Source organism: Streptosporangium sp. NPDC049078 (genome assembly GCF_040648855.1).
GTDB lineage: Bacteria > Actinomycetota > Actinomycetes > Streptosporangiales > Streptosporangiaceae > Streptosporangium.
In genome coordinates this window covers 244,388-299,796 of the sequence record NZ_JBEZEL010000014.1, presented here as the reverse complement: position 1 = coordinate 299,796, position 55,409 = coordinate 244,388, and the positions used below count along the sequence as shown (strand labels likewise).

Annotated in this window: 43 protein-coding genes, 1 tRNA gene and 1 pseudogene; 28 read left to right on the top strand and 17 right to left on the bottom strand. The window is 69.1% G+C overall.

Going from position 1 to position 55,409, the window contains the following annotated elements:
• Positions 1-858: 858 nt before the first annotated feature.
• The gene (locus AB0B90_RS25240) at positions 859-1,932 is read right to left on the bottom strand and encodes a helix-turn-helix domain-containing protein (protein ID WP_362925077.1); all 1,074 of its coding nucleotides are present in this window, start codon (positions 1,930-1,932) and stop codon (positions 859-861) included.
• A gap of 175 nt (positions 1,933-2,107) precedes the next feature.
• Between AB0B90_RS25240 and AB0B90_RS25235 the strand changes: the two genes are divergently transcribed.
• On the top strand, positions 2,108-2,587 hold the full coding sequence (locus tag AB0B90_RS25235; RefSeq protein ID WP_362925075.1) for a rhodanese-like domain-containing protein: 480 nt from the start codon (positions 2,108-2,110) through the stop codon (positions 2,585-2,587).
• Between the two features lie 2 nt (positions 2,588-2,589).
• Here AB0B90_RS25235 and AB0B90_RS25230 read toward each other — a convergent pair whose 3' ends face one another.
• Together AB0B90_RS25230 and AB0B90_RS25225 are read right to left on the bottom strand one after the other, a co-directional pair.
• Positions 2,590-3,375 (bottom strand): AraC family transcriptional regulator, encoded by a 786-nt coding sequence (locus tag AB0B90_RS25230; RefSeq protein WP_350945866.1) that lies wholly within the window; start codon positions 3,373-3,375, stop codon positions 2,590-2,592.
• Positions 3,372-5,144 carry an asparagine synthase-related protein gene (locus tag AB0B90_RS25225; RefSeq protein WP_350945867.1) on the bottom strand — a complete coding sequence of 591 codons (1,773 nt, stop codon included), beginning with the start codon at positions 5,142-5,144 and terminating at the stop codon, positions 3,372-3,374. The genes AB0B90_RS25230 and AB0B90_RS25225 overlap by 4 nt, the downstream gene beginning before the upstream one ends.
• A gap of 65 nt (positions 5,145-5,209) precedes the next feature.
• On the opposite strand from AB0B90_RS25225, the gene AB0B90_RS25220 reads away from it, so the two are divergent.
• From AB0B90_RS25220 to AB0B90_RS25200, 5 genes are all read left to right on the top strand, one after another.
• Positions 5,210-5,743 carry a TIGR03086 family metal-binding protein gene (locus tag AB0B90_RS25220; RefSeq protein ID WP_362925072.1) on the top strand — a complete coding sequence of 178 codons (534 nt, stop codon included), beginning with the start codon at positions 5,210-5,212 and terminating at the stop codon, positions 5,741-5,743.
• A gap of 99 nt (positions 5,744-5,842) precedes the next feature.
• Positions 5,843-7,369 (top strand): von Willebrand factor type A domain-containing protein, encoded by a 1,527-nt coding sequence (locus tag AB0B90_RS25215; protein ID WP_350945869.1) that lies wholly within the window; start codon positions 5,843-5,845, stop codon positions 7,367-7,369.
• 148 nt (positions 7,370-7,517) lie between these two features.
• Positions 7,518-7,590 (top strand) — tRNA-Ala (locus tag AB0B90_RS25210).
• Positions 7,591-8,163: 573 nt separating this feature from the next.
• Entirely contained in the window at positions 8,164-9,507 is a 1,344-nt protein-coding gene (locus AB0B90_RS25205; RefSeq protein WP_362925070.1) for a cellulose binding domain-containing protein, read from the top strand.
• A gap of 449 nt (positions 9,508-9,956) precedes the next feature.
• A complete protein-coding gene (locus tag AB0B90_RS25200) occupies positions 9,957-11,477 on the top strand; it encodes a condensation domain-containing protein (RefSeq protein WP_350945871.1) in 1,521 nt (506 codons plus the stop codon).
• Between the two features lie 88 nt (positions 11,478-11,565).
• On the opposite strand, the gene AB0B90_RS25195 is transcribed toward AB0B90_RS25200, so the two are convergent.
• From AB0B90_RS25195 to AB0B90_RS25185, 3 genes are all read right to left on the bottom strand, one after another.
• Entirely contained in the window at positions 11,566-15,207 is a 3,642-nt protein-coding gene (locus AB0B90_RS25195) for a CARDB domain-containing protein (RefSeq protein WP_362925067.1), read from the bottom strand.
• A gap of 322 nt (positions 15,208-15,529) precedes the next feature.
• Positions 15,530-15,910, bottom strand: coding sequence for a DUF3224 domain-containing protein (locus AB0B90_RS25190; protein WP_350945873.1), 381 nt, complete (start codon positions 15,908-15,910; stop codon positions 15,530-15,532).
• 90 nt (positions 15,911-16,000) lie between these two features.
• On the bottom strand, positions 16,001-17,731 hold the full coding sequence (locus tag AB0B90_RS25185) for an ABC transporter family substrate-binding protein (protein WP_350945874.1): 1,731 nt from the start codon (positions 17,729-17,731) through the stop codon (positions 16,001-16,003).
• A gap of 314 nt (positions 17,732-18,045) precedes the next feature.
• Between AB0B90_RS25185 and AB0B90_RS25180 the strand changes: the two genes are divergently transcribed.
• From AB0B90_RS25180 to AB0B90_RS25155, 6 genes are all read left to right on the top strand, one after another.
• A complete protein-coding gene (locus tag AB0B90_RS25180) occupies positions 18,046-19,356 on the top strand; it encodes an MFS transporter (RefSeq protein ID WP_350945875.1) in 1,311 nt (436 codons plus the stop codon).
• A 67-nt stretch (positions 19,357-19,423) separates the two neighbouring features.
• Complete coding sequence (locus AB0B90_RS25175; protein ID WP_362925064.1) at positions 19,424-20,152, top strand: peptidyl-tRNA hydrolase; 729 nt, start codon at positions 19,424-19,426, stop codon at positions 20,150-20,152.
• Positions 20,153-20,546: 394 nt separating this feature from the next.
• Positions 20,547-21,452: a hypothetical protein gene (locus AB0B90_RS25170; RefSeq protein ID WP_350945877.1), complete on the top strand. Its 906-nt coding sequence runs from the start codon at positions 20,547-20,549 to the stop codon at positions 21,450-21,452.
• A 55-nt stretch (positions 21,453-21,507) separates the two neighbouring features.
• A complete protein-coding gene (locus AB0B90_RS25165; protein WP_350945878.1) occupies positions 21,508-22,101 on the top strand; it encodes a nucleoside triphosphate pyrophosphatase in 594 nt (197 codons plus the stop codon).
• Between the two features lie 88 nt (positions 22,102-22,189).
• Positions 22,190-22,990, top strand: a complete 801-nt coding sequence (locus AB0B90_RS25160; RefSeq protein WP_350945879.1) for an EI24 domain-containing protein — start codon at positions 22,190-22,192, stop codon at positions 22,988-22,990.
• A gap of 320 nt (positions 22,991-23,310) precedes the next feature.
• Entirely contained in the window at positions 23,311-24,597 is a 1,287-nt protein-coding gene (locus AB0B90_RS25155) for a DUF4192 domain-containing protein (RefSeq protein WP_362925061.1), read from the top strand.
• Here AB0B90_RS25155 and AB0B90_RS25150 read toward each other — a convergent pair.
• Positions 24,591-25,610 (bottom strand): glycosyltransferase, encoded by a 1,020-nt coding sequence (locus AB0B90_RS25150; protein WP_350945881.1) that lies wholly within the window; start codon positions 25,608-25,610, stop codon positions 24,591-24,593. The genes AB0B90_RS25155 and AB0B90_RS25150 overlap by 7 nt on opposite strands.
• Positions 25,611-25,663: 53 nt before the next feature.
• On the opposite strand from AB0B90_RS25150, the gene AB0B90_RS25145 reads away from it, so the two are divergent.
• The 7 genes from AB0B90_RS25145 to AB0B90_RS25115 all read left to right on the top strand — a co-directional run bounded on the left by AB0B90_RS25145 (position 25,664) and on the right by AB0B90_RS25115 (position 32,941).
• Complete coding sequence (locus AB0B90_RS25145) at positions 25,664-25,978, top strand: hypothetical protein (RefSeq protein WP_362925059.1); 315 nt, start codon at positions 25,664-25,666, stop codon at positions 25,976-25,978.
• Between the two features lie 24 nt (positions 25,979-26,002).
• On the top strand, positions 26,003-27,229 hold the full coding sequence (locus AB0B90_RS25140; RefSeq protein ID WP_350945882.1) for an endonuclease/exonuclease/phosphatase family protein: 1,227 nt from the start codon (positions 26,003-26,005) through the stop codon (positions 27,227-27,229).
• 18 nt (positions 27,230-27,247) lie between these two features.
• Positions 27,248-28,333, top strand: a complete 1,086-nt coding sequence (locus AB0B90_RS25135) for a glycosyltransferase family A protein (RefSeq protein ID WP_350945883.1) — start codon at positions 27,248-27,250, stop codon at positions 28,331-28,333.
• Positions 28,334-28,380: 47 nt separating this feature from the next.
• Entirely contained in the window at positions 28,381-29,388 is a 1,008-nt protein-coding gene (locus tag AB0B90_RS25130) for a lysylphosphatidylglycerol synthase domain-containing protein (protein WP_362925056.1), read from the top strand.
• Positions 29,389-29,487: 99 nt separating this feature from the next.
• Complete coding sequence (locus AB0B90_RS25125; RefSeq protein WP_350945885.1) at positions 29,488-30,519, top strand: glycosyltransferase; 1,032 nt, start codon at positions 29,488-29,490, stop codon at positions 30,517-30,519.
• Between the two features lie 3 nt (positions 30,520-30,522).
• Complete coding sequence (locus AB0B90_RS25120) at positions 30,523-31,557, top strand: glycosyltransferase family 2 protein (RefSeq protein WP_362925053.1); 1,035 nt, start codon at positions 30,523-30,525, stop codon at positions 31,555-31,557.
• 235 nt (positions 31,558-31,792) lie between these two features.
• A complete protein-coding gene (locus tag AB0B90_RS25115) occupies positions 31,793-32,941 on the top strand; it encodes an endonuclease/exonuclease/phosphatase family protein (protein ID WP_350945887.1) in 1,149 nt (382 codons plus the stop codon).
• A gap of 54 nt (positions 32,942-32,995) precedes the next feature.
• Here the strand turns inward: AB0B90_RS25115 and AB0B90_RS25110 are convergent, their stop codons facing one another.
• The 6 genes from AB0B90_RS25110 to AB0B90_RS25085 all read right to left on the bottom strand — a co-directional run bounded on the left by AB0B90_RS25110 (position 32,996) and on the right by AB0B90_RS25085 (position 40,949).
• Positions 32,996-33,877, bottom strand: coding sequence for a BTAD domain-containing putative transcriptional regulator (locus tag AB0B90_RS25110; protein ID WP_350945888.1), 882 nt, complete (start codon positions 33,875-33,877; stop codon positions 32,996-32,998).
• Positions 33,878-33,939: 62 nt separating this feature from the next.
• Positions 33,940-34,854 carry a UbiA prenyltransferase family protein gene (locus AB0B90_RS25105; protein ID WP_350945889.1) on the bottom strand — a complete coding sequence of 305 codons (915 nt, stop codon included), beginning with the start codon at positions 34,852-34,854 and terminating at the stop codon, positions 33,940-33,942.
• 66 nt (positions 34,855-34,920) lie between these two features.
• On the bottom strand, positions 34,921-35,961 hold the full coding sequence (locus AB0B90_RS25100) for an NAD-dependent epimerase/dehydratase family protein (protein ID WP_362925050.1): 1,041 nt from the start codon (positions 35,959-35,961) through the stop codon (positions 34,921-34,923).
• Entirely contained in the window at positions 35,943-37,334 is a 1,392-nt protein-coding gene (locus AB0B90_RS25095) for an aspartate aminotransferase family protein (RefSeq protein ID WP_350945891.1), read from the bottom strand. The genes AB0B90_RS25100 and AB0B90_RS25095 overlap by 19 nt, the downstream gene beginning before the upstream one ends.
• Before the next feature lie 557 nt (positions 37,335-37,891).
• Entirely contained in the window at positions 37,892-39,994 is a 2,103-nt protein-coding gene (locus tag AB0B90_RS25090; RefSeq protein ID WP_350945892.1) for a BTAD domain-containing putative transcriptional regulator, read from the bottom strand.
• Positions 39,995-40,610: 616 nt separating this feature from the next.
• A complete protein-coding gene (locus AB0B90_RS25085) occupies positions 40,611-40,949 on the bottom strand; it encodes a hypothetical protein (protein WP_350945893.1) in 339 nt (112 codons plus the stop codon).
• Between the two features lie 145 nt (positions 40,950-41,094).
• On the opposite strand from AB0B90_RS25085, the gene AB0B90_RS25080 reads away from it, so the two are divergent.
• Positions 41,095-41,733, top strand: a complete 639-nt coding sequence (locus tag AB0B90_RS25080) for a DUF1707 and DUF4870 domain-containing protein (protein WP_350945894.1) — start codon at positions 41,095-41,097, stop codon at positions 41,731-41,733.
• 110 nt (positions 41,734-41,843) lie between these two features.
• Here the strand turns inward: AB0B90_RS25080 and AB0B90_RS25075 are convergent, their stop codons facing one another.
• Both AB0B90_RS25075 and AB0B90_RS25070 read right to left on the bottom strand, forming a co-directional pair.
• Positions 41,844-43,370 carry an ATP-dependent DNA ligase gene (locus AB0B90_RS25075; protein WP_350945895.1) on the bottom strand — a complete coding sequence of 509 codons (1,527 nt, stop codon included), beginning with the start codon at positions 43,368-43,370 and terminating at the stop codon, positions 41,844-41,846.
• Between the two features lie 288 nt (positions 43,371-43,658).
• Positions 43,659-44,033 carry an FKBP-type peptidyl-prolyl cis-trans isomerase gene (locus tag AB0B90_RS25070; RefSeq protein WP_350925951.1) on the bottom strand — a complete coding sequence of 125 codons (375 nt, stop codon included), beginning with the start codon at positions 44,031-44,033 and terminating at the stop codon, positions 43,659-43,661.
• A gap of 585 nt (positions 44,034-44,618) precedes the next feature.
• On the opposite strand from AB0B90_RS25070, the gene AB0B90_RS25065 reads away from it, so the two are divergent.
• The 5 genes and pseudogenes from AB0B90_RS25065 (at position 44,619) to AB0B90_RS25045 (ending at position 49,185) form a co-directional block, all read left to right on the top strand.
• Positions 44,619-45,911, top strand: coding sequence for an ABC transporter substrate-binding protein (locus AB0B90_RS25065; RefSeq protein WP_350945896.1), 1,293 nt, complete (start codon positions 44,619-44,621; stop codon positions 45,909-45,911).
• 184 nt (positions 45,912-46,095) lie between these two features.
• Positions 46,096-47,061 (top strand): sugar ABC transporter permease, encoded by a 966-nt coding sequence (locus AB0B90_RS25060; protein WP_350945897.1) that lies wholly within the window; start codon positions 46,096-46,098, stop codon positions 47,059-47,061.
• Positions 47,058-47,915, top strand: coding sequence for a carbohydrate ABC transporter permease (locus AB0B90_RS25055; RefSeq protein ID WP_350945898.1), 858 nt, complete (start codon positions 47,058-47,060; stop codon positions 47,913-47,915). Before AB0B90_RS25060 ends, AB0B90_RS25055 begins: the two co-directional genes overlap by 4 nt.
• Positions 47,916-47,981: 66 nt before the next feature.
• Positions 47,982-48,149 (top strand): annotated as a pseudogene (locus AB0B90_RS25050) (family 1 glycosylhydrolase); the annotation flags it as partial.
• 40 nt (positions 48,150-48,189) lie between these two features.
• Positions 48,190-49,185, top strand: coding sequence for a LacI family DNA-binding transcriptional regulator (locus AB0B90_RS25045; protein WP_350945899.1), 996 nt, complete (start codon positions 48,190-48,192; stop codon positions 49,183-49,185).
• 118 nt (positions 49,186-49,303) lie between these two features.
• Here the strand turns inward: AB0B90_RS25045 and AB0B90_RS25040 are convergent, their stop codons facing one another.
• A complete protein-coding gene (locus AB0B90_RS25040) occupies positions 49,304-50,299 on the bottom strand; it encodes a LacI family DNA-binding transcriptional regulator (protein ID WP_350945900.1) in 996 nt (331 codons plus the stop codon).
• Positions 50,296-51,675, bottom strand: coding sequence for a GH1 family beta-glucosidase (locus tag AB0B90_RS25035; protein ID WP_350945901.1), 1,380 nt, complete (start codon positions 51,673-51,675; stop codon positions 50,296-50,298). The genes AB0B90_RS25040 and AB0B90_RS25035 overlap by 4 nt, the downstream gene beginning before the upstream one ends.
• Before the next feature lie 195 nt (positions 51,676-51,870).
• On the opposite strand from AB0B90_RS25035, the gene AB0B90_RS25030 reads away from it, so the two are divergent.
• The 3 genes from AB0B90_RS25030 to AB0B90_RS25020 all read left to right on the top strand — a co-directional run bounded on the left by AB0B90_RS25030 (position 51,871) and on the right by AB0B90_RS25020 (position 55,279).
• Entirely contained in the window at positions 51,871-53,229 is a 1,359-nt protein-coding gene (locus AB0B90_RS25030) for an ABC transporter substrate-binding protein (RefSeq protein ID WP_350945902.1), read from the top strand.
• 69 nt (positions 53,230-53,298) lie between these two features.
• Positions 53,299-54,273, top strand: coding sequence for a sugar ABC transporter permease (locus AB0B90_RS25025; RefSeq protein ID WP_350945903.1), 975 nt, complete (start codon positions 53,299-53,301; stop codon positions 54,271-54,273).
• 55 nt (positions 54,274-54,328) lie between these two features.
• Entirely contained in the window at positions 54,329-55,279 is a 951-nt protein-coding gene (locus AB0B90_RS25020) for a carbohydrate ABC transporter permease (protein ID WP_350945904.1), read from the top strand.
• Positions 55,280-55,409 lie beyond the last annotated feature (130 nt).

Below are 55,409 nucleotides of genomic sequence, written 5' to 3'. Positions count from 1 at the left end.
CCTTCGGGTCCGGGTGCGCCATCGGCGCCTGCGGGTCCTGCGGGTCCGGGTGGTCCTTCGGGTCCGGGTGCGCCATCGGCGCCTGCGGGTCCTGCGGGTCCGGGTGGTCCTTCGGGTCCGGGTGCGCCATCGGCGCCTGCGGGTCCTGCCGGTCCCTCGGGTCCCGGTGCGCCATCGGCGCCCGCTGGGCCAGCTGGACCTGTGTAGCCTCGAGGGCCCACCGGGCCCACCGGGCCCCTGGGACCTGCTGGACCTGCTGGACCTGCTGGGCCCTGAGTCCCTTCAGGAATTCGGCAGAGGAAGATGGGCAGCCCCAGCCACCTGCACAGCGGGATGTAAATCGCATCGCTTGCGGTGGGCTGCAGCAGGCCCTTGTGGATGATCGCTCCGGTGGGTGTGGCATCCGTGCTGCGGATCACGGTGGGCAGGGATACGAAGTTCGTGCAAATGCTGGCAAGCACCACAGGGCAGGGGTCCCCCTGCGTGCTTCCGGCGGATTGGATTTCGTCGTGGCGAGCCTGCGCCGATATCTGAAGTTGCGAATCGGCCGAAACTGGGACAGGGGAGTGCAGAAGCAGGACGGCCCCGGCGAGCGCGCCGCCCGCAAGGGTCCGTTTCATGAAAGTAGACACGTGCGTTGTTTCTCCCTTCCTGTTGAGAGAAAACGCCGCGCGGACATTCTTGGGGCGCCCAGGAGATAGGCGGGAGAAGTGTGCTTCAAAGCTGGAATGGAAGCTTGATGGAGGGTGCGCGTTTCTTTGCGCTCCAGGCTTTTGATTATATTTATAGAGCGTTAATGTCGCCGTTATTGCGATTGTTCGGATAAGTGGGCGATGATGTCATAAAGCGTAAATTAGGCTATGGGTTTGTTTCGCGCCAAGGTTCCGTGGCCGAACCCTGCTCCCGGGTCCGCCGCTCGGATCCATGCGGTTTCGTGTGGTCGGACCACGCTGGGGCACGGAAGGCCCGCCGGTAGGCCGAGGGGGAGGTGCGCATCGTCCGGGTGAAGTGATGGCGGAAGGTCGCCGTGCTGTCGAAGCCCACCGCGGACGCGATGTCCTCCACCGGCACGGAGGTGGACTCCAGCATCGTCAGGCTGGCCGCGACCCGTTGAGAGATGACCCAGCGCAACGGACTCGTCCCGGTCTGCCGTCCGAAGTGCCTGATGAACGTACGTGGGGACATGTGCGCGGCCTCCGCCAGGGTGGCGATCGTGATGGGTTCCGCGAGGTGTTCCAACGCCCAGGCCATCGCGGCGGTCACGGCGGCGCCGTCCTCCACGTGAGGGACCGCGGTCTGGATGAACTGTGCCTGTCCGCCCTCCCGGTGCGGGGGGATGACGAGTCTTCGCGCGACCTCGTTGGCCACGCCGGGCCCGTAGTCCTTGCGCACCAGATGGATGAGCAGGTCCAGTCCTGCCGCGCTGCCCGCGCTGGTCAGCACGTCCTCACCGTCCACGTAGAGCACATCCGGATCGACCTCGACCCGCGGGAACCTGTGCTGGAGCAGCTCGGCGTACTTCCAGTGGGTCGTCGCCCTCCTGCCGTTCAGTAGTCCGGCCGCGGCGAGGGCGAACGCGCCCGAGCAGATCGACACGACCCGCGCGCCCCTGTCATGGGCTCTCCGCAGTGCCGTGACCACCTCGGGGGAGACCTCGCCGTGGACATTCGCGACCCCGGGCACGATCACCGTGCTCGCGGCCTCAAGCGCGTCGAGCCCGTGCTCGGTCCGCATCGTGAACCCGCCCGTGACCCGCAGATCGGCGGGCGTCTCGGCGCAGACCGACAGCCTGTACCAGGGCACCTCCAACTCAGGGCGGGCGATGCCGAAGATCTCGACCACGCAGCCAAGCTCGAAAGGTGACATGCCGTCGAAGGCCAGCACGGACACGGCGGGAGGTGTGGCGTGGGACGCCGGCGGAGGGATGAGCATGGCGAGATATTAACGATAAGCGGCGTTCGTGCCACTGTTGGAACCGATCTGCCGACCGACACCATTGTTCGTGCCAGGCATCACCCCCGGTGCCATCTCCCGAGCCGGGCACCGCGACCGGTACCTTCCGCCACCGCGGACCTCGCCGCCGTCACCGTTGTCTGAAAGGCCGCCCATGTCTGTCCCCGTTCCCTCCCCCTCCGCCGTCACCGCGGTACCGGCCGCGAGGAATGCCGAGGCGCTGGCGCACTTCGCCGCCAGGCTGGCGTTCGAGACCGACGTCTCCGACGTCGCCGCCGACCTGGCCGCCGGTGTCACGGACATCGTCGTGGTCGACTCCCGGAGCCGGGAGGGCTGGGAGCAGGGCCATGTCCTGGGAGCCGTTCACCTGCCCACCGCGTTGATCGCCGAACGCGCTCGCTCGGTCGTTCCCTCAGGGGTGACCGTGGTGACCTACTGCTGGGGGCCGGGGTGCAACGGCGCCACCCGGGCCGCGCTGGAGTTCGCCGGACTCGGCTACCCGGTCAAGGAGATGCTCGGCGGCTTCGAGTACTGGGCCAGGGAGGGCTTCCCCGTCGAGACCGTCGCGGGCGTGTCCCGCCGCTCCGTCGACGCCCTGACCGCGCCGGTCTCCGGCGTCGCCTGTGTCTGCTGACGTCACCTCGGCGGACGGCGGACGTACGCGGTGGGCGGCATGCCGATGACGCCGGTGAAGTCGCGGGTGAAGTGGGACTGGTCGCTGTAGCCGAGATCGGCGGCGAGCCGCGACCAGTCGGTTGCGGGTCCGGCTCTCTCGGCGGCCTCGTGGATGCGGTAACGGCGGATCACCCATTTGGGGGAGACCCCGACGTGGTCGCTGAACAGCCGCTGCAGGTGCCGGACACTCAGCCCGTGCAGGGCGGCCAGATCGCCGACGCGGACGATGGCCGGGTCGGTGAGCACGCTCGCGACGAGGTCCGCCGCCCGCTCGGCGACGGGGTCGCGGACGGGGAGCCGCGTGAGCAGGAACCCTTCCAGCGCCCGTACCGCCTCCTCGTCGGAGGCAGCTAGTACGGCCGGGGTCACCGCGTCGGCGTCCGGCCCGAGGATCCGGGAGGCGGGGACGCGGAGATCGGTGATCGTGGACAGCGGGGCGCCGAGGAAGGGGCGGAAACCGGCGGGCCGGAAGCGGGTGCCGACCACGACCCCGGTGCCGGTCAGGACCTCCAGGTAGTCACCGGTGATGACCCCTGCCACGTGGGAACCGTGCTCGTGGAAGACCAGGTTCACCGATGGATGGGACACGATCCGCTGTTCGTACGGTTCGTCCAACTCCCAGCGGACGATCCAGTGATGCTCGACGAAGGGGGCCAGGGCCGGGTGGCACGCGTGACGCCCGTAACGGAACCGGGCCGCCCCGAAGTGCAGGATGCCCCGGGTGTCGTCGGCGGGCGTACCCGTCACGACGGGATGGGGATGTGGATTTTCGGCAGACCCTGCGGTTCCTTGCCCGGATACTCGCCCCCCAGCATGGTGGCCACCGTGTAGAGGTGCCAGGCGTGGGTGGGTTTCCTCAGGACGGGTTCGGCGAACAGCTTGCGTACCTCGTCGGGCTTGACGATGGGAGACAGCAGGTCCAGGCGGCCGAGGACGTGGTCGCGCATCAGGCCGGTCAACTCGGCGCCGGGACTGGTCCGCCAGTTCCAGCCGCCCCCTCCGGTCTTCGGCGCCGTCAGCACCGGCGGCCTGCGCTGCCAGGGGTAGTAACGCTTCCCCGCGGTGAACCGCCACGGCTTGCCCTCGACCGGGATGTTCCGCAGAGACGGGGCCAGGATGCCGAGCAGCTCGTAGATGACCTCCTCCGACAGCCGCCAGGTCTGGTCGAGACCCAGCGCGGCGCGGACCACCCGGTTGTCGAAGAACGGCCAGATCTGGTCGCCTCTGCGCAGCGAGCCCGCCCGCGCCCCCGCCTGCCAGCGGCCGACCTTGTAGGAGACGTACATGTGGTCGAGCGCCTCCAGCGGAGCCCGCTTTCGCCAGGGCTCGGCCAGCTCACGGGCGTGCTCGTTGGCCTCCTCGGTGAACAGCGCGGGATCTCGCAGGAAGGTCACGTCCACCCGGCGGCGCAGCGCCTTCTCGCTCAGGTCGGTCTGGAGCAGCAGCAGGCTTCCGGCCCGAAGGCTCTCCCCGCTCTGCCCCGACATGGTGGGTTTGGCGCTGTAGGGGAGGTAGCCGACGATCGACTCGTACGCCGACGTCATCCCCTCACAGGCGCGCAACGTCTCGTAGGTCCGCGCGAGGGGATGCTCGACGACGATCGCGTCCTTCTTCTCGACACGGGCCGGGGGGATGACGGTGTGCTCGATGCGCAGCGCGCGGGCGACCTTCCCGGCGATGACCACGTCGGGATGGGTGTCCAGGCCGTTGGTGGTCGCGCGCAGCGGGATGCCGGCCGCGTGCAGCACCGCGGCGATCAGGCGGCTGTCCCTGCCGCCGGTGAGGGCGAGGTTCACCGGCTCCCTGGTCGTGCGCAGCGGCTCCACCGTGGCCAGGAGCGCCTCGGCCAACTCCCGGACAAGGTGTTTCTTCTGCCTGCGTGACTCGGGCGCGGGCACGGCCGTGGGGAGCGGGGTCGTGACGATCGTGCGCCGGCCGTTCCTGACGGTCACCGACGAGGACGGTGGCAGCGTGCTCACCCCTCGGTAGGGGGTCTCGTCCGACAGGAAGTATCCCTGCCTGACCATCGACTGCAGCGCGAGCACGTCCCACTCCACGCGCTCGCCGCCGCCCGCGAGGTGGACGAGCAGCGCCCGGCTGCCGATCACGTGCACGTCGGGGGTCTCGGTGTAGTAGACCGGGCAGATCCGGTGGACCGCGGTGGCGGCGGACAGTTCGTCCTCGGTCGCCCGGAACGCCGAGAAGCACCCGCCGATCCCCTCGGTGTCCAGCACCGGCATGGCCGCCAGCCGGTTCACGTCACCCGGTGCGGTCAGGTAGCCGTTCACCCCGGTCACCCGGTCGTGGCCGGTCTCCAGCAGGGGAGGACGCCGTGAGTCGTCGGGCTCGTTGGTCCATGAGAACACCGCGATCCCGGGACGGTGCCACTCCCGGGATCCGATGACCTCGGGCGGTACGGCGAACGCGCTCTCGATCGCGCCTCTCACGGTGTGCAGCATCGTCTCGGGTATTCCGGCTCCTGGGTGTTTGGCCGCGAGGCCGAGATATACGCGCATGCTGCAGGATCCTATGACGCGTTTTTTCAAGACAGCTGTGAGTTCGGCTCGACAGCATGGCAGGCATGAACGAGATGCTGTCACGTGCCGTCACCGGCGCCGCGGCCGTCGCCCGCGGCGTCCGCGACGACCAGCTGGGCCTGCCCACCCCCTGCGACGGCTTCGACGTGCGGGAGCTGCTCGGCCACCTGGCCTGGACGGCCGCGATGTTCGAGGCACTGGCCCGCCGCGAGCAGCCGCCGTCGCAGGACGCCGACCACGCCCCTTTCGCGGACAGGGCCGCCGCGCTGCTCGCCGCCTGGTCGGAACCCGGGGTGACCGAGGGCACCAGTTCCACGATGGGGATGCCCATGGCCATGGTGCTCCAGATGGTGCTGGGCGACACGGTGATCCATGGCTGGGACCTGGCCAGGGCCACCGGTCAGGAGTACACGGTGGACGCCGCGACCGGCGAGGCCGTGGCCGCCTTCGTCGAGGGGATGGCGCCGCAGGGACGGCGCCTGGGAGTCTTCGGGGAGGAGGTGCCCGTGGCGAGCGACGCCTCGCCGTTCGAGCGGGCGCTCGGGCTCAGCGGACGGGACCCGGCCTGGAAACCCTGATCACGCGCCGAACACGGTTGGCGCTCGCTTGGGTCAAGCTCCCGGCGGACCGCGCAGAGGAGTCGTCGTAGGGGATGACACGCATCCCCAGGAGGCGACATGAAGTCACGTCCGCTCACCATCGTCCTCGCCGTGCTCGCGCTGCTCGCCCTGATGTTCGCCGCCGCCTGCGGTGGATCCGGCAGCGAGCCGGTGCCGGAATCCGGAAGGGCGGTCCCGTCCATGCCCTCGGACGCCGCCCCCGAGGCCGGAGATCAGAGCTCTGAGGGAACCGAGTCCGAGGCCCGGGCCACTCCCGAAAGCGAGGCCACCCGAAGGCGCGACACCTCCGCCGAACAGATCTCGACCTTCGCCCTCGATGTGGACACCGCGTCGTACGGCTACAGCAAACGGATCCTCGCCGAGGGCAGGTTGCCGGAGGCGGGCCAGGTGAGGCCGGAGGAGTTCGTCAACTCCTTCGCCCAGGACTACGCGGAACCCGAGGACGACGGTTTCACCGTGCACATGGACGGCGCCCGCACCCCGGGAAACGGCACCGCGCTGCTCCGCGTCGGCCTGCAGACCCGGAAGGCGAGCGCGCAGGCCCGGCGGCCGGCGAACCTCACCTTCGTGGTGGACGTGTCCGGCTCGATGGGCGAGCCGGGCAGGCTCGACCTGGTGAGGGACGCCCTGCACAAGCTCGTCGACCAGCTCGGACCCGGCGACCAGATCTCCCTCGTGGCCTTCAGCGACGAGGCGGACGTCGTCCTCTCCATGACCCCCGCGACCGACAAGGAGAGGCTCCACGCCGCCGTCGAACGCCTCGCCATCCAGCAGTCCACGAACCTGGAGGCGGGGCTGACCAGCGGATACGCCGAGGCTGCGGCGAGCTTCAGGGCGGTGGCCGTCAACCGCGTCATCCTGCTCTCCGACGGCCTGACCAACGTCGGCGACACCACCTGGCGCGGCATCCTCGACCGGGTCGAGGATGCCGCGGCCAAGAAGATCACCCTGCTGTGCGTCGGCGTCGGCCGCGACTACGGTGACGAGCTGATGGAGCGGCTCGCCGACAACGGCGACGGCGCCGCGGTCTACGTCGGTTCCGTCGACGACGCGCGCAAGGTCTTCGTCGAGCAGCTCGCCACCAACATCGACCTGCGCGCCCGCGACGCCAAGGCGCAGGTCGTGTTCAACCCCTCGGCCGTGGAGTCCTACCGCCTCATCGGCTATGAGAACCGGCGGCTCGCGACCGAGGACTTCCGTGACGACACCAAGGACGGCGGAGAGATCGGCCCCGGCCACTCGGTGACGGCCCTGTACGAGCTCCGGCTGCGCGGCGGGTCGTCGGGACAGCTGGCCACCGCCACCGTGCGCTGGCAGGATCCCGACACCCGCGACCCGGCGGAAGCCTCTCGCTCCCTCGCGGCGGGCGATCTGGCGAACTCGCCGTGGGAGGGGCCCACGCCGAGGTTCCAGGTCGACGTGGTGGCAGCGGGCTTCGCCGAGTATCTCCGCACCGGGGAGGGGATCGCCGGAGCCACGCCCGGTGATCTCGCCGCCCACGCCACCCGCCTGGCCGCCTCCACCGAGGACCGCGCGGTGACCGAGCTCGCCGAACTGATAGAGAAGGCCGCGTCGCTCCGATAGGCGTGCGTGGGCACTCCATGATCGAGTGGGCCGGCTCCTCGTGAGTCGGCCTCGTGGGCGGCCCGCGCCGGTTACGCCGGTTACAGGGTGAGGGGTGATCTCCTATACACTGGCGTGGTCGCCGGGTCAGGCCCGGAGGCGTCGACGAGGGGCTATGGCGCAGCTGGTAGCGCGCCTCCATGGCATGGAGGAGGTCTGGGGTTCGAATCCCCATAGCTCCACCTCTGATCGTTTCTGAGTCGGCTCAGTGACGGCCGACGAGATCCCGTCCGATCAAATGATCGGACGGGATCTCGTCGTTTCCGGGTCCCGCGATCGCCGGCCGGGCTTCGGATGAGCCGTGGAGCGGGAAATCATCGCGACGGCACGTGAGTGATTAAGGGACGGCGACGCTTCTTGGGTATTCCGTACGGCGTCGCCACCGGCTCGTTCCTGAAAATTTGTCCACGCTCTGAACTAATTCACGTGGCCCCGTGGCGGTTATGAAAGTTTCTTCGGGATTTCGTGCGCGGGCGAGGTCTGAGAGCGAACCGCAGGGGCCTCGACGACCGTCTCGAACGGTCGGCAATGGGATGACCTTCCCCTTCCGAGCAGCCAGAAGACGTCGAAGGCGGGCGTCGTGCGCCTTTGGTTGAGATGTGGTGTTTCCGGGCCGGGGGGATTGGTCGGATCCGGCCCGGAACGGATTCCTTGACTTAACGGGTTAAGTGAACTTGGCTCACCGAAACCATATGAATGACCTGGGGGTTCAGGGCGTTCGGCTCCGGTCCTGCGCCCAGTAGGGAGGCAAGAACATGATCTTGCGACAACGAGGACCGGCGATCCTCAGGAGCGCGGCGGGAATCCTCTGCCTGGCGGCGGGCCTGCTCGCGGCGCCGGCCTCCGCCGCGTCGGTCTCCGCGGCGCCCGGCTGCCAGGTCGCCTACTCGGTGGCCTCCCAGTGGGGCGACGGGTTCGGCGCGAGCGTCACGATCACCAATCTGGGAGATCCGCTCAACGGCTGGCAGTTGAAATGGTCGTTTACGGCCGGACAGAGTGTGACGCAGGGCTGGAACGCGACCTTCTCCCAGAGCGGCAGCACGGTGACAGCCGCGAACGTCGCCTACAACGGCGCTCTGGCGACCGGTGCCGCCACCACGATCGGCTTCAACGGCAGTTGGAGCGGATCCAACCCGGTGCCCACCTCCTTCACTCTCAACGGGGTCGCGTGCACCGGTTCGGTCACCAATCCGCCGTCGCCGAACCCCACCCCCACCCCCACTCCGACGCCTCCGCCGCCCAACACCACCGGTCTGGTCGGCTGGGCGACCCAGGGGGGAGGCACGACCGGTGGCGGCAGCGCGGCCGCCACCACGGTGACGAGCGCGTCGGCCCTGACGAGCGCCGCCTCGGGGACGGGCGCGGCCGTGATCCGGGTGTCGGGTACGATCTCCTGCTCGGGCATGCTGAGGATCGGCTCCAACAAGACGATCATCGGTAACTCCGGAGCGACGATCGTCGGCTGTGGCCTGAACGTCTCCAACGCGTCCAACGTGATCATCCGGAACCTGACCTTCAGGAACTGGGACGACGACGCGATCAACGTCCAGTACTCGACCCGGGTCTGGATCGACCACAACACGCTGTCCAACGGTTACGACGGCGCCATCGACATCAAGCGCGCCAGCGACTACGTCACCGTGTCGTGGAACCGCCTGTACAGCCATGACAAGGCCATGCTGCTCGGGCACAGCGACGACAACGGCTCCGAGGACAGGGGTCACCTGCGCGTGACCTACCACCACAACTGGCTCGACGGCACCAACCAGCGCAACCCCCGGGTGCGCTTCGGCAACCCCGTGCACGTCTACAACAACTACTACTCCAACGTCAGGGGATACGGGGTCGCCTCCACTCAGGGCGCCGGTGTGCTGGTCGAGGGCAACTACTTCGAGAACGTCCCCGACCCCTACCACCTGGGCGAGGCCGCGTCGGGCCCCGGCACCCTGGTGGCCCGCAACAACCATCTGACCGGTTCCGGCAGCGGGCAGCAGGGTGGTTCGGTGGCCTCCATCCCGTATTCCTACGGCCTTGATGGAGCGTCCGCCGTCAAGTCCATCGTCACCTCCGGTGCGGGAGCAGGAAAGATCAACCTCTGAACGGCCGTGAAGCCGATTTCCCGGGGTGTCATGCCCGCCCCGGACCGTGTCCTCGATCCGCAGGGCGGAGCCGGAGGGGGCACGGCCCGGGGCGGAAAAGAGAAAAAATCGAATACCGCTCACCGTCTTGACGCTCCCAATGGCGCTCCTTAGCATTCTTTCACCGATATCGGGAGCGAACCGATCGGCGACGACCCTCAATATGGCACTCGACCAGAAATTTGGTCGAGTGCCATATTGGTGTGTCTCGACGCCAACGTGGCGGGTGCGAAGGAGAGGGCTTGAACAAGCCGTTCGGCCGTGGCGGAAACCGTCGACGCGGCGGGTCGACTCGCCGGGACGACCACCTTCGGCAGGAACACACGCCGGGGAATACGCGCGGGATTTCATGCGGTTTTTTTGTGCGGTCCCCCGGTGAGGAGGACCGCGATGACCGGTAGTGGCCGGAGATGAATGACCTGAAAGTCCGCTTCTCCGGCTCCCGATCGGGCCGATGGCCCATAACGACCGGTCAGAGGAATGTGCTGGGCTGGATCAGCCCGGACCTGCCGGGGCCGGCCGACATCCTGTCGACGATGGTGCGGGTGCCCCGGGGAAGCACCATGGACGCGGTCGGTGCGGCGCTGGGCGCGCTGATCGGTCGCCAGGAGGCACTGCGGACCCTGCTGCGGGACGGTGAGCAGTTCGTGCGCGCGTCGGGGACGCTCATCGCCAAGGTGGTCGAGGCCACGGGCACTCACCAGGACTGGTTCCTGCCGGGCGGGGCTTTCGATCCCGCCGTCGACCTCCCGGTGAGGGCGACTGTGGTGACCCGATCGGGATCTCCGTTCCTGGTCGTCCTGCACGTGTCGCACGTGGCGGCGGACCTGTCGGCGATGACGATTCTGCGCGCCGAACTCGCCGCGCTGCTGGCGGATCGACCGCTTCCTCCCGCCACGCACCATCCCGCCGACCGTGCCACCTACGAGCTCACCCCGGCCGGGCGGCGCCAGCTGGAGGGGTCGACCGGATACTGGGCCCGTCAGCTGGCGGAAAGACCGTTGTGCTCGCTCGGTCTGCCCTTCCGCTTTCCCGACGCGCGCGGCCATCATCACGTGCTGCTGGGCTCCCAGGTCGCCGCGGAGGCGGTGGTCCAGGTCGCGGCGAAGACGGGCGCGCAGCCGTCGGCGGTGGTGATGGCCGCGTTCGCGGCGCTTCTGACAGGCTGGACCCAAGACCCGGAATGTCAGCTGCACTGTCTGTGCAGCAACCGTTTCTCCCCGGAGTCGCGTGACTACGTCGGAACGCTCGCCCAGGACACGATCATTCCTTTCAGTGCCTCGGCCTCGTTCCTCGGGTCGGTCCGGCGGACGAACGCCGCCGCCCTGACGGCTTACAGGTATGGCCGATACGACCCGGTCCGACTGGACGAGACGATGGGCGCGGCGGAACGGGCCCGCGGTATGCGCTGTCACCGCGACGTGGTCGTCAACAACACGAGCGGCCACGTTCATACGATCCTGCCGAGGGCCGGGGTGGAACCCGGCATGGGCGATCGCGTGTTCGGCGCCCCCGCGGAGTTCGACATCTACCGGCTGGACGGCAAGCTCGGCTGCGGGCTCGCTCTCGATGCCCGCCTGGCCACCGCCGACGAGACCGCAGGCATCCTCGGCGGAGTCGAACGGCTCATCGTCGCCGCCGCCGACGGCGACGTCGATCCGGCGGACTTCGGGATCCCCCCTGCGCAACGGGGGCCGGGCTGGGTGCGTGCCCGTTCGTGCTGGGTCGATCTCTCCGGTGTCCAGGCCGCGGTGGATCTCGCCCTCGGCCCCGGTGTCGCGCGGATCGAGGCCGTCGGCGACGGGCTGATCGCGCGGGTCGGGCGGGACACCGACCCCTCCGCCGCCGCCAGGGCGGTGGTCGAGGTGGTCCTGCGCGAGGGGCGCCACGGTGTCGTCGCCCCCGGCGACTACGTGCGGGCCGTCGGCTGAGGAAGACCGGCCATGAGCGTGTTCCCCGATGTTCTTCCCGGGGAGCACACCGCATGACCGGTCCTCCTCACCTGCCGGACCTGAGGGGTCAGTTGCCGGTGATCACGAAGGTCGTCCCCGGCTGTCGCACGATGTCGCCGGTGGCCGAGTTGGTTATGGTCACGTTCGTCAGCGTCGCGTTACCGCGAGCGCCGCTCATGGCGAGGATGCCGGCCCCGTTGTTGGACCTGTCGATCCTCACATTGGTGATCGCGACGTTCGGCATGTTGCCACCGCCCGTCTTGAACTGGATGCCGTCGTAGGTCGAGTCGCGGATCTCGGTGTCGCGGATGGTGACACCGGTGATGTCACCGCCCTGCGGGAACAACGTGATCGCCCCGAACTCCTGGTCCTCGTTCCAGAAGGCGCCACCCGTGCGGTAGAGCCCGTTGTTGGCGATCAACGTGGTCCCCGAGAAGGGCAGGGGGCTGTGGTCGGTCGCCAGCATGATGCCCGGGTAGTTCATGGTGTCGTAGATCAGGTTGTTCTCGATCGAGTTGTTGTAACCGCCGTAGACCGCGATGCCGTTCGCCCGCCAGGGCAGCTGGATGGTGTTGTTGACGAAGTGGTTGTCGTGCGTGTTGTCGACGACCCGGTCCTTCACCGCCTGGTTGGCCCAGATCGCGAGGGCGTCGTCGCCGGTGTTGCGGAACGAGGAGTTGAACACTCGCGAGTTCCGTGTGCCGTTGGTGAAGTTGATGCCGTCGGCGTAGGTGTTGCGGATGCGCATGCCGCTGAACAGCAGGTTGTCGCCCGGCCCCCACAGGGCGGGGATGTTGTCGTAGTCGCGGCCGACCCAGGCGCCCACGTTGGCGTGCTCGATCCACACGTTTGTGATCTTGGTGTTCTCGCCGAACCGGCCGTTCAGGCCCACCCCGCCCTCGTCGTTGCCGTCTCCGCCGCGAATGCGGCCGGATCCGAAGATGGCGATGTCGGAGATCTGGGTGTTGCTGTCGATGTCGAAGCCGAAGTTGCCCTCGTGCGGGTGGTTGATGCCGCCCACCACGTCCTGCGGTTCGGTCAGGGTGTACAGCTGGGAGTGCCACATGCCCGCGCCGCGGATCGTGACGTTCTTGATGCCCACCTGGTTCCACTGCCCACGGTTCAGCGGGTCGTCGGTGAGGATCTTCTGCTCCTGCCGCCACTGTCCCGCCGGGATCCACACGCAGCCGATGACGCCGTTCTGGTCGTCGGTCACCGCCCGCTGGATGGCGGCCGTGTCGTCGAGCCCGTCGTTGGGCACCGCGCCGTAGTCGGTGATCGAGGTGCATTCGGCCGGTCGGCTCGCCGGAGGCGCCACCTGCTCCAGGTCGATCAGGTCGATGACGTAGAACGCGGCCGTGTCGGTCGCGTCACGCTGCAACCGGAATTTGGTGCCGGCCGGGTAGGTCTGCGAGAGCAGCGCGTGCGACTCGTCGAACAACCGCCGGGCGTCGGCCTGGGGGGTGTTCGACAGTGACTCGGGGCCGTCGGTGTTCCCGTACAGCCAGCTGTGGCGTGAGGAGAGGGTGAGCTTCCTGGAGAAGGTGCCGTTGACGTAGAGGCTGATGGTCGCCTCGATGCCGCCGCCGCCCGGTGCGTCGGGGATGGAGTTGCGGACCACGATCGAGTTGGAGGGGTTGGTCGAGGTGAACTCGACGAACTGACCCGTGCTGTTCAGCCGTACCGACTTGCGGCCCGAGGACTCGGTGGCGAAGTTGGTGTGCCCGAAGGTGCGCAGCGGGTCGGTCTCCAGCAGGGTGCCCTGGTAGTCGGCGGATTCGGCCTCGTACTCGACCCATGGGACGGCCGCACCGCGCCCGACCACGATCGACAGCGAGAACGTGTTGTTGTTCTCGTTGGTCTCGGCGACGGCGTTGGTCGCGTCGGCGGTCGCGGTGACGGTGGCGCCGCCGGCGGTGGCGGTCCAGCTGCCGTTCACGGCCACGTTGACCGTCGCGCCCGCGGCGATCGACGCGGTGTTGGCGTTGAGCGTGGTGCCTCCCACCGTCACCCGGGTGACCGTGGTCGCGCCCGTCGCGGTGGTTCCCCGGTTCTTCACCGCCACGGTGAACGTGACCGGCGCTCCGACGGCCGGGTTCGGCGGGTTGGAGGTGACGCCGAGCACCTGCAGGTCGGGCCCGGGAGCCTGCGAGACCACCAGCGGCGACGACGCGGTGAGGGTGTTGTTGTCCTCGTTCTGCTCGAAGACCGAGTTGTCCGGATCCACCCTGGCGTTGACCGTGTAACTTCCCTCGCCGCGGGTGCCGATGTCGTGGGTCACCGTGGCGGTGCCGTTGACGGGGAGGGCGGGGACGGCGACGGTCGCGACCGGGGTGCCGTCGAGGTTGAGGTTCACGCTGTCGGCAGGGGAGGGCGCGGTGCCCACGTTCCTGACCGTGGCCGACAGGGTGATCGCGCTGGTCTCGTTCGGGGACGCCGGGGTCCACGAGAGGTTCGTGACCGTGAGGTCGGGGTTCGGCGCGGGGACGCCGAAGATCTGGAACTCGGCGACCTGCCCGCCGGGCGCGCCGCTGTTGGCGGTGAACCTCAGCTGGACGTCGGCGACGGTGGCGTTGAGGGGGATCGTCACCGAGTTGCCGGAGGCCGGGTTGAAGGTGTGGTTCTGCGCGGAGACCAGGCTGGTGTAGCCCGTGGCGTTCTGCTCGCGGCCCAGGATCTGGATGTTCTGCGTGCGGGTCCCCCACGCGGAGTCGGGGTTGAGCTTCAGCACCACCGAGCTGACGTTCGCGTTGGCGCCGAGCTTGGCGGTGAGCGTGTTCGGGAACGCGCCGGAGTCGGCCTCCCAGTAGGTGGCGAGGTTGTTGTCGTTCGCGTTCGCGGCGACGAACGAGTGCACGTGGCCGGACTCGGCCATCTCCTTGCCGATCGCCAGGTTGGATCCCGGGGTGCCGGTGCCCTCGCGGGTCACGGAGTTGCTGTTGGCCGACTGGTTGCCCGCCGCGTCCTTGGCCCGCACGAAGTACGTCACGGTCGCCGACGCCGGCTGGTTGTCGGTGTAGGTCAGTACGTTGCCGACGCTGCCCCGCAGTTGGTTGTCGGCGTAGACGTCGTATCCGGTGACGCCCACGTTGTCGGTGGAGGCGTTCCAGGTCAGCCTGATCTGGCCGGTGGCCGGCTGGGTGAAGGCGAGGTTGCCGGGGGCCGTCGGGCGCTGGGTGTCGCCGCCGCCGGCGGTGCCGTAGATCTCGAATTCGGAGATCTGCGCTGCGGGCCAGCCGGTGTTCGCGGTGATGGCGACGCGCCAGTACCGGTGGGTCGCGGCACCGAAGTCGATCGTGACCGTGTTGCCGGTCGCCGGGTTGAACGTGTGGTTCGCCGAGGCCACGACCGTGCTGAAGGTGTTGCCGTCGGCGCCGCCCTGGATCGAGAGCGTCTGGGTACGGGTCTGCCAGGCGGCCGCGGGGGGCACCTTCAGCACGATCCGGTCGACGCTCGTGGCGGTGCCGAGGTCGATTCGCGCCCACTGCGGGAAGCTGTTGTTGGGACTCTCCCAGTAGGTGTCCGGGTTTCCGTCGTTGACGGCGGACACCGGGTAGCCGCCCGTGGAGCCGCTCGCCAGGGTCGCCTTGCCCGGCGACAGATTGGGGCCGGCCGCGGCGGAGGCCGGGACGACCGACCCCACGACGAGGAGTAAGCCGGTGACGACCATGGTCGCCACCCGTCGTAACGGTCTGTGCAGCATTCTCATTCGCCTTCTTCTTCTCTCGTCGGGCACGGCGGGGCCGAGGCGTGAAGGTGGGACCTTCACCGCACACGTAATGGGGGGCAGGTGCACGACGCGGTGCATCCCTGGAGAGTTGCGATGAGTAGCAAGAAAACGAACAGTGCTTTGCAATATTCTTGCGCGGTGTTGGCCAAAGGTTACATACGTGCTACGGGCGCGTCAACGGCGGGGAAGCGGCTTTCTCGATTGGCTCGACGCGAGCTGTGACATGCCACCAAAACCGGCAAACCGGTGGTGAACGCCGGTCGCGCGCCGGGTGCGAAGCCGGCGCGCGAGGGGGGCGTTCTCAGCCCAGCTCGTAGTCGAGGTGGAAGGAGTGGGCGCCGCCGTCGTTGACGATCTGGCCGCCGCCCCGGATGCCCAGCAGCTCGCCGGTGCCGGAGTCGGGAAGGATCGTCCAGCTCAGCCCCGCCTCCCCGGCCGTGTGGTGGAGCACGAAGGTGCCCTCACGGCCGTGCGCGGTGCCGGTGAAGCGTTCGAAGCCCGCGTAGGCCGCCGATGTCTCGACCCGCGGGATCGCGGTGATGATGTCGGCGGTGCTGGTGCCGACCAGGTCACCGTCGAAGGTCTTGGTGAGGTGCACGTGGGTGAGCGTCGCCCCCTCGGCCTCGTCGTAGGTCTGCGGCTCCCAGCTGTCGATGGTGAAGGTTCCTGTGGCGCGAGGCATGTGTGCTCCCATGTGGGGTTCCGGATCTCGCGCCAATCCTGGCGACCGTACCTGACGCCTGATGTCAGGTACGGCTCCGCGTGGCATCCGCTATGAGAGCTGCCATTTGTCCATGTTCCAGGTGATGGTCGACTGCGCGGGGTTGGGGACGACGTTCTGGAGCGTCTCGTCCCAGGCGCTGAGTCCCGGATGCTGGAAGAGCGGGATGGTGGCCAGGTCGCTCCAGAGCCTCTTCTCGATCTCACCGATGATCGGGTTCTGGGCCTCCAGGTCCACCGTCGAGTTCAGCTTCGCGATGAGGCGGTCCACCTGCTCGCTGGAGTAACAGCCGTTGTTGCTCCCCTTGTTCTGGGCGTCGCACTTTCCCGGCGAGGTGAAGTTGGAGGCCCAGCCGCTGACCAGGGTGGAGCCCGACCAGGCGAACAGGGCCACGTCGTAGCCGTTGTTCGGCAGCACGTTGTCGAGGAAGTCCTCGGAACCCTTGTCGACGACCTTGAAACCGGCCTTGTCGCAGGCCTCGATGATGAGCTGGACCGCCGCGGTACGGCGCGGGTTCGGGGTCTGGTAACCGATGCTCACCTCAAGGCCCGTCTTGCCGGCCTTGCGTAGCAGCGCCCTGGCGCCCGCGATGTCCTGTCGCTCGTACAGGCCCGCGCTGCCGCTGGCCGCGACCACCGCCGCGCTGTTGGCCTGGAAGGGGGCCACGGTGCGGACCTCGAGGGGCTTGGCGGCGGGCGCGACGGGGCCGATCAGGGTGTTGACGATGAGCTGCCTGGGTACGCACCTGGCGAACGCCTCACGCAGCCTCCTGTCCCTGAACGGGCTGGAGTCGAAGTTGAAGTCCAGATGCTCGTAGGTGTACTTCTCGAAGACGCCGACCTTCACGCCCCGCAGCGACTGCAGTTGCCTGAGCACGTCGGGCCCCGGCTGGGGCTCGACGATCTGGACCTCGCGGTTCTGCAGCGCCTGGGCCTGCTCGTCGAGGGTGATGAAGCGCTCGACGATCGTCGGGGTCGCGGCGGGGGTGCCCCACCACCTGTCGTTGGCGACGAGGGTGAGCCGCTGTCCGGCGTCCAGTCTGGAGAGCTTGTACGGCCCCGAGGACGGGATCAGCTCGGCGTCGGGCAGCCTGCCCTCGGAGACCCAGCCGTCGTTGAAGAACCTGATGCCCTTCTCCAGCTTCTGCGAGTCGGCCCCTCTGACCGCCGCGATGAACTCCTCCTCCGACAGGCCGTCCTGCTTGGCGACCACGTGGGCGGGCATCATCTCGGTCGCGCCGGGTCCTCCGGCCACCCAGTCCGCGAACGGCTTGTCGTAGACCAGGGTGAACTCCCTGCCGCCCTTCTCGCAGTCGGGGATCCGAGTGTCCCGAAGGCCGGTGGTGTCGGCGGAGGCGAAGCCCTTGACCTTGCCGGACCGGAAGGCCCACCACAGCATGACGTCGTCGCAGTCGATCGGGGTGCCGTCCGACCAGACCGCCTTGTCGTTGATGGTGTACTTGACGCTCAGCGGGTCGTCGGAGATCTTCTCGTACGTCCCGAAGTCCTTGTCGGGGGTGATCGCGCCCTTCTCGCCGTAGAACCAGAAGCCCGTCAGCACCCGCTGCAGCGGGGCGGCGTTGCGCGTGGCGTTCTCCCCGGTGGTGTTGTTGTTGTAGGAGTGGAACTCCTGCTCGTAGGCGTAGGTGATGGTCTCTCTCGGTGGACCCGACTCCGAGGCCGTGGGATCGTCCGCCGTGCCGTCGTCGGCGCAGGCGCCCAGCAGAAGTGAGCCGGCCGCGAGCAGCGCGAGAAACCCTCCCGGCCTTCGTGCGTGGAACACGGCACCACCCCTTCGATCGCCCGGTCCCCGGCAAGGCCCCCGTGCCGGTCGAGCATCGTCACCTCTCGCGACCGGGCGAGACCCGGACGGGCATCGTGCCCGCTCCGCGACCATGCCGAGTGCGAAACCCTCAGGTCAGGAGAATAGGAAAAACGTAACCTTTGAGCGAATTCACCCAAAATGTGAGATGGAGATCTTGTGGGTTCGCGTCACGGGTGTATCCGTGAACGGGAAGGCTCTCTGGCCTGATTCTTGCGATTATTGGCACTCGGGCCACTCGCTGGGCGAGATGCCGCCCCACGATTATGGGGCCCATGACAACGACACTTCGGGCGCCCAACCGCGGACTCCACCGCGCCTGGATCGTGGCGGGAGTCGCGTTCGTGGCCATCCTCGGCGCGGCGGGGTTCCGGGCTACGCCCGGGGTGCTGATCACACCGCTGCAGGAGGAGTTCGGCTGGTCCCGGGGCACGATCTCGCTGGCCGTCTCGGTCAACCTCATGCTCTACGGGCTGACCGCGCCCTTCGCCGCCGCACTCATGGACCGCTTCGGCATGCGCAGGGTGGTGACGTACGCCCTGCTGCTGGTCGCCGCGGGCAGCGGGTTCACCATCCTGATGAACGCCCCCTGGCAGCTCATCCTCTGCTGGGGCATCCTGGTCGGGCTCGGCACCGGCTCGATGGCCCTGGTCTTCGCCGCCACCCTCACCGAACGCTGGTTCGTTCGCCACCGCGGCCTCGTCACCGGCGTGCTGACAGCGGGCGGGGCCACCGGGCAACTCGTCTTCCTGCCCGTCCTCGCCCATCTGGCGGCGGACAGGGGGTGGCGGTCGGCGGCCGTCACGGTCGCCGTCGCCGCCCTCGCCGTGGTCCCCCTGGTCTGGTTCCTGCTGCGCGACCGGCCGGAGGAGGTGGGCACCACCGCTCTGGGCGCCGATCCCGCCGCACCCCCCGCCGTTCGGCCGGCACGGGTGGGAGGCGCCGCCTCACGCGCACTCGGCGTGCTGTGGAGCGCGGCGCGTACGCGGCCCTTCTGGCTGCTCGCCGGAGGCTTCGCGATCTGCGGAATGAGCACCAACGGCCTGGTGGGCACCCACTTCATCCCCGCCGCCCACGACCACGGCATGGCCGAACCGGTGGCAGCGGGACTGCTCGCCCTGGTCGGGATCTTCGACGTGGTCGGGACCGTCGCGTCCGGCTGGCTGAGCGACAGGGTCGACTCGCGCATCCTCCTCGGCGCCTACTACGGGCTGCGCGGCCTGTCGCTGATGGCCCTGCCCAGCCTGTTCGGAGCCACCGCCGAGCCGAGCATGCTCGTCTTCATCATCTTCTACGGCCTCGACTGGGTGGCCACGGTCCCGCCCACGGTCGCCCTGTGCCGCCAGATCTACGGTCCGGAGGGGTCCGTGGTGTTCGGCTGGGTCTTCGCCTCCCACCAGGTCGGTGCCGCGATCGCGGCGGTCGCCGCGGGGGTCACCCGTGACCACTTCGGCGCCTACGACCTCGCCTGGTACGCCGCGGGCCTCCTCTGCCTCGCCGCCGCCGTCATGTCGATCGCCATCACCAGGAAGTCGTCCCTCGGCGGGGAGTCCACCGCGGGGAAGCAGGCATCCTTGAAGGCGTGAGAGAACGAGGCGGGCGAACCGCGGGAGACGGAACCGGATCGGACGCGCGGTGGCCGGGGAGGATCGCATGACCGGCGCCGGGGACGACGCGACAGGGGCGACGGGCGGGACGAGCGGCGGGGACGGCGGAGACGCTGATCGGGACAGGAGGGTCCTCCCGCTGGTGGTGCGCATCGAACGCTCCGCGCCGCCCGAGCGGACCGACGCCCTGGAGGCGGCGGCACTGGCCGTGCTGGCGCTGCTCGACGACCCGCGCGCCCTCGACGGCGGCGAGTGGGCCGAGGCGGTACGCGTCTGGGACGGCAGCCGGTTCAGGAAGGTCGTCCGGCGAGCGCGCGGGGCGGAGTGGCGCAGGGTGCTCGACCTGCCCGGTGTCACCGTCACCTCGGGCACCGCCGAGGTCCGCGTCCACCCGCCGGTCCCACTGGACGGCTGGCCCAAGGACCTCTCCAGGCTCCAGGTCTCCGGTACCGAACTCACCGACTCCTCCGAGCCCGGACCACCGGGAGACGTGGTGCTCTGGCTCAACCCGGGGCTGACGATGTCGGCGGGCAAGGCCATGGCCCAGGCGGGACACGCCGCCCAGCTCGCCTGGCAGGCGAGCACGGACGACGCCAGGAGGGCCTGGCGGGAAAAGGGGCTGGCGGTCTCCGTGCGCACCGCCGATCCCGCCGCGTGGGCCGGGCTCGTCGCCTCGGGCCTGCCGGTGGTGAGGGACGCCGGATTCACCGAGATCGAGCCCGGCTCCCGTACGGTCGTCGCGGACGCCCCTTGGCTGCGCGAGGGCGGCCGGTGACTCCTTCGGGGAGTTCGATTCCCGGACGGCGGGTCGCCCGCGGCCGGTGAGGGGCCCGGGGCCGGCGCGCACGATCGGCAGGTCGGTGTGCGGCTCCCGCCTCGCGGGAGGAGACATCGGAGGTGAGCCCGGCCCCGCATTCCACGAACATTCCGTATTCGTCGCGGAGCGTTTCCCCCGGGGACGAGAAAGGTACTCGTTCCCGAAGTGTGATGGGGATCCCGCACGGGAAAACCGGATTTGTCGTACGCTCCCGATCGTGCTCGATGGGTTGGGTGGGACTCAGGGGACCCGGGAGACGGGTCCCGCGCCGACATACGTGACCGCCGAGGCGGCCACGTCGGAGATGCCGAAAATCGTGGCGGAGAGTCCCCCGAAGCTACCGGATTCCCCGGTGAAACGGTCCCGCATCGGCGACCTGCCGATGCGCGTGATCTACCGAATCCTGGCCGTGGGCGTCGCGGTGATCGTGGCCGCGGTCGCGACGGTGGTCGGCTTCGTCTCCTCGGGCTCCTCAGATCAACCGGGCGAGGGAAAGACGGGGCAGATCGCCGCGCCATCTGCCGCGCCACCCTCGCCCGGTTCAGTCTCGGCGGAGCCGTCCACGCAGGCATCCGCCGTGTCGGCGTCCCCCTCGGACACCACCTCCGCCACCCCGTCCGCGTCGGCGACCCCCTCGGGAAGCCCGAGTCCTTCCGAGACGGCCGCCCCCGCCTCGGTGTCCGACGGCTTCGAGCCGGCGCCCGACCGCAGCGCCGTCATCGCGGCCCTCACCGACCCCCGAGTGCCCGACCTGCCGCGCGACAAGCGGCTCGCCCGCCTCTCGGGCAAGGCGGCCAAGGGCAAGCGCCGCGTCCAGGACGAAAAATCGGGCGTGTCGCTGGTCCGCCTGGGCAAGCCCTGGAAGGTCTTCGGCGCGTCGCCGTTCGCCACCAAGCAGGTGCTGCCGAAGGCGAAGGGGGCCGGCCACCGGGCGATGGTCGTGAGCTGCCCGGTGCCGATCCTGGTGCAACGGGAGTCCAAGGACACCGCGCTGCTGGCCGCCCGGTGGACGCTCAACCACCACCCCAAGGGCGGCAAGATCACCTGGACCGCCTCGCAACCGATCAAGAACGGCTGGCTGCTCGCCTACCGGGTGAAGTACAAGCTGAAGGGCAAGACGCGCTTCTCCATGGCCGCCGTCGCCGTGACCGAGATCTCCGGTGCCAAGCCCGCGATGCTTTTCGCCACGATTCCCGACACCCAGCGCAAGTACTGGCGCGCCATCAACACCGCGGTCTCCTCCCTTCGAGTGAAATAGCGCCACCCGAGTCCGTGGCGAGAGGACGGGGAGAGCCGCGCTAGGCTCGGTCGCCGTGACCCAGATCGTCCTCGCCTCCGCCTCTCCCGCCCGCCTCGCCCTGCTCCGCAGCGCCGGACTCGATCCCAAAGTGATCGTCAGCGGCGTGGACGAGGACGCCATCACCGCCGACAGCCCGAGCGAGCTCTGCCTCACGCTGGCCCGCGCGAAGGCGGCCGTGGTCGCCCGCGGTCTGAGCGGCGGGCTGGTCATCGGCTGCGACTCGATCCTCGAACTCGACGGCCGTGCCTACGGCAAGCCGTCCTCGCCCGAGGAGGCCGTGGCCCGCTGGCGCGACATGCGCGGCCGTGAGGGACGACTGCTCACCGGCCACTGCGTCATCAACGTCGCGGACGGGCGCGAGGCGGCGGAGGTGGGCGCGACGGTGGTGCGCTTCGGCACCGCCGGAGACGACGAGATCGCCGCCTATGTCGCCACCGGCGAGCCTCTCCACGTCGCGGGCGCCTTCACCCTGGACGGCCGCGGCGGCTGGTTCGTCGACGGCATCGACGGCGACCACGGCAACGTCCTGGGCATCTCCCTGCCCCTGCTCCGCCGCCTCCTGGGCACCCTCGGGGTCTCCGTTCCCGGCCTCTGGCAGCGTCCCTGACGCCGCGGCTTCTTTTCCCGGGATCTCTGCCGTTCGCGGTATTGTCGGCTGTCCTCCCAAGGGGAGCCGATCCCGATAATCTTCCGCCATGGGTCATTTCCGCTCCTTTCTGGACGGCATCGGGTTCTTCTTCCAGGGACTGCGCTGGGTCACGCGAAACCCGCGCTGGTGGCTGTTCGGGTTGATCCCGGCGCTGATCGCGTTCGCCCTCTACGCGACCGGCCTCTACTTTCTCGGCACGAACGCGCTGGACCTCGCCGCGTGGGGCACACCGTTCGCCGACGGATGGGGCGAGGCGGCGCGGACCGCACTGCGAGGGCTGGTCGGTCTGGCGATCTTCGTCGCCGGGTTGATCCTGTCGGTGGTGACCTTCACGGCGATCACCCTGATCCTGGGCGACCCCTTCTACGAGAAGCTCTCCGAGAAGGTGGAGGAGACCTACGGGGAGGTGCCGACCGGCCACGACCTTCCGCTGTGGAAGTCGATCCCCCGATCCATCAGGGACAGCGTGATCACCCTCGGATGGCTGTTGCTGTTCACGATCCCGCTCTTCTTCCTCGGGTTCGTGCCGGTGATCGGGCAGACGGTGGTGCCGGTTCTGGGCGCCCTGGTCTCCGGGTTCTTCCTCACGGTCGAGCTGACCACCCTGGCCCTCGAGCGCAGAGGACTGGTGCGCAAGAGCAGATTCGGCCTGCTCAGGGGTAACAAGGCCCCCGCGCTCGGCTTCGGGGTCCTGCTCTTCCTGCTCTTCCTCATCCCGTTCGTCGCGGTGGTCGCGATGCCCGCCGCGGTGGCCGGTGCGGCCATCATGGTCCGCACCCGTCTGGCGCCGGCCGTCCTCCCTGAGGGAAGGACGGCCGAGGGCCCACGCGTCGACAGGGGTGTCTGAGGGGGCGGCCGGGAAGAGAGTCACCGGGCCTTCGGCGCGTCCCCTTCAGGTGCCGGAGGATGCTCCTGTGGTTCGTCAAGCGGCAGAAGTCAGATCTTCTTGGCCGGCTGGGGAGGTAGGAGCGCGTAGATCTCTCGGGCGATGTAGCGCTTCAGGCAGCGGATGATCTCTTTCTTGTCCTTGCCTTCTTTGGTGCGGCGTTGTAGGTGGTCGCGAGTGCGTGGGTCGGTGGCCGTCCGGCTGTGGACGGCCGCGGGCTCTGTCCACAGAACTCCGTTCGGGGCGCGAACGGCGGCACGGTTCCGGCGAGGCTTCCCGGCATGACATCAGACCACCCGGCCTCGCCCGAGTTCTCAGCGTCCTCCTTCCCCCGGTTCCCGACCTCGTCGAACGAGTCCTCGGCCTCGTTCGAAGCGCCCTCTTCCTCGTCTGCGCTCTCGGCCGAGTCCTCCTTGTCCTCCCTGTCCTCCTTTCCCCACTCCCCACCATCCCCGCTCGCCTCGGCGCCCCGGCTCCTGCTCGGTTCCACCGAAGACGTGCTGGGGGCCGTTCCCTACCTGCTGGGGTTCCACCCCACCGACAGCCTGGTCGTCATCGGACTCACGGGCAGTCCGCCCAGGATCAGGCTGCACCTCACCGTCCGCTGGGATCTGCCCCTGGGCTCCGGCGGTCTCGGCCAGATCGTCCCGCTCTTCGGAAAGGAGGGCGTCGCCCAGGTCATCCTGGTGGGCTACGGTCCCGGCCCGCTGGTGACCCCGGCCGTCGACGAGGCCGTGGCGCTGTTCCGCCGGAGCGATCTCGTCGTCGTCGACGCGCTCCGGGTGGAAGGCGGTCGCTACTGGTCGTACGAGTGCGCGCGGACCGACTGCTGCCCGGCCGACGGCGTGCCGTACGAGCGGCGGGCCGACGCGGTCGCGGCCGAGGCGGTCCTGCACGGGCTGGTCGCCCTGCCGGACAGGCAGACCCTGGAGCGCTCGCTCGACCCGGTCACCGGGCCCGCGCGGCAGGCGATGAGCGAGGCGACGGACCGTCTCACGGCGGAGCTTCGCGACAGGCTCGCCAGATGCCGCGACGCCGACGGGTTCGCGGCGGAGTTCGTCGCGGACGGCATGGCCAGGGTTCGCGAGGCGATCGTCACCTACGCCTCGGGAGGGCGGCTCGGCGAGGAGCAGGCGGCCAGGCTGGGGATCGACCTGGCGGTGATCAGGATCCGTGACGAGGCATGGGCGCTGGTCGGTGAGGAGAGTCACGAGGCGCACCTCAGGCTCTGGCACGACCTCACCCGGAGGCTCGAGCCGCGGTTCGTGCCTCCGGCGGCCTCGTTGCTCGGCCTGGTCGCCTGGCAGCGGGGAGACTCCGCGCTGGCGGGCATCGCCCTCACCCGGGCGCACGAGGCCAACCCCGGTTACTCGATGGCCCACCTGCTCGCGCACGCGATCCACCATCTTGTCCCACCGCACGCGCTCAACGGCCGGATGCCCAGCCCCGAGGAGCTCGACCGGGAGATGGGCACTCCCCGGATGGCCTGGCTGCTTCCGATGGCCGCGCTACTGGAGAAACCCGGCGGCCCCGCATCCGAGGGGGCCGCTACGGGGGCGCGTCACTGATGCTTCAGCTCACCGGTCTGGGGGACCCAGGGAACACTCGGCCGTCCCCCCACGAGACGCTGAAGCACACCGACCCCCGCTCCCGCCGCTCCCACGAAAGTGACCAGGAGATGGACGGCGCCGAAGTAGAGGCCGAAGAGGAGACCTCGGCGGGCGAACACCCGCCGGTAGGTGCTGCCGTCGAGGACCACGGCGGCGGCGACGAGGAGCGGCGACACGAGGGCGCCGACGGGACCGACCAGCAGTGGCAGCGAGATCGCCGGTACGGCGGCGACCAGCAGGACACCGCCGAACGCGCGCGGTACGGAGTCACCGGGCGTCTCGCCCCGGGTCCATTCCCGGGCGCTCACCCGTGCGCGCCGGAACACCTTCTTCAGGATCACCCGCAGCGTGGAGTCGTGGTCGGCCCGGCCGCGGACGGCGTCGGTGATGCGCACCCCGTAGTTCTTCCGCATCAGCCGGGAGCGGTAGTCCGCGGACACCGTGTCGCTCAGATGGGGGTTGAAGGGGCCGATCTCCTTGAACACCTCGGTCGGCACGGCGAGCACGGCGGCGTGCAGCTCAAGGGTCGGGCGGTCGGTCGGCATCCACCAGTGATACATCTGCAGCGCGCGATACTGCGCGGCGAGGCTGCTGGCCGCGAGCGGCTCGGGGTGGAGGATGCCGCCCAGGGCACCAAGCCCGGGCTCGGATCCGAGGATGTCCACCGCGTTCTCGACGCTGTCCGGGTCGAGTGCTATGTCGCCGTCCTGGAAGAGCAGGATCTCGCCGTGGGCGTGCTCCGCGCCGAGGTTGCGCGCGGTCGACGCCCCGCTGTTGACCTCGGTGCGCAGCACGGTGACGCCCATCGACCTGGCCACCTCCGCCGCGTCCTCGGTGCCGCAGTCGTCCACCACGATGACCTCGATGGGCGAGTAGGTCTGCTCCTTTATCGCACGTAGGCACAGGCGTAGCACGTGGGATCGGTTGAAGCTGGGGATGATGACCGAGACTAGCGGGCGTTCTCGATTCATGGGTCGCTCCATTGGCTGAAGGCCGCTCTTTCCGAACCGCGGGGTGTTGGCCGATGATCAGGGCGGGCTGCCCCGGTGGGTTCTCGGTCGACCGGCCGTGGCTCGTCGCCAGGCATCGGACCACCCTGTTTCCGGCTGTTTCCGGCTTGCTTCCGTTCCACGCTAGCCGCGACGGCTTGTCTCATTCTTGTCGTCCGGTTCGCCGCGTCGTACGGTTCTCTTTCCGCGCGGCCTGTGCGGCGGCCCGCGTGGTCCGCGTCGAGGTTGATTCTGCGGGCGCGGACGACAAGGAAGCGACAAGAACCGGTCAGTACGTTGAGGTACCGCTGGAAGTGATCGCGGATCTTCAATGGCTGTCGCCGGCCTGACCTACGTGCCGAGGTGGTGTGCTGATGGGCGACCGGGACATCTTGACCGAGGATCAGCCCACGGAGGTCCCCCCGGAGAAGCCGGCCGGCCGGTGGGCTCGCCTCGGTCGGTTCATCCGGCCGCGGCGACGCTGGTGCCTGGGCACCCGGCTGGTGGTGACCGCCACCACGGGGTGGCTGCTGTTCGTGGTCGTGCATCTGCTGGTGAGCGGCCGCACCTCGCTGTGGGCCCCGCTCGACCTGATGCCGCCGTTCATGTTCGTGGCGGTGCCGGTTCTGGTGCTGGTGGTGGCGCCGCTGGCGCGCCCGGTCCGCTGGCGGGTCATCTCGGTGCTGGTGTTCACCCTGGTGCTCGGCGCGGGACGGAGCGGGATCAACGTGGCGACCCTCTGGTACACCCCACCGCCCGCACCGCCCGGGGCGATCACCGTGGTCACCTGGAACACCGAGTTCTGGGACCAGGATTGGCGCACCTCCGACGGAAACCGCTATTCCCCCGACTTCTACGACTACCTGCGCGAGATGGACGCGGACGTCTACCTGCTCTCGGAGTATCTGTACGTCGACACCTCGGCGGGGGACATGATGACGTCGAAGTGGACCGCCGACATGGCACTCCGCATCGACAAACTGCCGGAGCTGCGGCGCGAGTTCCCCGGATACCAGGTCGCGACGTCCGGGGAGCTGATCACGCTCTCCCGGCTCCCCATCGTCGGGGAGCGCGGGCTCGACATCACGCGATGGCTGCCCGACGACCAGAAGGCGGTGCCGGAGGTGATGCGGGACTGGCCGACCTCCTACACGGTCGAGACGCTGCGCACCGACATCCAGGTGAACGGCACGGTCGTCTCCTTCTACAACACGCAGATCAACCAGCCTCCGATTGAGTGGCGGCTGTACGACGGCGAGGCCCGTGACTCCAACCAGTACGCCCACAGCCGGCGGGAGGCGAGCTATCGGGCGCTTCGCGCGGACATCGAGGCCAACGACCATCCGGTGATGCTCGGCGGCGATCTGAACACCACCCCGGCGATGGGGATGCTCCGGCTGCTGCCGGAGAAGCTGGTCGATCACACCCGGGCGCTGCCGTCCCTCTACCCGGTCACCTACCTCGCGGGAGTCGGCGAACTCTGGCGGATCGACTGGGTGCTCACCACGCCGGACCTCCTCGTGCACCGCTACGAGATGCCCGGATCGGCCGGACTGTCCGACCACCGCCCTCAACAAACGGTTCTATCGGTTGGCCACTGAGCCGCAGAAGGAGTTCAGATGACGGAACCGGCGACGGCGCGGCCCGAGGACGTCGCGGTCATCGTGCCGAACTACAACAAGAAGAAGACCCTCCGAGCCTGCCTGGAGGCGGTCTACGCGCAGACCCACCCCCCGGCCGAGGTGATCGTGGTCGACGATCGCAGCACGGACGGCTCGTTGGAGATCGCGCGGGAGTTCCCGTGCACGATCATCGAACTGCCGAGCAACCGGGGGCCCTCGGCGGCGCGCAACGCCGGGGTGGACGCCAGCGGCTCGCCCCTGCTCTTCTTCGTGGACTCCGACACGGCGCTGGCTCCGGACGCCGTACAGAACGCGGTGCGCGCCTATCGGGACACGCCCGACTGCGGCATGGTCCAGGGGATCTACGACAAGGAGCCGCTCTTCGACGACGGCCCGGTGGAGCGCTACCGCGTCTTCTCCGAGCACTTCGACCGCCAGCGGGCGGTGTCCACGTTCCTGTCCAACTCGCTGATCCCGCGCACGGTCTTCCGCGAGGCGGGCGGGCTGGACGAGCGGTTGCGCGACGGTGAGGACTTCGAGTTCGGCAACCGGGTGCCGTCCAAGTACCGGCTGGTGGTGACCGCGACCGTGGTCACCAGGGCGGACGATGTCGACCGGTTCTGGGAGTGCATGTGGGAGCGGTTCGTCAGGGCCAGCACCCTGCCGGTGATCATGTTGAGGGCACGGCGGCTGTACGACGACGACACGATCGGATTCCGGCTGGACATGATCGGGCCGGAACCGCGCACCCGCCGCCTGCCGCCACGGATCTCCTCCGTCTCGGCGGCGCTGAGCCTGTTCACGCTGCCGTTCGTCCTCCTCGCGCCGTGGCTGCTCCTGGTGCTCGCGCTGCTGCTGGCGGCGTTCGTGACGGTGAACCGTGACTTCCTCCGATACTCCTACCGCTACCGGGGCGCGGGCTTCGCGCTGCTCATGGCCTCGATGCAGTTCTGCTATCACACGGCGTTCTTCCTCGGAGCCGGCGCGGGGCTGCCACGGCTCGTCTTCGAGCTGCTCCGCCGCCAGGGGCACCCGGCCAAGACCGGCCTGACCACGGTCTCCTCGGCCGGTGCGCCCGAGTGAGCGTGATCCGGTCGTGGCGCCCGTCGTGGCGTCCGCCTCGCGCACTCGTGCGCGCCTTGATGGCGGCGTTCGCCCTGGTCCTGGTGGGCGCGGTGGCGACGGCACTGGCCGGGCAGGACTGGAGCGTGGTCTCGGTCATGCTCGCCGGGAGCGACGGCGGGCGGATCGGCCTCCTGCTCGCCGGTGCGTTGCTGATCAGCATGGTCGGGCTGGGATTCGGCTATCTGGCGTGGCGGGCGGTGCTGTTCGAGCTCGGCCCGCCGGTGAGCGAACCACGGGTGGCGCGCGTCTTCTTCGTGACGTTCCTCAGCAAGTACGTGCCGGGGAAGGTGCCGGGCCTGATCGCCGCGACCAAGGTGGCCACGGCCAACGGCGTCGGTTTCGGGCGGTTGATGAGCACGGCGGCGCTGAGCATGAGCCTCGTCCTGCTGACCGGGCTCACGATCGGGCTGCTCGCGGGCGTGCACATGCTCGGCACCCAGGTGGTATGGCTGGTGGCGGCGGCGACGGTGCTGGTCGTGGTCGTGCTGGTACGACCGCAACTGGTCAACCACGGCGCGCACCTGCTGCTGCGGTTGCTGCGCCGGCCGGACCCGACCAGGTCGGCGTCGGCACGTGGGATACGGCTGGCCGTCGTCTCGCAGGCGGTGTCGTGGACGGTCACCGGCCTGCACCTGTGGCTGCTCGCGGTCGCGATGGGGGCCGACCCCGTGCGGTCCCTGGGACTGTGCGTGGGCGCGTTCACCCTGGCCACGACGGTCGGAATGCTGACGGTCGTGCTGCCCGACGGGATCGGTGTCCGCGAGGCGGTGCTGACCGCCGCCCTGACGGTGGTGCTGCCCGCGCCGGCCGCCGCGGTGGTGGCGGTGGCGAGCCGGCTGGTCTCCACGGTCGGCGAGGTGGCCTTGGGAGCGGCGGCGCTGGCGGTGGCCGAGGTCGCCATCAGGCGCGCTCCGGCCGCTCCGGCGGAACCGGAACCGGAGCGGGTGACAGAGCAGGCGACGGAGTCGGCGACGGAGGCCGGAGCGGCAGCGGCACCGGCGGGAGACAAGTAGCCATGTCAAGCATCGGAAGACACGAATGCGCGCGAGCGTCCGCCGGGCGGGTCCCCTCCCGGCCGACGGACGCCCGCCGACCCGAAGGGGGCATCGACCATGGATGAGCAGCGACCGCTGGTCTCGGTCATCGTGCCGAACTACAACTACGCCCGCACACTGGACCTGTGCCTGAGCGCGCTGGAGCGGCAGGACTATCCGCACATCGAAGTGATCGTCGTCGACGACCGCAGCACCGACGACTCGGTGGAGACGGCCCGCCGGCACGGGGTGCGGGTGGTGGTCACCGACACCAACATCGGGGCGCCGGCGGCGCGCAACCTCGGCGTCCTGCACGCACGCGGGGAGGTGCTGTTCTTCCTCGACTCGGATGTGGCGCTCACCCCGGACACGGTCGGGAACGCGGTGGCGCTGCTCACCTCCGATCCCACGCTGGGGGTGGTGTGCGGCACGTACGAGCCCGAGCCGTTGATCCCCGACAGCCGCGTGGAGCGGTACCGCAGCCTTCAACTGCACTACTGGATCTCCGGTGACGCGGGCGACATCACCACGATCTATTCGGCGATCTTCGCGATGTGGACAAGGGTCTTCCACGAGGTGGGTCCGCTCAACCCGGCGTTGCGCCACAGTGAGAACGCCGACTACGGCCACCGGATCACCCAGCGCTACCGCATCGTGCTGGACACCACGATCAGGGGCGCGCACGACCACGACGACCGGCTGAGCGTGGTGCTGTCGAAGTTCTTCCACCGCGCGCGTCTGCACATCCCGCTGTACCTTCGCCGACCGGACTTCAACGGCGGCCCGACCAACAGCAGCCGCGGCTGGGGTTCGCTCGCCGCCCTGTTCGCGGTGGTCACCGTGGTGCTGCCGGTGCTGTTCGGCCCGCTCTGGGCGCTCGTGCCGATCGTGCTGCTGATCGGCTCCATCGCGTCCGACCTGGGGATGTACCGTTTCGTCTGGCGCTACGCCGGTGCGGCGTTCACCGTTTACTTCACCGCGATCCACTTCCTGGTGAACGTCACCGTCGCGGTGGCGGTGTTCGTCGGCGTCGCGCAGTGCCTGCTGTCCAGCCGGTTCCGGCGCACCTACGACATGCCGAACCCGTCCGCGCCGGCGATGGGGGCGTGAGCGATGACCCGCCCGCTGGTATCGGTGGTGGTGCCCAACTACAACTACGCGGCCTCACTGGAGCTCTGCCTGCGCGCCATGAGGGAGCAGACCTACCGGCCCATCGAGCTGATCATGGTGGACGACGGCAGCACCGACGACTCCGTCGCGGTCGCGGAACGGCTCGGTGTCCGGGTCGTCCACACCGGGCGCAACATGGGGGTGGCCGGCGCGCGTAACCTCGGCGCCGCCCGCACCCGTGGCGAGATCCTGGTGTTCGTCGACTCCGACGTGGCCGCCTATCCCGATGCCGTCGAGGTGGCGGTGGGCATGCTCGCGGAGAATCCGCGGCTCGGGGCGGTGTGCAGCATCCACGACCCGGAGCCGCTGATCCGCGACAGCCTCGTCGAGGAGTATCGGGCGCTGCAGTACTACTACTGGACGGCGAGCTCCGAGGGGCCCATCTCGTTTCTCTTCCCGGCGCTGGTCGCGATGCGCCGCAGTGTGTTCGACGAGGTCGGGCCGTTCAACACCCGGTTGCGCGAGACCGAGGAGGTCGATTACGGCCACCGTCTCACCCAGCGGTACGACATGGTGCTCACCACGGCGATGCGGTCCCGGCACGACCACGACGACCGGCTGTTCACGTTGCTGCGCAAGCTGTTCCGGCGGGGGCGCGCCCGGGTGCCGCTGTACGCGCGGCGCAAGCGCTTCGCCCGCGGGTTCGAGACCTCGAACCGGGCCGGTGGAAGTCTCGCCGCCCTGGCGGCGGTGGTCACACTGCCGGCGGTGGCGCTCGGTCCGGCCGGTGCCGTGTTGCCGGTCCTCGCCCTCGCCGTGTCGATCCTGGCGGACCTCGGCATGTACCGGTTCGTGCTGCGGCGGCGCGGCCCGCTGTTCCTGCTCTACTACGGTACGGTGCATTTCGTGGTGAACGTGACCATCGCCGCCGGGGTGGTGGCCGGAGTCGCGCAGTGGTTCTGCTCCGCCAGGTTCCGCCGGCTCTACGATTCCGAGCTGCTCGTGCGGCCATCGGCGACCGGGGAGGCGACGACATGACGGCTCGCCCGTTCCCGCCCATGACGTTCATGACATCCGCGACGTCCTCGCCGTTCATGGTGTCCGCGCCGCTCACGACGTCCATGACGTCCGCGCCGCTCACGACGCCCGTGGTGCTCGCGACGCCTGTGGTGCTCGCGACGCCCGCGATGTCCGCGGCACCCATGACGACCGCGACGACCGCGCCACGCGCACGTTCCGGACCCGGTCACCGTCGATGACCGATACGCGGGTCGTGACAGCGACCGCCGGGTCCCGGCCCGCGTGGCGGTCGCGCTGGAGGACCTGGCCGCTGCTGTCCGCGCCGGTCGCCTGGCTGGTGTTCGTGGTGCTCCATCGCGTGCTGTCCGGCCGGGTGTGGTGGTGGCAGGTTCCCGAGCTCGTGCCGCCGCTCGCCTTCGCGGTCGTCCCGGTCCTGCTGCTCGCGGTGGCCCTGCCGGCGCGCCGGGCACGGGGATGGATCGCGGCGGTGACGCTCGCCTCCCTGGTGCTCGGCGGAGGCGGGAGCGGGCTCAACCTCGCGGCCCTGTGGCACCGGCCCCCACCCGCGCCGCCGGACGCGATCACGGTGTTCTCCTGGAACACGTTCTATTGGGACCAGCGGCCCGAGAACGGGGCGGCGATGCCGCCGCCCACCGGCACTCCGCCACGTGACATCGCCGACTTCTACCGGTATCTGCACGACCAGAAGGCGGACGTGTATCTCCTGCAGGAGTACGTCTACTTCGGCCAGGACTCGAAGGCGATCCGGGTGGACGACCTGGACAGGCTGCGCCGGGAGTTCCCCGGCTATCACATCGCCGCGGCGAGCGAACTGGTCACGGTCTCCCGGTTCCCGATCGTCCTGCGGTCGGGGATCGACCTGCGCCCGTGGCTGTCGGAGGAACGCGACAAGGCCATACCTCCCGACCCGGGTCTGCCGGATTTCTCCACGGTGAAGACGCTGCGCACGGACGTACGCGTCGGCGGGGACGGCGGAAAGACCGTCTCGCTCTACAACACGCACATCAACTCGCCCGTCCACGCGTTCCCCCGGGGGCCGGATCCCCGCCGCCTCAACCGGACCCAGCACGAGCGGCGGCAGGCCAACCTCCGCGCGCTCGCGGCCGACGTCGAGCGGAATCCGCACCCGATCCTGCTGGCCGGGGACTTCAACGCCTCACCGGCGATGGGCATCCTGCGCCTGCTGCCGGACCGGCTCGTCGACGCCACCCCGGTGCTCGGATCGCTCTACCCCACCTCCTGGGACGACCGCCGGCCGCTGTGGCGGATCGACTGGGCGTTCACCACACCGGACGTCACCGTGCACCGGTACGAGCTGATGCGGTCGAACGGTCTTTCCGACCACAGCGGGCAGCGCCTGGTCGTCTCGACGAGCGGTTGACCCGGGAGGAATCGCCAGGAAACGGGGATTCTCAGAAGAACCGGGGAAGAACGGTCAGGGCCTCCGGGACAGCACCCGGTCGGGCAGGTGGGCCGTGGGACGGGTCCAGCTCAGCGATTCGGCGCGCGGTGGTTTCCCGAGGGGCGCCCAGCCGAAACCGCCGTGGTCGGCACCGGCCAGGACCACCTCCCCGGCCGCCCAGACCGGCTGATCGTGATCGCCTCGCAGGATCTCCTGGTGCAACGCGCGCAGCTCAGGCCCCGGCTCGATGCCCAGGTGGTCGGCCAGATACCCGCGCAGGAGCGCGTACTGGGCCACCGCCTCCGCGGTGCGTCCCAGGGCGCACAGTGCGCGCATCAGCATGCTCGCGAGCGGTTCCACGAGCGGGTAGCGGGGAACGAGGGGGGTGAGCTCGGTCACGACCGTGTCAGGTCGTCCCAGCCGCAGGTGCGCGTGCGCCCAGGTGACGACGGCGCCGACGAACTGCTGCTCGATGCTGTAACGCATCCGGGAGGCCCAGTCTCCCGAGATGCCGGTCAGCGGCGAGCCGCGCCACAGCTCCATCGCCTCGGCGAGCAGTGCGACCCGGACGGAGTCGTCGTGCGCATGGGTCTGCGCCTGCTTCGCGAGCCGGTGGAACCGGTGGGCGTCCACCCGCTCCGGGTCGGCCTCCAGCACGTAGCCGCCGCCGCGGCGCTCGATGGAGACCGCGGATCCCGTCAGTGCCTGCCGCAGGCGTGCGATGTGGGCGTACAGCGAATCCGTCGCCCGGTCCGGCGGGAGATTCCAGACCCGGTCGATCAACGTCGGAAGTGACACGGGATGATTGACGTCGACCGCGAGGGCGGCCAGCACCGCACGTCGTTGCGGTGGTCCCAGGGGAACACGCCGGCCGTCGACGGTCACCTCGACCGGACCCAGTATGCGGACTTCCATTCTTTCCTTCCGTGTCGCTTTCACCGCGCCGCTTTCACGACGCCGCTTTCACAACGTCGTTCTCACAACGGGACGAGATGGTGGGCGAGCAGGAGCGTCACACCCAGGGTGGCGGCCCACAGCACCGAGTTGGCGACCATGACCCGGTCCCGAAGCAGGATCCGGACCGGGTCGCCACCGTCGTCGTCTATCAGCTGGATCTGCAGGTAGCGAAAGAGGGCGAAGAGCGCGAAGGGGGTGGACAGCAGCATCGCCGTCTGGCCGTACTGCGGGCCGAACGGGCCTTCGTCGCGCAGGTAGATGAGGCCGGACAGCAGGGCGAGCACCGAGGCGATCTGCAACAGCCAGTTGGTCAGCTCCATCGAGTAGCCGCGGAGTGCCGGGCGGTGCGCGGCGCCGCTCTTCAGTTCCTGACGCCGCTTGCCGATGAGGAGCAGCAGGGAGATCGAGAACACCGTGACCAGTAACCAGGCGGCGGCCCGCCCTCCGGTCACCTCGTATCCCTGGATGACCCGGAGGACGAAACAGACGGCTATCGTGCCCACGTCGACCAGCGGTACGTGTTTGAGAAAGCCGCTGTACGCGATGTTGATCACGAGGTAGGCGAGGATCGGCCAGTAAGGGCCCGGGGTGAGCCCGACGATGGCGCCGAGCAGCCCGAGCAGGATGGCGCAGTAGACGTACGCGAGCCTGATCCCCACGCGGCCGGCCGCGACCGGACGGTGACGCTTGACGGGGTGGTGCGCGTCACGGTGCCGGTCGGCGATGTCGTTGCCGACGTAGACGGCGGCGGAGGCGAGGATGAACGCGACCGTGGCCAGGACGATCTCACCCAACGCGGTGAGGCTCCACAGGGAGGTGTCGACGAGCGCGATCGGCACGAGGAGGATCGCCTTGGCCGCGTGCGACGGCCGTATCAGCCTGAAGAGGTCCGTGACCAGGTGTGGACGGGCCTTCGCTGCCTCTTCCGGTGCCACCTCCCGGGGCTGTGGGAGCTCTGGGATGTCTGCCGATTCGACGACGTACATGCTTTCCCCGTCACTTCAGAAGAACACTTTCGCCAGGGACAGCGCGCCCTGCCGCCACGCGTCGCGGCTGGTCTGGCCGGCGCCCCGAGGCGAGCCGGCGCCGCGATTCTCCCGCCACCAGGCGTATGTGCGGAGAATCGCGTCCCGGTTGGACAGCCGGGGGCGGAAACCGAGCCGCTCCCCGGCCTTGTCGATGCTGACGTAGGAGTCGGCGAGCAGTTTGTGCACCAGCCGTCCGTACACCGGTGACAGCCGGGTCCTTTCCAGTAGCCGGAGCCCGGTCAGGGCCGGCCGGACGGGCAGCGACACGACGCGTTTTCCGTGACCGGCCGTGTCGAGTACCGCCTGGAAGTCCTCTCGCAGCGTGCCGAACTCCGCCGCCGCGAGATTGTAGGTGTCGTTCGCGATGTCGGTCGGCACCGTCAGGACGTCGGCCACGGCATCCACCAGGTCCTCTATGGCGAGCATCTGGATGCGTACGTCCCCGCGGCCGAGGACCGGGAAGTTCCGGCCCTCCTCGGCCCATTCGAAGAGCATCGCGAACAGGCCCATCCGGCCGGGACCGAGGAAGGTCTTGGGGCGCAGGATCGGCACGCACATTCCGCCGGCCCGGTACTTGTCGGCGAGTTCCTCCGCCTCGGTCTTGGCCCTGGTGTAGGGGTCGACGGGCTCGCGCGGATGCTCCTCGGGGGTGGGCACCAGTTTCGGGAGCCCGTACACGGCGGTGGAGGAGATGTGGACCGTTCTTTCCACCCCGGCCCGGCGCGCGGCCTCCAGCACGCTGTGGGTGCCGCCGACGATCAGGCTGTGGATCTGCTCCGCCGGATAGCTCGGCAGCGCGCCGGCGCAGTGCACGACCGCGTCCGCTCCGGACATCGCCTCGGTCATCAGCGAGACGTCCCGTACGTCGCCGACCCGGTGGCCGTATCCGGGGTCCGGTTCCGAGGGCGGGCGCAGGTCCACGCCGATCACCTCGTGGCCCGCGAGTACGAGCCGCCGGACCAGGTTGCCGCCGAGCATTCCGGCGCTGCCGGTCACTACGACCCGATAGGCCACCGTGACCCCACCTTCTCTCGTACGAACCTGGCGAGCAGTCGAGGCAGGCCCTTGGCCAGGGTCTTGTCGAGGCTCTCCAGGAAGTACTCGAGGTCGTCGGGCTCGATGGCGAGGGTCGGCGCGACGACGAGCGGGTTCTCGACGTTCGGGCTGTAGTACGACACGATGTCGTGCTCGCGGTAGAGTTCCGCGATCACCGAGAGGGTGATCAGCTTGGTGCGGAAGTTCGGATCGCCGGAGAAGCCCGGGGCCAGCTTGCCGGCGAGGTCGAGCACCTTGGGGCCGCCGGTCAGGAACACCCCCCACAGCGCCCCGGTACCGGTCACCTGGCCGACCACCTCCGGATAGCGCTTCTGGATGTTCTCCAGTCCGGGGCCCAGGACGCGCTCGATCTGCCTGGCCCGCGCGGGATAGTCCTCCTCGACGATCACGTTGATCGCCTCGATCGCGGTGGCGGTCTCCTCGCCGAACCCGTAGTAGGTGGTGCTGTGCAGGATGACGTCGGAGAGCCGGTCGTAGGCCTTGCGGAAGATGGGCTCTCGGGCGGTGTACCCGGCGATCGACGCCTTCCCGCCGCCGAGCGATTTCGAGTAGGCGAGGATGTCCGGCAGCAGGCCCGGATATCGCATGAAGTAGAAGAGGCTGCCGGTCTTACCCCATCCGGTGTACACCTCGTCGAAGATGAGGATGATGTCGTGCTCGTCGCAGAGCCGTCGCAGCCCGTGCAGGTCGGCCTCCGACCAGGAACGCATGCTCGAAGCGCTGAAGGGCTCGACCATGATCGCGTAGACGTCGCATTTCCCGTCGGGGGTGCGCGCGGCGTCGACCGCCGCCCGTACGGACGCGAGGTCGCCGTAGGGGTGGATGACGATGCCGGGAAGCCCGGGGAACCGGAACGAGTTCTCCGAGGATCCGGTCAGACTCCCCGCGCCGAGGGTCTTGCCGTGGAAGCTGATGTCGGACCGCAGGATGGTGTTACGCCGCCCGCCGTGATACTTGTACGCCATCTTGATGGCGCCCTCGTTCGCCTCGGCGCCCGAGTTCGGAAAGTAGGAGATGTTCAGGTCGCCCGGCAGCAGCGTGGCCACGTTGTGGCTCAGGGCGGCCACGTAGGGCGAGAAGAACGCCTTGTGGACCTCCATGCGCCCTCGCTCGGCGAACCGGCGGCGGGCGGCCAGGATGCGCGGGTGGTTGTGGCCGTGGTTGAGTACGCCGACCCCTCCGGTGACGTCGAGGATCCGGCGGCCGTCACGGGTCCAGATCCAGGCGCCCTCGGCGCGTTCGGCGAGTTCGCGGCCGAAGCCGAAGGAGGTCATGAGGTTGACCTGGCTGCGGCTGACGTACTTCCCGTAGAGGTTCTGGACCTGCTTCACGGTAAGGTTTTCACACTCATCGATGCCGATTAACTCCGACACGTCCGCCCTTTCCTGGCGTTTTTCTGAAACTTTCAGCTTCTGGCGTCACGGATGAGTTCGGTTCGAGGATGGCGATCGTCGCGAGGCGGGTGTCCGTCGAGTGCCCGCGGTGGTGCCACCGCTGTCATCGATCAACCCCCGGAGCTTCCTGTGCAAGATGCCGGCCTTCTCTCTAGAGATGTGAGAAGACGAGAGAGATGTCGCTAATGGTGATGAATGTTGCTATACCTCGCACCACACAAGTTTGTGTAGGTCGACGCGTCGCTCGATGAGACATGGGTGCGAAAAAGCGGTGCGGCACGTGATCCAGGGGATTCGCCTTTCGAATCCCCTGCCTCATTACGCAGATGTGGCGATGATTTCGGACACGCCGAATCCGATATTTACGGTGAGAGGGATTGGGAATGATTTAACGCGCGTTGAATCCGCGCCCCCCGCGGACGCATGGAGAATGGTTTCCGGCGCGTCAGATTATGTGATTACGGCGGCTGGAGACGAGGATTGTTTCCGCCGCGTCAGATCCCTCGCCGGTTTCGATCGCTCATTTCCCATCGCCACGGCGGCCGGCGCGAAGCGGCGCCGTGGACGGTCGACAGGCCGGTGACGTCCCCCGCCGCGCCGGGCGCCTGTCGCGCGGTGGAGATCAGGTCGGCCATCTTGGCGTTGAGCCATCGGGGATCGATGGTGCAGTCGTCGGGCGACATGCTGAAGCGGCCGAGTGCCAGGTGGCCGAACTTGGCATCTTTCCTGGCCCGTCGGTGGCGCACGTCACCGAGGGTGCAGGCGATGACGAGGGAGCTGTGAAGCGCCCGCCTCATGGCCTGCACCTGCTCCTCCTCGGTCTCCTCCTGCCGGGTGCGCTCGCGGGCGAACAGGCAGAGCAGGTCGTGCATGCGATATCGGCCGGCGTCGCGCACCTCGAGGAGCTGGGCGTCCGCGAGATGATCCAGGAGGTCCGCGGTCTGTTCCTCCGAGCGATCGGCCAGCGCCGCGGCGACCGCGACGCTGATGTCGGATCCACCGAGCAGGCCCAGCAGCCGGAACAGGCGGGAGTGCTCGGCCTCCAGGGCGCGGTAACTCACCATGAAACAGGCCCGGACCGCCCGGTCGTCGGCCTGCAGTTCGGAGAGGCGATGATCCTCGACCGCGAGGCGGTCGGCGAGCCCTCGCAGCGACAGGTCCGGCCGCGCCACCAGCCGGGCGGCGGCGATCCTGATCGCCAACGGCAGGCCGCCGCAGAGCCGTACGATCACGCGCGCCGCCCGTGGGTCGGCCGCGACGCGCTCGCCGCCGATCAGGCGGCTCAGCAGGGTGGTCATCTCGTCCTTGGCCATGACGCCGAGGCGGAGATGCGCGACGGTGTCCAGAGAGGTCAGCATCCTCCGAGCGGTGATCAGCACGCGGCAGGTGGGGCTGGCGGGCAGCAACGGCCGTACCTGCTCCGCGTCGCGAGCGTTGTCGAACAGGAACAGCAGGTGTCTGCCGTCGGTCAGCGAGCGGAATCGGGCGGACGCCTCGTCCACGTCGGTCGGGACGGCCACGTCGTCGCCACCGAGGGAGCGCAGGAGGCGGGCGAGGACCTCGGCCGGATGCAGTGGTTTGACGTCGGGGGTGGAGCCGTGCAGGTTCACGTAGAGCTGCCCGTCGGGGAACCGCTCCGCGATCTGGTGGGCGACGTGTACGGCGAACGCCGACTTGCCGATCCCCGCCGCTCCGGCGACCGCGGAGACGACGATACGGCCAGGGGCCGCCGAGGTGAGCGCCGTCCGTAACCAGGAGACCTCGGAGGCACGCCCGGTGAAGGCGGCCGAGGCGATCGGGAGCTCCGCCGGGGCGAAAACCCGGCGGACGGCGACCGACGGTGACGGCGCCGCCAGCGCGGAGTCGTCGGCGAGGATCTGCCGATGCATACGGACCAGTTCGGGGCCGGGATCGACACCCAGTTCCGCGGCGAGCATCTCCCGCGCGTGCTGGTACACCACGAGCGCGTCGGCTCGGCGGCCGGAACGGTACAGGGCGAGCATGAGCTGCGCGCGGAGTCGTTCGTTCAGCGGATCCCTGCGAGTCAGCGCCTCCAGATCGGGAAGCACCTCGCCATGCTGGCCCAGCGCGAGGCGGGCCTCCAGCGAGGCGTCCACGACGATCGTTCTCAGCCGTTCCAGCCGTGCCGCCTCGCCTCGCAACGGTTCGGGCAGGGAAAGCCCTTCCAGAACCGCCTCGGCGCGCCACAGACCCAAGGCCCGGGTGTACCGTTCGAGCGCGACGTCATTTCGCCCTTTGGATAACATCAGACGCCCTTGGGCGGCGAGTTCCTCGAACAATCTCACGTCTATTTCATCGGGGGCGACCCGGAGCACGTACCCGTTGGAGCCCGCCTCGATCCGGGAAGGCGAACCGAGCACCCGGCGCAGCGCGGAGATATAGGTGTAGAGGTTCGACTCGGCGTTGGCGGGAGCCTGTTCCCCCCACAACCAGTCGAGCATTCGATGGGTGGGGATCGCCTTGCCGGCATTGAGGAGCAAGGCGGCGAGCAGCACCCGCTGTTTGCGTCTCCCGAGGGTGATCGGTTGCCCGTTGGCCGCCCGCACTTCGATCGGCCCGAGAATCTTGAAATCCATCGGCATCACTCTTCAGCGGATACCATGCGCCAACATGAACCGTACAAATGCGTATAAATCCGTTTTTACATAGCGATTCATGATCGTGGGCTCTAACCTTCGGAGGGTACTCACCTGAAGGGAAGAAAAAGATTACGCGGCAGGCGCGCCCGAACGCTCACGCTCCGGTGCGACGGTCCTCGCCGTGTGTGTGATCATCCCTGACCGGCCGCCCTGACCAGGGCGTCGCGCATCGTCAGAGGGTGCGCCACGGCGCGGGTCCCGGACGCGCCGACCGGTGCCGGCGGCGCCGTCGGCGGACCAGGGCCGGCCGCTCGATGGGGGCGTTCCTCGCGAGCGCCGGGAGCCCTTCGGCTCGGCGGGCGGCAGCCCGTGCGCCCGAGGGCGTTTCCTCGCGAGTGCCGGTGGCCCCGGGCCGGTCGGTCATCCGGCCGACGTGATCCTCGGCCGCGTCGGCGGACCGCAGCCGGTCATCCCGCCGCCCTCTGTCCGTACCGCGGTAAGAGTGAGGCGGCCCCTGGCGACGAGAGGGCCGCCGGTCTCTCGTGCCCCCGTGTCGGCGGATGCACGCGGGGCTCCCCGGTTTCGGTGATGAGGGGAGCCCGGCTCTCTTCGCTCAGCCCTCGGCGCGTTTCTGACGCTCGTTGTAGGCCCTCATCCGGGGGGGATAACCGGTCAGCTGGACGTCGTAGACGGGCAGGGCCAGGTCGCGGGCCACCTTGCGGATCACCGCGGGGGAGCCGACCCGGCGCCGGGTCCATTCACCGTCGTCGGCGACGGCCACCGCCGTGGTGTTCGTCGCGAATGTCTCGGGCTCGACGTAGAACTCGACGCTCTTGCGCGACTTCGCGAAGGCGATGAGCGCCTCGATGTCGGCGTCGGTCGTGGCGCGGTCGAACTTCGCGATCTTCGGCCCGCGTAGCCGCCTCAACCCGTAGCGATCTCGCCATCTCATATTTCCTTGTATACCTCTCCTGCTCGTTCCGTGGCGGAAGGCCAGGGATGGGTCTCAGGGGCTTATGGGGGTTCATCCTGATATACCGGGCCGACAATCTGGACGAACATTGAGATCGAAGCGGCGAAGAAAGGGTATCGGTCTCATGGCAGGCACAGCGACACCAGCAGGCCCGGGGTACGGGGGAGTGCCGGCGGCAGGTCCTCGACCCGGTCACGCGGGGCTTCGGGTCAGCAACCAGGATCGCGAGCGGGTGGTCGAGCACGTCCAGGCCGCCTACGCGGAGGGAAGACTCGACAAGGCCGAGTTCGACGACAGGCTGGAGCGGGCGATGACGGCCCGCGTCCACGGCGACCTCGTCCCGATCATGAACGAGCTGTACGGCACGCGTCCGGCCCGTGCCGCCTCCTACCCGCCCGCCGCGGGTCAGGTCGCGTACGGTCATCACGCACGCCCCTTCGGCCGGGGGGAGAGCGGAGCGGAGCGTCTGGGGGCGGTGGCGTCGCACCTGCTCCCGCTGGCGGGCCTTCCCGTCATCGGTCCGGCCGTCATGATGCTCACCGCGGGCAGGACGTCGCCCTACATCCGGGCGCACTCGGTGGAGGCACTGAACTTCCAGCTGACGATGCTCGCGGCCACCATCGTGCTGGCGATCACTTTCATCGGCTTCGTCCTGACGCCCCTGCTCTGGATCGGCGGCGTGGTGCTTTCCGTGGTCGGCGCCGTGGCCGCGGCGGGCGACGGCGACTTCCGATACCCCTTCACCCTGCGTCTCGTTAAATGACGCCTCCGGCGTCCTGAGGCCGCAGGACCTACGGAACGGCAGCCGCACGAGGGACGGCACCCGTGCGGCGGTACGCCGGACCACGGACGTGACACGAGCGCGAAGACATGTCAGAGCATGAGGGCGCGGACCATGTCGACGGTGTCGGCCTGGTCCGCCGTCTTGTCGGTGCGGTAGCGGATGACCCTGGCGAAGCGCAGCGCCATGCCGCCGGGATAGCGGCTCGACTGCTGCACGCCGTCGAAGGCGATCTCGACGACCGTCTCGGGACGGACGGTGACCGTCCAGCCGTCGGTGGGTCCCTCGGCGATGCCGAGGAAGCGGTCGGTCTGCCAGGCGAGCAGCTCGTCGGTCAGGCCCTTGAAGGTCTTGCCGAGCATGACGAATCCGCCGGTCACCGGGTCGCGGGCGCCCAGGTGCAGGTTGGAGAGCCTGCCCTCGCGGCGGCCATGGCCCCATTCCGCAGCCAGGACGACGAGATCGAGCGTGTGCCGGGGCTTCACCTTGATCCAGCCGGCGCCGCGCCGCCCGGCCGCGTAGGGCGTCAGGAGCGACTTGACCACCACGCCCTCGTGGCCGCTCCTGATCGCGTCCTTGAAGAACGCCTCGCCGTCCGCGACGTCGCCGGTGACCAGGCGGGGGGTCACCAGCTCCGCGGGCACGGCGGCGGTCAGGGCCGCATGGCGTGCCTCACCCGGCAGGTCGAGCAGATCGGCGCCGTCGACCCGCAGCGCGTCGAAGAAGAAGACGCTCAGCGGGGTCCTCTCGCGCACGCGCGGCACGTCGGTGCGGCTGGACACGCGGCCCGAGGTGACCTGGAAGGGCTCGGGGCGGCCGTCGGCCCGCAGCGCGATCACCTCGCCGTCGAGGACGAGGTCGCGGGAGGGCAGGGCGCTCACCGCCTCGACCAGCTCGGGCACCTGCGCGGTGATGTCCTCAAGGGCGCGGGTGAAGACGGTGATCCGCTCATCCGAGCGGTGCGCCTGGACCCTGACGCCGTCGAGCTTCCACTCGATGGCCACCGGCTCGCCGAGCTTGCCGAACGCGGTCGCGATGGAGGTGGCGCTCTGGGCGAGCATCGGCGACACCGGGCGGCCGACCTCAAGGTGGAAGGCACGCAGTGCCTCGACCCCACCGCCCAGGGCGGCGGCGCCGACGGCGGGAAGCCAGCCGCGCAACGTCAGCGCCCGCCTGACCTCGGTGACCGGCACCCCGGCCGCCTTCGCCACGGCCTCGACCATCACTCCTTCAAGCGCGCCCTGACGCAGCTCGCCCCGCAGCAGCCGTGACAGGAAGACCTGCTCCTGGCGGGTGAGGGCGCCGAACAGCTCGGAGACCAGCGTCCTGCGCGCGCTCTGCGAGCCGGGGCCCGACAGGGCCTTGATCTCATCGAGGAGGTCGTGGACCCCGCGCAGGGTGGCGGTGGCGGCGAGCCGGGGCTCCGGCGGGTCCTGCAGGCTCGTCCAGCCCACTCCGACGTTGCGCTGAGGCAGCTCTCCCGAGAGGTAGGCGATCGCGATCTCGGCCTCGTCCGGCTCGACCCTGCCGAGCAGCTCCGCGAGGTGGGCGGTCTTCGCCAGCCGGGCGGAGACGGCGGTCACGGCCGCGGAGGTGCGCGCGAGGTCGATCAACAACACAATGGCCAGCTTAAGAGCTACGAGCGGTATTTCGGTGAGGCGAGGCGCTGCTTTTCTGAGTCATCGCGCCCCGCGGGGAGGTCGGACCTTCCCGCGAACCTCGCGAACGTGAGGTGGCCGCCAGACCGGGGCACACAGAGGACGACATCGGACGCAGGGCACGGTGCCGGATATGGGGGACGGTGCAGGACGATCGGGACGGCAGTAGGGGCGGAGGGGTGACAGGACACGCGGGGCGGGCCACCCGTCGCCGGTGTGGCCCGCCCGCATGCGTCGTTTCGTCCCGGGTCAGCTCACTCCGAGCAGGTCCACGACGAAGATGAGCGTCTCGCCCGGCTTGATGCGGTTGCCCGCGCCGGCGTTGCCGTAGCCGAGGTGCGGCGGGATGGTGAGACGGCGGCGGCCGCCGACCTTCATGCCCGCGACGCCCTGGTCCCAGCCCGCGATGACCCGGCCCCCGCCCAGCGGGAACTGGAAGGTGTCTCCGCGGTTCCACGACGCGTCGAACTCCTCGCCCGTCGAGAAGGCAACGCCGACGTAGTGCACGGTGACCTGGTGTCCCGGCTTGGCCTCCGGGCCGTCCCCTACGACGATGTCGACGATCTCCAGCTCCGAGGGCGGGGCGCCTTCCGGAAAGTCGATCTCCGGCTTCTCCAGTGCCACGTGGTTCTCCTTGGTTGGATGCGCGCCGGTCGATTTCCGACCGGCCGGACGACTCTACGGCTTCCGGCGTCACCACGAGAGACGTGGGGGCCGAGGTGGCTTCCGCGTCGTCTTTTCCGAAGTCGTCCTTCCGAGGAGGGGAGGGGTCTCCCGTACGGGGGCGGCGAGCACTCGTACGCGAGGCCGTCCGGGATCACCTCGCGAGGCGGGGACCAGTGGCGCCGCGGGTGCGGGCGGCAGGTGGGACCACGGGGGAAAGTCGTGAGGGAGCGCTCTCTGAGATAGAGAGTGGCCCGCTCGGCGGGGGGTGTCAAGAGGCCGGTGCGGTCCTGTGGAACACGCTGGAAACGCGACCTTAATGTGACCTTTCCTCGTGGGAGCGCTCCATTTTCTATAAAATTTAACTTCAAAACCTATCTGGGCTGCGGAAACGTCCAAGAGAGCGAGAGGGCACTTTCCGTGAAAAGCCGACCGCCAGGCGCGGGGCGAGGTCGGCGGTGCCGTTGACAGGCAATCCCCTTGGCGTCAATCTCTCTCAGAGAGCGCTCTCTTCATGATCATCTATCAGGACCCCGGGAGGGTTCCATGCGTAAGTCACGCCAGCGGTTCCTCGCCCCGACGGCCGCCGTTTCCGCCCTGGTCCTGGGCCTCACCGCCTGCGGTGGGGGTGGCGCCGGGAGCGGCGGGCCGGCCTCGGGGCCGGCCGAGAAGATCAAGCTGACCGTCGGGCTGTTCAGCGACTTCCACTACGCGCCGCTGTACGAGGAGTTCAAGAAGACCCACCCCAACGTGGAGATCGTGGAGCGCCGCGCGCAGTTCAACGACCACCACACCAACCTCATCACCCAGCTGACCACCGGCGCGGGCGCCGCGGACGTGGTCGCCGTCGAGGGCGGTTACATCGGCGCCTTCACCCCCGTGCCGGACAAGTTCCACGACCTCAAGGAATACGGCCTGGACAGGCGCGAGAGCGAATACCTCGACTGGAAGTGGAAGCTGGGCGTCTCCAACGACGGCTCCGCCCTCCTGGGCCTCGGTACCGACGTCGGCGGCCTGGCCATGTGTTACCGCCCGGACCTGTTCAAGAAGGCCGGCCTGCCCGTCGACCGCGACGAGGTCTCGGCGCTCTGGCCGACCTGGGACGCCTACGTCGAGACGGGCAGGAGGTTCGTCGCGGGCAAGGTGGAGGGAGCCAAGTTCACCGACGGTCCCGGCGAGCACTTCCGCGCCATGGTCGAGCAGGCCCCCATCGGCTTCTACGACGCCGAGTACAACATCGTCGCCGCCACCAACCCCGACGTGCGCAAGGCGTACGACACGGGCGTGAAGATGATCGACGAAGGTCTCTCGGCCAACCTCGCCGCGTTCTCGCCGCCGTGGAACACCGGCATCGCCAAGGGCAGCTTCGCCACCATGGTCTGCCCGGCCTGGAAGACCGGAACGATCAAGGATCAGAAGCCCGGCGAGGGCACATGGGACATCGCGGCGGTCCCCGGCGGCGGCGGCAACCAGGGCGGCACCCACCTGATGCTGCCCAAGCAGGGCAGGCATCCCAAGGAGGCCGCGGCACTGATCGACCTGCTGACCAGCAAGGAGAGCCAGATCAAGCTCTTCAAGGAGGCGAGCGCGCTGCCCTCGCTGCCCGCTCTGTACGACGACCCCGCGGTGAAGGACTTCGTCAACCCGTACTTCGGCAACGCGCCGATCGGCAAGATCTTCACCGACGCGGCCAAGTCGCTCAAGCCACAGCCCGTGGGTCCCAAGGCCGGTGACGTCCTGCAGGCGATCGGCGACGGTCTCCAGCGGGTCGACCAGGGCAAGCAGAACGCCGAGGAGGCCTGGGCACAGGCGCTCAAGGACGTCGGCAGGATCAAGTAGTCGTCCCCCGGCCGGCCGGTCTGGCACCGGTCGGCCACCGGCTCGTGCCCCTGTTCCGTGGCGGGCACGCGTCCCGTGCCGCGGAACCGCACGCCTCCCGCCGTGCGCCGTGACGGGCCGACGCCGCCCGCCCTGACGGGCCGCACTTCTCCCGCCGTCCGAAGAACCGCAGAAAGGAGCTGCCATGGCCACTCGCGCGCCCGATCGCCTGGCGGCGGTCCCGCCGAACAGGCAGGCGGGACCCCGCCTCCGCCGCCAACTGGTTCACCAACTCGACGTCAAGGGCTCGCCGTACGCCTACGTGGCCCCCTTCTTCCTGCTCTTCTCCGCGTTCGGGTTGTTTCCCCTCGCGTACACCGCCTGGGTGAGCCTGCACGAGTGGACGCTGCTCCGGGACGAGCAGACCTTCGTCGGCCTGGAGAACTTCAGAGCGCTGCTCGCCGACGACTACTTCTGGAACGCCACTTTCAACACCCTGTCCATCGGGGTGCTGTCCACCGTGCCGCAGCTGCTGCTCGCCATCTGGCTCGCCCACCTGCTCAACCGGCCGCTACGGGCGCAGACCTTCTTCCGCATCACGCTGCTGCTGCCCAACGTGACCAGTGTGGTCGCGGTGGTGGTCATCTTCAGTCAGTTGTTCGGCCGGGACTTCGGCATGATCAACTGGGTGTTCTCCCTGGTCGGCGTCGAGGGCGTCGCCTGGAACGAGGGGGTGCTCAGCTCTCACTTCGCCATCTCCACCATGATCATGTGGCGGTGGACGGGCTACAACGCCCTCATCCTCCTGGCGGCGATGCAGGCGGTGCCGCGCGAGTTGTACGAGGCGGCCACCATCGACGGCGCGAGCGGGACGACCCAGCTCCGCAGGATCACCATTCCGATGATCAAGCCAACGATCATCTTCGTCGTCATCACCTCGACGATCGGCGCGATGCAGATCCTCGCCGAGCCGCTGCTGTTCGGCTCCTACCTCGTCACCGGAGGGGTGGACCGGCAGTATCAGACGCTCTCCCTGTTCATCTACGAGAACTTCACCAAGCTCGACTTCGGTTACGCCTCGGCCATCTCCTGGATGATGTTCGTCTTCATCGTGGTGGTCGTCGGCGTCAACTACCTGCTCACCCGTCGTGGGAAGGGAGGGCTGACATGAGCGCCCACACCGCCGTCCCCGCGGTCCGCCGTCGTTCCGGCGGCGCCGCCCGCAGGCTCACCTACCTCACGCTCGCCGCGGTGGCGTTCTTCTCCATGATGCCGCTCTACTACAGCGTCGTGGTCGCCTCCCGCGACAACGCGGCCCTGGCCGACGTGCCGCCGCCGCTCATCCCCGGCGGCAACTTCTTCGCCAACGTCGCCCGCGTCTTCGACACGGTCCCCTTCGCCCTGGCGATGCTCAACTCCGTCGTCGTCTCCGGCGCCGTCGCGTTCGCGGTGATGCTCTTCTCCACCCTGGCCGGGTTCGCCTTCGCCAAGCTGCGCTTCCGCGGGCGCAACGCCCTGCTCCTGCTCACCGTGGCGACGATGATGGTGCCGACCCAGCTCGGCATCATCCCGCTGTACATGCTGATGGTGAAGCTGGAGTGGACCGGCACCATGTACGCGCTGATCGTGCCCGCGCTCGTCAACGCGTTCGGGGTGTTCTTCATGACCCAGTACCTCTCCAGGGCGCTGCCGACCGAGCTGCTCGAGGCGGGCCGGGTCGACGGCTGCAGCACCTGGGGCCTGTTCTGGCACGTCGTGCTCCCGGCCGCCCGCCCGGCGGCGGCGGTGCTGGGCATGCTCACCTTCATGTCGGTCTGGAACGACTACTTCTGGCCGCTGGTCGTCCTGACCCCGGAGGATCCGACGGTCCAGGTGGCCCTGTCCACACTGGCCAGCGGATACGTCAACGACTACGTGCTCGGCCTGGCGGGCACCACGCTCGGCACGCTGCCACTGGTCGTCGTGTTCGCCCTGCTCGGCAAACAGATCATCGGAGGAATCATGCAGGGGGCGGTGAAGGGATGACCGCCGTCGGCACTCGGAGGCCACCCTCGCCTCCGTCGTGCCGACGGCAACGGCCACCCGCGCGTCGTGCACGCCGCGATCGCCGAAGGGGCGGACGTGCGTGGTCATCCGGCCGCTGCTGATAATTTCGAGTGGGCCGGAGGGGACCGGCGTAGGTTCGGGATCGTGCGCGCGGACTTCGCCACCCGGCGGCGTCCGCTCAAGGACGGCGCGCCGTTGTACCGCGATGTCATCGCACGTAACGGACCGCAATCGACGGTAGGGGAAGAACACGATGAGACGTCCCACCCTGGAGGCGGTCGCCGCCCGTGCCGGGGTCTCCCGGTCGACCGTCTCCCGGGTGGTGAACGGCCAGACCACGGTCACCGCCGACATCCGGGACCTGGTCATGCGCGCGGTGAACGAGCTCGGCTACGTCCCCAACGGGGCGGCGAGAAACCTGGTGACCCAGCGGACCAACTCGGTCGCGCTGGTCGTCTCGGAGTCGCCGAACCGGGTCTTCTCCGACGACCCGATGTTCTCCACCGTCATCCGTTCGGCCAGCCTGGAGCTGGAGGCCGTCAACAAGCAGGTGGTGCTGCTGCTGGCCGGGTCGCCGGAGAGCCATGCCCGGGTGGAGCACTACATCGCCGGCGGCCACGTCGACGGCGTCATGCTCGTGTCCAGCCACGGTGCCGACCCGCTGCCGGTCGCGCTCACCCGGCTGCGCGTCCCGGTCGTCTCCTACGGCAGACCCGCCGTGCCGGTCGAGATACCGTACGTCGACAACGACAACGTCGAGGGCGCCGCCACCGCCGTGCGGCATCTGCTGGAGCGAGGCAGGCGGCGCATCGCCACCATCGCGGGGCCGCTGGACATGATAGGCGGGCAGGACCGGCTGACCGGCTACCGCGAGGTGCTGCGCGACTCCGACCGCCGCTCGATCATCGCGGTCGGCGACTTCACCCGGGAGTCGGGGGCGGTCGCGATGCGGCAGCTGCTCGCCGACGACCCGGAGATCGACGCGGTCTTCGCCGCGAACGACCTGATGGCGATCGGCGCGATGCACGCGCTCCGCCAGGCGGGCCGGAGGATTCCCGACGAGGTCGCCATCGTGGGCTACGACGACATCGAGGCCGCCCGCTACACCGACCCGCCGCTGACGACCATCCACACGCCGCATGCCGAGCAGGCCGCGGCGATGGTCCGCCTGCTGCTCTCCCTCCTTGAGGGAGGCCCCGCCGAGTCGATGATCGTGTCCACGGATCTGGTCGTCCGGGCGTCCTCGTAGTCCCGCTTCGGAGCCCGGGCCGGGGGCCGGAGCCCTGGCACCCGACCGGGGCTTCGGGTCCGTGCTCTTCGTCGGGTCTTGAGTTTCGCCCGCTCCCGTGGCCGGAGGGCGACCGGTCTCAGGACGCGGTGGACTCCCGGACGACCAGCTCGGTGGGGAGTGTCACCTGCGCCTTCTCCTCCAGGTCGAGGACCATGCGGGCGAGCCTCCGTCCCATCTCGACGGTCGGCTGCCTGACCGTGGTCAGCGGAGGCTCGGCGTAGGAGACGGCCGGGATGTCGTCGAAGCCGACCAGCGCGACGTCGTCGGGGACCCGTCGGCCCGCCTGGCGCAGGGCCGTCAGCGCGCCCAGCGCCATCAGGTCGTTCGCCACGAAGACCGCGTCGATCTCCGGGTCGTCGGCGAGCAGCTGCCGCATCGCGGTCGTCCCCGACTCCCGGGTGAAGTCGCCGACCGCGACGATGGAGCGGCGGTCGGAGTCGCGCAGCACGGCGCGGTAGCCGTCGAGCCGGTCGATTCCGGCGATCATGTCCTGCGGCCCGGCGATGGTGGCGATGCGCCGCCTGCCCCGTTCCATCAGGTGCCGCACCGCGCGCTCGGCGCCGCCGGCGTTGTCCACGTCCACGTACGGCAGGCTGCTGGGCACGGTCGGCCTGCCGCTGCACACCACCGGCACCCCGCGCCTGGCGAGGATGGCCGGCAGCGGGTCGGTGCCGTGCATCGACGCGATGACCACGCCGTCCACGTGGCCGTTGGTGGCGTAGCGCTCGGCCCGCTGGTAGCCGCCCGTCGCGCCGATGAGCATCAGCACGAGCTGCTTGTCGGCCTCCTCGATCTCCAGGCTGACCCCGCGGATGATCCCGGCGAAGGTCGGGTCGTCGGAGAAGACCCGGGTCGCCGGCTCGGGGAAGACGAGCGCTATGGAGTCGGCCCGCTGGGTGACCAGGCTCCGCGCCGCCTGGTTGGGCACGTAGCCCAGCTCCTCCACGGCGCGGTTGACCGCGTCGCGGATCTGGGGTGCCACGCGCGTGGAGCCGTTGACCACGCGCGAGGCCGTCGCCCGGGACACACCCGCCCGGGCGGCCACCTTCTCCAGGGTCGGACGGGTCCTCACAGTCCGTTCCGGCGTACGACCTGGCTGTACCACAGGGCGCTGTCCTTGGGGATGCGGCGTTGCGTCGCGTAGTCGACGTGCACGACGCCGAACCGCTTGTCATACCCCTCGGCCCACTCGAAGTTGTCCAGCAGCGACCACACGAGGTATCCGCGCAGGTCGGCGCCGCCCTCGATCGCCGCGTGCGCCGCGCGCAGGTGGCCGTCGAGGTAGGACAGGCGGCCGACGTCGTGCACCTCGCCGTCCTCGACGACGTCGTCGAAGGCGGCACCGTTCTCGGTGATGATCAGAGGGGTGCCCGGATAGTCGCGCGAGAGCCGCAGGAGCAGGTCGGTGAGGCCGAACGGCTGCACCGGCCATCCCATCGCGGTCTGCGGCGCGTCGGCTCCGCCGAAGGCGATGCCCTCGCTGCCCGGATAGACCAGGTTGGCGGGCTCGCCGGCGCGGACGGTCACGGTCTGCGGGTGGTAGTAGTTCACGCCCAGCAGGTCGATCGGCTGACCGATGATCTCCAGGTCACCGTCCTGGACGAAGGACCAGTCGGTGAAGCGGCGGGCACGCTCGACGACGTCGGCGGGATACTCCCCGCGCAGCACCGGGTCCAGGAAGATCCGGTTCTGCAGGCCGTCGACGAGCTCGACCGCGAGGGCGTCGTCGCCGATCACGGGGGAGAGGTTGAGCGTGACGCCGACCGTGGCGGCGCCCGAGGCGCGCAGCGCCTGGACGGCCAGGCCGTGGCCGAGCAGCAGGTGGTGGACGGCGGCGAAGCCCAGCGCGGGCTCGGCGAGGCCGGGGGCGTGGATGCCCGACGCGTAGCCGAGGAAGGACGAGCACCAGGGCTCGTTCAGGGTGGTCCACGTCTCGACCCGGTCACCCAGCCTGCCGTGCGCGATCGCGGCGTAGTCGGCGAAGTGCGCGGCGGTCTCCCTGCTGGTCCAGCCGCCGCGGTCCTCCAGGGTCTGCGGCAGGTCCCAGTGGTAGAGCGTCACGATGGGGGTGATGCCCTTTTCGAGGAGCTCGTCGACGAGGCGGTCGTAGAAGTCCAGGCCGCGCGGGTTGGCGGGCCCCGACCCGTCGGGCTGCACGCGGGGCCAGGAGATGGAGAACCGGTAGGAGTGCAGGCCGAGGTCGCGCATGAGCGCGACGTCCTCGGGATAGCGGTGGTAGTGGTCGCACGCGACGTCACCGGTGTGGCCCGCGTGAACCTTGCCGGGGGTGCGGGAGAACGTGTCCCAGATGGAGGGGCCCCTGCCGTCATCCCGGGTGGCGCCCTCGATCTGGTAGGCCGCGGTGGCGGCACCCCAGACGAAGCCCTCGGGGAATCTCAGCACGCCGGAGTCCTGAAGGTCGTAGGACTTTTCGGCGGACATGGTCATGTCCTCACCGCCCCATTCTGTTCGGCTGTTACGTGAGAGCGCTCTCTGGAGCATCACGGTACCGCACAGATCGTGTCAAGAATTCTGAGATGGTAACCGTAATATCACGGTTCTTGACTTTGCGTTGTGGGCAGACAACTCTTCCAGAGAGCGCTCTCACACTCCCCGGCAATTGTGTATTTGGAGGATGGTTCCATGTCGCTCCTCTCTCGGCCCCGGCGCACCGCCCTTGTGGCGGGCAGCATAGGGCTGGCGTTGGTCGTCACCGCCTGCGGATCCGCGGACCCCACGCCATCGGCGGGTGGCGACGACGCCGGCGCGTCCCCCGAATGTGCCGCCTTCAGTCAGTACGGCAAACACGAGGGCAAGACCGTCAGCATCTACTCGCCGATCCGCGACGCGGAGGCCGACCACTTCGAGAAGGCGTGGAAGCCGTTCGCCGACTGCGTCGGAATGAAGATCACCTATGAGGGCACCGGCGAGTTCGAGGCGCAGATCCAGGTCCGCGCGGACGGCGGCAACCCTCCCGACATCGCCTTCTTCCCCCAGCCGGGCCTTCTTGAGCGTTTCGCCAAGGCGGGAAAGCTCAAGCCCGCCTCCGAGGAGATCAAGAAGCTCACCGCCGAGGGCTGGTCGGAGGACTGGGCCAAGTACGCCACCGTCGACGGCGTCTTCTACGGCGCCCCGCTCGGCGCGAGTGTGAAGTCCTTCGTCTGGTACTCGCCGAAGATGTTCACCGAGAAGGGCTGGGCCGTCCCCAAGACCTGGGACGAGCTCATGACGCTCACCAACACGATCGCCGACTCCGGCGTGAAGCCGTGGTGCGCGGGCATCGAGTCCGGTGACGCGACCGGCTGGCCGGCGACCGACTGGATCGAGGACCTCATGCTCAGGGAGGCCGGTCCCGAGGGGTACGACGACTGGGTGAGCCACAAGACCCCGTTCAACGACCCCAAGGTCACCGCGGCGGTCGACAAGGTCGGCGCGATCCTCAAGAACGAGAAGTTCGTCAACGGCGGCTACGGCCCGGTCAAGTCGATCGCCAGCACCGCCTTCCAGGAGGGCGGTGTCCCGATCACCGAGGGCAAGTGCGCCCTGCACCGCCAGGCGTCCTTCTACGCCAACTTCTGGCCCGAGGGGACCAAGGTCGCCGAGGACGGCGACGTGTTCGCCTTCTACCTGCCGGGCAACGACCCGGCCAAGAAGCCGGTGCTCGGCGCGGGCGAGTTCGTGGCGGCCTTCACCGACCGTCCCGAGGTCCAGGCCGTCCAGGCGTATCTCGCCTCCGCGGAGTTCCCCACCGCCCGCATGAAGCTGGCGACCTACGTCACCGCGCGCAAGGGCGTCGACCCGGCCAACGCCCAGAACCCGATCGACAAGCTCTCCATGGAGATGCTCCAGGACCCGAGCACGATCTTCCGCTTCGACGGCTCGGACCTGATGCCCGCCGCGGTCGGCGCGGGCACGTTCTGGAAGGGCATGACCGACTGGATCAACGGCAAGGACACCAAGACGGTCCTCGACTACATCGAAGCCTCCTGGCCCAAGTCCTGATATATCCCGATGAGTCCGGTTCTGCGTGATGCGCAGGACCGGACCGTCGTCCTCCCGGGAGATTCTCCGATGGACTTCGACTTCGCCGCCGAACTGCCCAAACTCCTCCAACTGCTGATCGGCGTCGCCGCGTTCCTCGTGGTGGTGGCGGTGATCCTGGTGCTCCTCGACCGCGCGCCGATGCGGCGGCGCGCGTGGACCCACGCCACGATCCTGCTCCTGCCCGCCATCCTGCTCCTCGCCATCGGCCTGGTCGTACCGGCCGTGCGCACCACCCTGCTGTCGTTCATGAGCGGCGACGGCAAGGAGTGGGTCGGCATGTCCAACTACGCCTGGATGTTCACCCAGCCGGAGGCGGTGATCGTCCTCCGCAACACCCTCGTCTGGGTGCTGCTCGTCCCGCTGCTGGTGACCTCGGTCGGGCTGGTCTACGCCGTCCTGGTCGACCGCACCCGTTTCGAGTCGCTCGCCAAGTCACTCGTCTTCCTGCCGATGGCGATCTCCTTCGTCGGGGCGGGCATCATCTGGCGCTTCGTCTACGCCTACCGCTCCGAGGAGCAGGACCAGATCGGCCTGCTCAACCAGATCACGGTCGCGTTCGGCGGCGAACCACAGCAGTGGCTCCAGGAGGCACCGCTCAACACGCTGTTCCTCATCGTGGTCATGGTCTGGATCCAGGCGGGTTTCGCCACCGTGGTGCTCTCCGCCGCGATCAAGGGAATCCCCGCCGAGATCGTCGAGGCCGCCCGGCTGGACGGGGCGAGCCCGCTGCAGATGTTCTTCCGGGTGACGCTGCCGTCCATCCGCTCGGCCGTGATCGTGGTGCTGGTCACGCAGTCGATCGGCACCCTCAAGCTGTTCGACATCGTCCGCACCATGACCGGCGGCCAGTTCGACACCAGCGTCATCGCCAACGAGATGTACAACCAGGCGTTCCGGTACGGCGAGACGGGCAAGGGCGCGGCCCTCGCGGTCTTCCTGTTCGTCCTGGTGACCCCGATCGTGATCTACCAGATCCGCCAGCGCAGAGAGGCCGTCAGGTGACCGGGCGAGCAGGCAGGCCCCGCGTCGCGAGTACGCGGACGGCGAAGGAGTCCACATGGCCACGTTGACCCAGACCATGGTGCGGCCCGAGGCGACGACGGCACCGCAGCGCGTACGGCGGAGGCTGAGCGGCCGCGTCGCCGGCGCCGCGGCGATCGTCATCGCGGTCCTGTGGACCACCCCGACCTTCGGCCTGCTGCTGTCCTCGCTGCGCCCGGAGGACCAGATCAAGACCACCGGCTGGTGGACGTTCTTCTCCGACCCGCAGATCACCCTGGAGAACTACCAGCAGGTCCTGTTCGGAACCTCCTCGTCCTCCGGCCAGATGATGAGCTTCCTGATCAACTCGATCGTCATCACGATCCCGTCGGTGCTCTTCCCGCTCGCCCTCGCCACCTTCGCGGCGTACGCGCTCGCCTGGCTGCCGTTCCGCGGACGAGAGTGGATCTACATCGGCATCTTCGCGCTGCAGATCGTGCCGCTGCAGATGGCACTCGTGCCACTGCTCTCGTTCTTCTCCGAGGGCGTGTCCGTCTTCGGCCTCCAGTTGATGCCCGCCTGGGAGCTGGAGGGCCCCGCCCGGTTCATTCAGGTCTGGTTCGCCCACACCTGCTTCGCGCTACCGCTGGGCGTCTTCCTGCTGCACAACTTCATGTCCGAGCTTCCCGGCGAGTTGATGGAGGCGGCGAGGGTCGACGGGGCGAGCCACGGGAAGATCCTGCGCACGATCGTCCTCCCGCTGGTCGGGCCCGCGCTCGCCACCTTCGCGATCTTCCAGTTCCTCTGGGTCTGGAACGACCTGCTGGTGGCCCTGATCTTCGCCGGGGGCACCCCGGAGAGCGCTCCGATGACGGTACGGCTGGCACAGATGGCCGGTACCAAGGGCAACGAGTGGCAGCGCCTGACCTCGGGGGCGTTCGTCTCGCTGATCATCCCGCTGATCGTCTTCCTGTCGATGCAGCGCTACTTCGTCCGCGGCCTGCTCGCGGGCGGCGTCAAGGGCTGAGCACCCTCTTCCGCGTCCACCTGCCGGGGGGGGGGGCGCCGGGGGGGGGCCGCCCCCGCGAGGGGGGGGGGGGGGGGGGGCGGCCCCCGGCGGGGGCGTGGGGGCGGGGGGGCGCGGGCCCGGGCGGCGG

Coding starts and splice junctions, on each gene's coding strand:
- AB0B90_RS25240 (WP_362925077.1), bottom strand. CDS start 1,932: ATGCTCATCCCTCCGCCGGCGTCCCACGCCACACCTCCCGCCGTGTCC.
- AB0B90_RS25235 (WP_362925075.1), top strand. CDS start 2,108: ATGTCTGTCCCCGTTCCCTCCCCCTCCGCCGTCACCGCGGTACCGGCC.
- AB0B90_RS25225 (WP_350945867.1), bottom strand. CDS start 5,144: ATGCGCGTATATCTCGGCCTCGCGGCCAAACACCCAGGAGCCGGAATA.
- AB0B90_RS25220 (WP_362925072.1), top strand. CDS start 5,210: ATGAACGAGATGCTGTCACGTGCCGTCACCGGCGCCGCGGCCGTCGCC.
- AB0B90_RS25215 (WP_350945869.1), top strand. CDS start 5,843: ATGAAGTCACGTCCGCTCACCATCGTCCTCGCCGTGCTCGCGCTGCTC.
- AB0B90_RS25205 (WP_362925070.1), top strand. CDS start 8,164: ATGATCTTGCGACAACGAGGACCGGCGATCCTCAGGAGCGCGGCGGGA.
- AB0B90_RS25200 (WP_350945871.1), top strand. CDS start 9,957: ATGAATGACCTGAAAGTCCGCTTCTCCGGCTCCCGATCGGGCCGATGG.
- AB0B90_RS25195 (WP_362925067.1), bottom strand. CDS start 15,207: ATGAGAATGCTGCACAGACCGTTACGACGGGTGGCGACCATGGTCGTC.
- AB0B90_RS25190 (WP_350945873.1), bottom strand. CDS start 15,910: ATGCCTCGCGCCACAGGAACCTTCACCATCGACAGCTGGGAGCCGCAG.
- AB0B90_RS25180 (WP_350945875.1), top strand. CDS start 18,046: ATGACAACGACACTTCGGGCGCCCAACCGCGGACTCCACCGCGCCTGG.
- AB0B90_RS25175 (WP_362925064.1), top strand. CDS start 19,424: ATGACCGGCGCCGGGGACGACGCGACAGGGGCGACGGGCGGGACGAGC.
- AB0B90_RS25160 (WP_350945879.1), top strand. CDS start 22,190: ATGGGTCATTTCCGCTCCTTTCTGGACGGCATCGGGTTCTTCTTCCAG.
- AB0B90_RS25155 (WP_362925061.1), top strand. CDS start 23,311: ATGACATCAGACCACCCGGCCTCGCCCGAGTTCTCAGCGTCCTCCTTC.
- AB0B90_RS25150 (WP_350945881.1), bottom strand. CDS start 25,610: ATGAATCGAGAACGCCCGCTAGTCTCGGTCATCATCCCCAGCTTCAAC.
- AB0B90_RS25145 (WP_362925059.1), top strand. CDS start 25,664: ATGATCAGGGCGGGCTGCCCCGGTGGGTTCTCGGTCGACCGGCCGTGG.
- AB0B90_RS25140 (WP_350945882.1), top strand. CDS start 26,003: ATGGGCGACCGGGACATCTTGACCGAGGATCAGCCCACGGAGGTCCCC.
- AB0B90_RS25135 (WP_350945883.1), top strand. CDS start 27,248: ATGACGGAACCGGCGACGGCGCGGCCCGAGGACGTCGCGGTCATCGTG.
- AB0B90_RS25125 (WP_350945885.1), top strand. CDS start 29,488: ATGGATGAGCAGCGACCGCTGGTCTCGGTCATCGTGCCGAACTACAAC.
- AB0B90_RS25120 (WP_362925053.1), top strand. CDS start 30,523: ATGACCCGCCCGCTGGTATCGGTGGTGGTGCCCAACTACAACTACGCG.
- AB0B90_RS25110 (WP_350945888.1), bottom strand. CDS start 33,877: ATGGAAGTCCGCATACTGGGTCCGGTCGAGGTGACCGTCGACGGCCGG.
- AB0B90_RS25090 (WP_350945892.1), bottom strand. CDS start 39,994: ATGGATTTCAAGATTCTCGGGCCGATCGAAGTGCGGGCGGCCAACGGG.
- AB0B90_RS25085 (WP_350945893.1), bottom strand. CDS start 40,949: ATGAGATGGCGAGATCGCTACGGGTTGAGGCGGCTACGCGGGCCGAAG.
- AB0B90_RS25080 (WP_350945894.1), top strand. CDS start 41,095: ATGGCAGGCACAGCGACACCAGCAGGCCCGGGGTACGGGGGAGTGCCG.
- AB0B90_RS25065 (WP_350945896.1), top strand. CDS start 44,619: ATGCGTAAGTCACGCCAGCGGTTCCTCGCCCCGACGGCCGCCGTTTCC.
- AB0B90_RS25060 (WP_350945897.1), top strand. CDS start 46,096: ATGGCCACTCGCGCGCCCGATCGCCTGGCGGCGGTCCCGCCGAACAGG.
- AB0B90_RS25055 (WP_350945898.1), top strand. CDS start 47,058: ATGAGCGCCCACACCGCCGTCCCCGCGGTCCGCCGTCGTTCCGGCGGC.
- AB0B90_RS25045 (WP_350945899.1), top strand. CDS start 48,190: ATGAGACGTCCCACCCTGGAGGCGGTCGCCGCCCGTGCCGGGGTCTCC.
- AB0B90_RS25035 (WP_350945901.1), bottom strand. CDS start 51,675: ATGACCATGTCCGCCGAAAAGTCCTACGACCTTCAGGACTCCGGCGTG.
- AB0B90_RS25030 (WP_350945902.1), top strand. CDS start 51,871: ATGTCGCTCCTCTCTCGGCCCCGGCGCACCGCCCTTGTGGCGGGCAGC.
- AB0B90_RS25025 (WP_350945903.1), top strand. CDS start 53,299: ATGGACTTCGACTTCGCCGCCGAACTGCCCAAACTCCTCCAACTGCTG.
- AB0B90_RS25020 (WP_350945904.1), top strand. CDS start 54,329: ATGGCCACGTTGACCCAGACCATGGTGCGGCCCGAGGCGACGACGGCA.